The 57671-nt window shown below is 33.6% G+C and carries 53 protein-coding genes and 1 tRNA gene (1 of these 54 running past the window's edge); 15 read left to right on the forward strand and 39 right to left on the reverse strand.

What is annotated here, in order from left to right:
- The first annotated feature begins 151 nt into the window (after positions 1–151).
- The 8 genes from PHR76_RS07630 (at position 152) to PHR76_RS07665 (ending at position 7746) form a co-directional block, all read left to right on the forward strand.
- Positions 152–427, forward strand: coding sequence for a DUF2089 family protein (locus tag PHR76_RS07630; protein ID WP_300060499.1), 276 nt, complete (start codon positions 152–154; stop codon positions 425–427).
- A gap of 4 nt (positions 428–431) precedes the next feature.
- Positions 432–938 carry a hypothetical protein gene (locus tag PHR76_RS07635; protein ID WP_300060502.1) on the forward strand — a complete coding sequence of 169 codons (507 nt, stop codon included), beginning with the start codon at positions 432–434 and terminating at the stop codon, positions 936–938.
- Complete coding sequence (locus PHR76_RS07640) at positions 922–1503, forward strand: hypothetical protein (protein WP_300060505.1); 582 nt, start codon at positions 922–924, stop codon at positions 1501–1503. Before PHR76_RS07635 ends, PHR76_RS07640 begins: the two co-directional genes overlap by 17 nt.
- 4 nt (positions 1504–1507) lie before the next feature.
- Positions 1508–2905, forward strand: a complete 1398-nt coding sequence (locus tag PHR76_RS07645; RefSeq protein ID WP_300060507.1) for an alpha/beta hydrolase — start codon at positions 1508–1510, stop codon at positions 2903–2905.
- Between the two features lie 109 nt (positions 2906–3014).
- Positions 3015–4874 carry a peptidase M61 gene (locus PHR76_RS07650; RefSeq protein ID WP_300060510.1) on the forward strand — a complete coding sequence of 620 codons (1860 nt, stop codon included), beginning with the start codon at positions 3015–3017 and terminating at the stop codon, positions 4872–4874.
- Between the two features lie 123 nt (positions 4875–4997).
- Complete coding sequence (locus PHR76_RS07655; protein WP_300060653.1) at positions 4998–6302, forward strand: DUF819 family protein; 1305 nt, start codon at positions 4998–5000, stop codon at positions 6300–6302.
- A gap of 31 nt (positions 6303–6333) precedes the next feature.
- Positions 6334–7053 carry a DUF4369 domain-containing protein gene (locus PHR76_RS07660; RefSeq protein WP_300060513.1) on the forward strand — a complete coding sequence of 240 codons (720 nt, stop codon included), beginning with the start codon at positions 6334–6336 and terminating at the stop codon, positions 7051–7053.
- Between the two features lie 162 nt (positions 7054–7215).
- Positions 7216–7746 carry a hypothetical protein gene (locus tag PHR76_RS07665; protein WP_300060516.1) on the forward strand — a complete coding sequence of 177 codons (531 nt, stop codon included), beginning with the start codon at positions 7216–7218 and terminating at the stop codon, positions 7744–7746.
- A gap of 222 nt (positions 7747–7968) precedes the next feature.
- Here the strand turns inward: PHR76_RS07665 and PHR76_RS07670 are convergent.
- The 7 genes from PHR76_RS07670 to PHR76_RS07700 form a co-directional block, all read right to left on the reverse strand.
- A tRNA-Thr gene (locus PHR76_RS07670) sits at positions 7969–8042 on the reverse strand.
- A gap of 78 nt (positions 8043–8120) precedes the next feature.
- Positions 8121–8387, reverse strand: coding sequence for a hypothetical protein (locus tag PHR76_RS07675; protein ID WP_300060519.1), 267 nt, complete (start codon positions 8385–8387; stop codon positions 8121–8123).
- Between the two features lie 74 nt (positions 8388–8461).
- Positions 8462–9427, reverse strand: coding sequence for a type I phosphomannose isomerase catalytic subunit (locus PHR76_RS07680; protein ID WP_300060522.1), 966 nt, complete (start codon positions 9425–9427; stop codon positions 8462–8464).
- 57 nt (positions 9428–9484) lie between these two features.
- Positions 9485–9943: a peroxiredoxin gene (locus tag PHR76_RS07685; RefSeq protein WP_300060525.1), complete on the reverse strand. Its 459-nt coding sequence runs from the start codon at positions 9941–9943 to the stop codon at positions 9485–9487.
- A gap of 1 nt (position 9944) precedes the next feature.
- Complete coding sequence (locus tag PHR76_RS07690; protein WP_300060528.1) at positions 9945–10355, reverse strand: 6-carboxytetrahydropterin synthase; 411 nt, start codon at positions 10353–10355, stop codon at positions 9945–9947.
- A gap of 45 nt (positions 10356–10400) precedes the next feature.
- Complete coding sequence (gene idi / locus PHR76_RS07695; RefSeq protein ID WP_300060531.1) at positions 10401–10928, reverse strand: isopentenyl-diphosphate Delta-isomerase; 528 nt, start codon at positions 10926–10928, stop codon at positions 10401–10403.
- A 101-nt stretch (positions 10929–11029) separates the two neighbouring features.
- A complete protein-coding gene (locus PHR76_RS07700) occupies positions 11030–12586 on the reverse strand; it encodes an FAD-dependent protein (RefSeq protein WP_300060534.1) in 1557 nt (518 codons plus the stop codon).
- Positions 12587–12673: 87 nt separating this feature from the next.
- Between PHR76_RS07700 and PHR76_RS07705 the strand changes: the two genes are divergently transcribed.
- Positions 12674–12913, forward strand: a complete 240-nt coding sequence (locus PHR76_RS07705; protein ID WP_300060537.1) for a hypothetical protein — start codon at positions 12674–12676, stop codon at positions 12911–12913.
- Between the two features lie 52 nt (positions 12914–12965).
- Here PHR76_RS07705 and recQ read toward each other — a convergent pair whose 3' ends face one another.
- A complete protein-coding gene (recQ, locus tag PHR76_RS07710) occupies positions 12966–15161 on the reverse strand; it encodes a DNA helicase RecQ (RefSeq protein WP_300060540.1) in 2196 nt (731 codons plus the stop codon).
- Between the two features lie 85 nt (positions 15162–15246).
- On the opposite strand from recQ, the gene PHR76_RS07715 reads away from it, so the two are divergent.
- From PHR76_RS07715 to lptB, 4 genes are all read left to right on the forward strand, one after another.
- A complete protein-coding gene (locus PHR76_RS07715) occupies positions 15247–16212 on the forward strand; it encodes a KpsF/GutQ family sugar-phosphate isomerase (protein WP_300060543.1) in 966 nt (321 codons plus the stop codon).
- On the forward strand, positions 16212–17033 hold the full coding sequence (gene tatC, locus PHR76_RS07720; protein WP_300060546.1) for a twin-arginine translocase subunit TatC: 822 nt from the start codon (positions 16212–16214) through the stop codon (positions 17031–17033). The genes PHR76_RS07715 and tatC overlap by 1 nt, the downstream gene beginning before the upstream one ends.
- A gap of 7 nt (positions 17034–17040) precedes the next feature.
- On the forward strand, positions 17041–17388 hold the full coding sequence (locus PHR76_RS07725; protein ID WP_300060549.1) for a carboxymuconolactone decarboxylase family protein: 348 nt from the start codon (positions 17041–17043) through the stop codon (positions 17386–17388).
- A gap of 106 nt (positions 17389–17494) precedes the next feature.
- Complete coding sequence (gene lptB, locus PHR76_RS07730) at positions 17495–18235, forward strand: LPS export ABC transporter ATP-binding protein (protein WP_300060552.1); 741 nt, start codon at positions 17495–17497, stop codon at positions 18233–18235.
- Between the two features lie 4 nt (positions 18236–18239).
- Here the strand turns inward: lptB and PHR76_RS07735 are convergent, their stop codons facing one another.
- Both PHR76_RS07735 and PHR76_RS07740 read right to left on the reverse strand, forming a co-directional pair.
- Entirely contained in the window at positions 18240–19097 is an 858-nt protein-coding gene (locus PHR76_RS07735; protein ID WP_300060555.1) for a glycoside hydrolase family 25 protein, read from the reverse strand.
- Between the two features lie 27 nt (positions 19098–19124).
- Positions 19125–19856, reverse strand: a complete 732-nt coding sequence (locus PHR76_RS07740; RefSeq protein WP_300060558.1) for a CDP-alcohol phosphatidyltransferase family protein — start codon at positions 19854–19856, stop codon at positions 19125–19127.
- Between the two features lie 264 nt (positions 19857–20120).
- Here PHR76_RS07740 and PHR76_RS07745 point away from each other — a divergent pair, with 264 nt between their 5' ends.
- Both PHR76_RS07745 and PHR76_RS07750 read left to right on the forward strand, forming a co-directional pair.
- Positions 20121–21104, forward strand: coding sequence for a PorV/PorQ family protein (locus PHR76_RS07745; protein WP_300060656.1), 984 nt, complete (start codon positions 20121–20123; stop codon positions 21102–21104).
- Between the two features lie 5 nt (positions 21105–21109).
- Positions 21110–22234 carry a DUF4105 domain-containing protein gene (locus PHR76_RS07750; protein ID WP_300060561.1) on the forward strand — a complete coding sequence of 375 codons (1125 nt, stop codon included), beginning with the start codon at positions 21110–21112 and terminating at the stop codon, positions 22232–22234.
- A gap of 8 nt (positions 22235–22242) precedes the next feature.
- Here the strand turns inward: PHR76_RS07750 and PHR76_RS07755 are convergent, their stop codons facing one another.
- The 29 genes from PHR76_RS07755 to PHR76_RS07895 form a co-directional block, all read right to left on the reverse strand.
- Positions 22243–23637: a sugar transferase gene (locus PHR76_RS07755; RefSeq protein ID WP_300060564.1), complete on the reverse strand. Its 1395-nt coding sequence runs from the start codon at positions 23635–23637 to the stop codon at positions 22243–22245.
- A gap of 56 nt (positions 23638–23693) precedes the next feature.
- The gene (locus tag PHR76_RS07760; protein WP_300060567.1) at positions 23694–24716 is read right to left on the reverse strand and encodes a glycosyltransferase family 4 protein; all 1023 of its coding nucleotides are present in this window, start codon (positions 24714–24716) and stop codon (positions 23694–23696) included.
- 12 nt (positions 24717–24728) lie between these two features.
- Positions 24729–26129, reverse strand: coding sequence for a DUF6056 family protein (locus PHR76_RS07765; RefSeq protein ID WP_300060570.1), 1401 nt, complete (start codon positions 26127–26129; stop codon positions 24729–24731).
- The gene (locus tag PHR76_RS07770; protein ID WP_300060573.1) at positions 26110–27099 is read right to left on the reverse strand and encodes a glycosyltransferase family 2 protein; all 990 of its coding nucleotides are present in this window, start codon (positions 27097–27099) and stop codon (positions 26110–26112) included. Before PHR76_RS07770 ends, PHR76_RS07765 begins: the two co-directional genes overlap by 20 nt.
- A 148-nt stretch (positions 27100–27247) precedes the next feature.
- Positions 27248–28606 (reverse strand): O-antigen ligase family protein, encoded by a 1359-nt coding sequence (locus PHR76_RS07775; RefSeq protein WP_300060576.1) that lies wholly within the window; start codon positions 28604–28606, stop codon positions 27248–27250.
- Between the two features lie 7 nt (positions 28607–28613).
- Positions 28614–29747, reverse strand: a complete 1134-nt coding sequence (locus PHR76_RS07780) for a glycosyltransferase (RefSeq protein WP_300060580.1) — start codon at positions 29745–29747, stop codon at positions 28614–28616.
- Positions 29726–30754, reverse strand: a complete 1029-nt coding sequence (locus PHR76_RS07785; RefSeq protein ID WP_300060583.1) for a glycosyltransferase — start codon at positions 30752–30754, stop codon at positions 29726–29728. The genes PHR76_RS07780 and PHR76_RS07785 overlap by 22 nt, the downstream gene beginning before the upstream one ends.
- 4 nt (positions 30755–30758) lie before the next feature.
- On the reverse strand, positions 30759–31076 hold the full coding sequence (locus tag PHR76_RS07790) for a hypothetical protein (RefSeq protein WP_300060585.1): 318 nt from the start codon (positions 31074–31076) through the stop codon (positions 30759–30761).
- Positions 31077–31285: 209 nt separating this feature from the next.
- On the reverse strand, positions 31286–32611 hold the full coding sequence (locus PHR76_RS07795; protein ID WP_300060588.1) for a glycosyltransferase family A protein: 1326 nt from the start codon (positions 32609–32611) through the stop codon (positions 31286–31288).
- A gap of 9 nt (positions 32612–32620) precedes the next feature.
- On the reverse strand, positions 32621–33523 hold the full coding sequence (locus PHR76_RS07800) for a hypothetical protein (protein ID WP_300060591.1): 903 nt from the start codon (positions 33521–33523) through the stop codon (positions 32621–32623).
- Complete coding sequence (locus PHR76_RS07805) at positions 33524–34951, reverse strand: MBOAT family O-acyltransferase (RefSeq protein WP_300060594.1); 1428 nt, start codon at positions 34949–34951, stop codon at positions 33524–33526.
- 17 nt (positions 34952–34968) lie between these two features.
- Positions 34969–36147 (reverse strand): glycosyltransferase, encoded by a 1179-nt coding sequence (locus tag PHR76_RS07810; RefSeq protein WP_300060597.1) that lies wholly within the window; start codon positions 36145–36147, stop codon positions 34969–34971.
- Positions 36134–37309 (reverse strand): glycosyltransferase family 4 protein, encoded by a 1176-nt coding sequence (locus PHR76_RS07815; protein ID WP_300060600.1) that lies wholly within the window; start codon positions 37307–37309, stop codon positions 36134–36136. The genes PHR76_RS07810 and PHR76_RS07815 overlap by 14 nt, the downstream gene beginning before the upstream one ends.
- The gene (locus tag PHR76_RS07820) at positions 37296–38681 is read right to left on the reverse strand and encodes an asparagine synthase-related protein (protein WP_300060603.1); all 1386 of its coding nucleotides are present in this window, start codon (positions 38679–38681) and stop codon (positions 37296–37298) included. The genes PHR76_RS07815 and PHR76_RS07820 overlap by 14 nt, the downstream gene beginning before the upstream one ends.
- A complete protein-coding gene (locus tag PHR76_RS07825) occupies positions 38681–39763 on the reverse strand; it encodes a glycosyltransferase (protein WP_300060606.1) in 1083 nt (360 codons plus the stop codon). Before PHR76_RS07825 ends, PHR76_RS07820 begins: the two co-directional genes overlap by 1 nt.
- Positions 39745–40695, reverse strand: a complete 951-nt coding sequence (locus PHR76_RS07830) for a glycosyltransferase (RefSeq protein WP_300060609.1) — start codon at positions 40693–40695, stop codon at positions 39745–39747. Before PHR76_RS07830 ends, PHR76_RS07825 begins: the two co-directional genes overlap by 19 nt.
- A gap of 110 nt (positions 40696–40805) precedes the next feature.
- A complete protein-coding gene (locus PHR76_RS07835) occupies positions 40806–42059 on the reverse strand; it encodes a glycosyltransferase family 4 protein (RefSeq protein ID WP_300060612.1) in 1254 nt (417 codons plus the stop codon).
- Between the two features lie 102 nt (positions 42060–42161).
- Complete coding sequence (locus tag PHR76_RS07840) at positions 42162–43103, reverse strand: glycosyltransferase family 2 protein (RefSeq protein WP_300060615.1); 942 nt, start codon at positions 43101–43103, stop codon at positions 42162–42164.
- Positions 43096–44070 (reverse strand): glycosyltransferase family 2 protein, encoded by a 975-nt coding sequence (locus tag PHR76_RS07845; protein ID WP_300060618.1) that lies wholly within the window; start codon positions 44068–44070, stop codon positions 43096–43098. The genes PHR76_RS07840 and PHR76_RS07845 overlap by 8 nt, the downstream gene beginning before the upstream one ends.
- A complete protein-coding gene (locus PHR76_RS07850; RefSeq protein WP_300060621.1) occupies positions 44063–44848 on the reverse strand; it encodes a CatB-related O-acetyltransferase in 786 nt (261 codons plus the stop codon). The genes PHR76_RS07845 and PHR76_RS07850 overlap by 8 nt, the downstream gene beginning before the upstream one ends.
- Position 44849: 1 nt before the next feature.
- Positions 44850–46298 (reverse strand): hypothetical protein, encoded by a 1449-nt coding sequence (locus PHR76_RS07855; RefSeq protein ID WP_300060624.1) that lies wholly within the window; start codon positions 46296–46298, stop codon positions 44850–44852.
- Positions 46291–47316: a nucleotidyltransferase family protein gene (locus PHR76_RS07860; RefSeq protein WP_300060627.1), complete on the reverse strand. Its 1026-nt coding sequence runs from the start codon at positions 47314–47316 to the stop codon at positions 46291–46293. Before PHR76_RS07860 ends, PHR76_RS07855 begins: the two co-directional genes overlap by 8 nt.
- A complete protein-coding gene (locus PHR76_RS07865) occupies positions 47313–47993 on the reverse strand; it encodes an acylneuraminate cytidylyltransferase family protein (RefSeq protein ID WP_300060630.1) in 681 nt (226 codons plus the stop codon). The genes PHR76_RS07860 and PHR76_RS07865 overlap by 4 nt, the downstream gene beginning before the upstream one ends.
- Complete coding sequence (locus PHR76_RS07870; protein ID WP_300060633.1) at positions 47993–49048, reverse strand: N-acetylneuraminate synthase family protein; 1056 nt, start codon at positions 49046–49048, stop codon at positions 47993–47995. Before PHR76_RS07870 ends, PHR76_RS07865 begins: the two co-directional genes overlap by 1 nt.
- Positions 49045–49881, reverse strand: a complete 837-nt coding sequence (locus PHR76_RS07875; protein ID WP_300060635.1) for a hypothetical protein — start codon at positions 49879–49881, stop codon at positions 49045–49047. The genes PHR76_RS07870 and PHR76_RS07875 overlap by 4 nt, the downstream gene beginning before the upstream one ends.
- Positions 49882–49929: 48 nt before the next feature.
- Positions 49930–50931: an NAD-dependent 4,6-dehydratase LegB gene (locus PHR76_RS07880; RefSeq protein ID WP_300060638.1), complete on the reverse strand. Its 1002-nt coding sequence runs from the start codon at positions 50929–50931 to the stop codon at positions 49930–49932.
- A 16-nt stretch (positions 50932–50947) separates the two neighbouring features.
- Positions 50948–52240 carry an ABC transporter ATP-binding protein gene (locus tag PHR76_RS07885; protein ID WP_300060641.1) on the reverse strand — a complete coding sequence of 431 codons (1293 nt, stop codon included), beginning with the start codon at positions 52238–52240 and terminating at the stop codon, positions 50948–50950.
- Positions 52241–52255: 15 nt separating this feature from the next.
- On the reverse strand, positions 52256–53122 hold the full coding sequence (locus PHR76_RS07890; RefSeq protein WP_300060644.1) for an ABC transporter permease: 867 nt from the start codon (positions 53120–53122) through the stop codon (positions 52256–52258).
- 136 nt (positions 53123–53258) lie between these two features.
- A protein-coding gene (locus PHR76_RS07895; protein WP_300060647.1) for a GEVED domain-containing protein crosses the window boundary here: on the reverse strand, positions 53259–57671 show its end. 4929 nt of this gene lie beyond the right edge of the window; the window shows 4413 of its 9342 coding nt (coding positions 4930–9342); its start codon lies off the right edge, out of view; the stop codon is at positions 53259–53261.

Consider the following 57671-nt stretch of genomic DNA (forward strand, 5'->3'; position numbering starts at 1 on the left):
CGTTTTAAATGTTCTCAACAAAGACAAATTACGCATAATAAAATCTCAAAAAGATAAATACACTACTTCCTTCTTGTTCTTGAAGAAACTTTTTATACATTTTATTGAATACTATTTAAATATTGTTTACTTTTGTTTAAACATTATTTAAATGAAACCCAAATTACCCATACGTTGTCCAAGTTGCGAACATTCCTTGACGGTTTCGCAATTAACTTGTGAAACATGCAATACGCAGGTAACTGGCCATTATCCATTACCCACACTTTTGACGCTTTCTGAAGAAGAACAACAATTCATACTACAGTTTTTTCTAAGCAGTGGAAGTTTAAAAGAAATGGCAACACAAATGGGAAATAGCTATCCAACCGTTCGAAATAAATTAGATGATTTAATTGGAAAAATAAAACAATCACAAAACCTATAATCTAATGAAAGTAAAACCTTTATTTATCGAAAAACAGCGATTTACGCAGTGGTGGCTTTGGGCGATTATATGCATTGGTTTATTGATTGGCTCCTACTCCATTTATATGCAATACCATAATGGAGCAATTTCAAAAAATATATTTTTCTTATATAATCTATTTGAAGCATCTATACTGCTATTATTTGTTTCGCTACGGCTACAAACGACAGTTACTAAAAACGAAATCCAGGTTTTTTATTTTCCTTTTCATTGGAAAAAAAGAAAATATCCTTTTTCTACAATCAAAAAAATGGAAATCATCACATATTCGCCAATAAGAGATTACGGAGGCTGGGGTGTGCGATTAAGCCTAAACGGAAAAGCATTCAATGTTCGAGGCGATAAAGGATTAAAGCTTTATTTTGATTATCGAAAACCACTTTTAATTGGCACTCAAAAACCAGAAGAATTACAAAAATGTCTTGAACAATTAAATTTACTAGCTCAGACGCATGAAAAAACTAATTAATCCATTTGAAACCTTTAGCGAAAAGCAATTACTTTTTTTTGGACTTAGTGCTACAATACTAGGGACTTTTTTGGGTTTTATATTTAATGCACGGTTTGATGGTGTTTTAGATTTACATTTTAATGCCTCGGTAACATGGCAAGAAGTAGCGGTAGATAACCTGATTAACCTACTTACTTTAAGCATTTTATATTTTATTGCAGGAAAAATAATCAATCCAAAAACCAGAGCAATTGATGTTTTGAATATTTCGTTAATTTGCCGGATTCCATTTTATATACTCCCATTTTTCAATGTAAACCAAGTCATGTTTCGCTCAAGCCAAGAAATCATGGAGAACTTTCAAAATGGCCATTTTACAGAAATCTCTTCTACTAATCTTATTTTAAACCTTGCTTTTTCTGTAATAGCAATTCTACTCCTGCTCTGGTTTGTAATTTTATTGTGGAATGGCTTTAAAATTGCAACCAATGCAAAAGGAAAAAAAGCGATTATAGTATTTATTATCAGTCTTTTACTTACTGAAATTGTTTCAAAATATTTAATTATTTATCTAAATAAATAACCTTATGAAAAAAATAGTCACTTTTATTGCTTTGTTTTTTATCTCACACATACATTCTCAATCTATTGAAGGCGAGTGGTTTGGCGACCTTAACATAATGGGAAGCATGATGTCACTTAGTTTTGATTTTAAAATTGCAGGTGAAAAATGGACTGGGACGATGAGTGTACCTCAACAAAATGCCAAAGGTATTCCGTTAACTTCTGTAACCAATGAAGATAACGGCTTGCAATTCTTGTTTGATGCTGCTGGTATAACTTTTACAGGAAAATTTAATGAAAATCAAGAAATTGAAGGTGTTTTTAGTCAAAATGGACAAAATTTTCCGCTCGTATTAACGAGAGAAAGTAAAGAAATTTTAAAACCAAATCGGCCACAAGAACCAAAAGCACCTTTCCCTTATGAAATAGAAGAAATTACTTTTGAAAACACAAAAGAAAACATCAAACTTGCTGGAACGTTAACGTATCCGCAAACAAACAAACCTTATCCAGTCGTGGTTTTAATTTCGGGAAGCGGTCCGCAAAATCGAAATTCCGAAATTTTAGGTCATCAATCTTTTTGGGTTATCGCCGATTATTTATCGCGAAATGGCATTGGTGTACTTCGGTTTGACGAGCGAGGCGTTGGAAAATCGGAAGGAAATTACGCAGAAGCAACTTCTTTTGATTTTGCTGCAGATGTAGCAGCTGCCGTTTTGTATTTAAAAACAAAATCGGGAGTAGACGCTAAAAAAATTGGATTAATTGGTCACAGTGAAGGCGGCATGATTGCTCCTATTGTAGCGTCAAAAGACAAAAGTATTGCTTACATGATTTTGCTTGCCGGCCCCGGAATTCCGTGTTCCGAATTATTGCTTGAACAATCCAATCTAGTCGGCAAATCCCAAGGAATGTCAGAAGAGCAACTTCAAGAAGCCGAAAAAACAAATCAATTGCTTTATGCTCTTTTAAAAACCAAAGAAAGTAAAGAAGAAATAAAACCAAAATTAACTGCTTTAATTGAACAAAGTCTGCTAATCGATTCAAATTTAAAAGAATTGTCTTCACAACAAAAAAAGCAATTGATAGACCAACAATTAAACCAATTGCTCACCCCTTGGTTTCGTACTTTTATTCAGTATGAACCTGCAGTTTACCTGGAAAAAGTGAATTGTCCGATGTTGGTTTTAAATGGAGAAAAAGATATTCAAGTGGCTCCGAAATCCAATACAAATGGAATTAAGATGGCTACTGATAAAGCAAAAAACAAAAAAGTAGAAATCAAGATTTATCCGCAACTTAACCATCTTTTTCAAACCTGCACCACTTGTACTGTTGAAGAATATGGTTCTTTAGAAGAAACTTTTTCGCCAATGGTACTATCAGACATGAAAAATTGGATAATAAAAAACACACGCTAAACTTTACAAAACCCTTAACAAATTAACGCTTTGAATAGAAGCGTTTTTTGTTGTTATTTGTAACAAAATTTGAAGGTTGACTACTTATACCTCATAGAATTTAATATTTATGAAAAAATCATTTTTATCAGTTGCCATTTTAGGTACTTTTATCTTTTTAAACAGCAGTAATTTATTCGCTCAAAACAAAACGAATGAAATTCAAGTTTCCTTAGATTTAGTTAATATTAATAATGACCGAGTTGCTGTAACTATTGTTCCTCCGAAAATAAAATCAGACGAAACGACGTTTTACATGCCAAAAATTGTTCCCGGAACCTATTCTGAAGACGATTATGGCCGTTATATCGAAAACTTTAAAGCCTATAATGCCAAAGGAAAAGAGCTGAGTGTTGCCAAAATGGATGAAAATTCATGGATTATTAAAGAGGCTAAATCTTTAGCGAAAGTTACGTATTTGGTAAATGACACCTATGATTCTGAATCAGGTTCTGAATTTGGCAAAGGAGGTATTTTTTCCCCAGCCGGAACAAACATTGCCGAAGGTGAAAACTTCGTCATTAACACCCATGCCTTTGTGGGTTATTTTAAAGATTTAAATGAACTTCCTTATCAATTAACCATCACAAAACCTACCGCTTTATATGGAGCAACGGCGATGATTGACCTCGATAAAAGCGAAAGCGTAGACCTTTATAGAGCCTCGCGTTATGCAGAATTGGTAGATCATCCGATTATGTATAACAAACCGAACTTCACCACTTTTATGGTGGATGATATGGAAATCATTTTAAGTATTTATTCTCCTAAAGGAATTTTTAAAGCGGAAGATTTAAAACCAGCAATGGAGAAAATGATGCAAGCTCAAAAGAAATTTCTTGGCAAAGTAAATTCTACTAAAAAATATGCCATCTTGTTATACCTTTCTGATTATGAAAAAGAGGATGCAAAAGGCTATGGTGCTTTAGAACACAATACCTCTACAACAGTTGTTTTTCCTGAAGCGATGCCTGCTGAGCAATTAGAAGAAAGTATGATTGATGTGGTTTCACACGAATTTTTTCATATTGTAACCCCGTTAAGTGTCCACTCAAAAGAAATTCATAATTTTGATTTCAATACACCAAAAATGTCAAAACACTTATGGATGTATGAAGGAATCACCGAATATTTTGCTAATTTATTTCAGGTAAACCAAGATTTAATTACAGAAGAAGATTTTTATCAGCGAATGGCCGGAAAAATCACTAATTCTAAACGCTATGATGAAACCATGCCTTTTACAAAAATGAGTGCTGAAGTTTTACAAAAAGACTATAAAGATGCCTACTTAAATGTATATGAAAAAGGAGCCTTAATTGGGATGTGCCTCGATATTCAACTACGCGAAAGCAGCAATGGAGAAAGAGGAATTCTTGATTTGATGCAAAAACTTTCTAAAGAATACGGTACGACTAAACCTTTTGCCGATGACGAACTTTTTGACAAAATTGTATCTTTAACCAATCCAGAAATCAAAACCTTTTTAGATACCTATGTTGGCGGACCAACCCCGCTTCTCTATGAAGATTATTTTGCAAAAATGGGAGTCACACAAACAAAAATACAGATTCCTGGAAATGTGTTTTTAAAAGGACAATCACCTTATATCACGGTTAATCCATCCACTAAAGAAATCATCATTTTACCTGGAATTGAATTAAATAATTTCATGACAAATATTGGTCTTCAAGGTGGCGATATCATTAAATCTATTGATGGAACAGCCTATAATTTAGATAATATTTATGATATGATTATTGGAAGTATGGCTTGGCAAGAAAACGCCCCAATTACATTTGAGATCAAAAGAGAAGATAAAGAAATGCAATTAAAAGGGACTGTAAAAATTCCAATGGACGAAGTTGATGGTTACCAAGCCACCGACGATTCTAAAAAAGCTTTACGCGAAGCTTGGTTAAAAGGGTAAACTTAAATTAACTCAGATTACAAATCCCTGATACGAATGTTTCAGGGATTTTTTTGTGAAAAACTAGCGGAAAAAGCAGCCTACTTTTTAAAATATCCCTATTTTGCAGACAAATTAAAAAGAATGAAAAACGCACCATTTATTACTGACGATACCATCGTTTTTGGATTATTAATGCTTTTATTGGCATTTGTATTCTACACTTCCTCCCTAAAAGAAGGGTTTTGGAAAAAATTCTATGTCATTTTCCCGTCCTTATTAATGTGCTACTTACTTCCTTCTATTTTTAGTTCTTTAAACATTGTTGCCTCAGAGTGGACTGAGATGGGCGAAAACGGTGAACTTATCACTAAAAAATCATCTATTTATTTTATTGCAAGTCGCTATTTGCTTCCTGCTGCTTTAGTTTTAATGACGTTGAGCATCGATTTAAAGGCAATGTTTAAATTAGGCCCAAAAGCGTTGATTATGTTCTTTACGGGAACAATCGGAGTAATTATTGGTGGCCCATTAGCTATTTTAATTGTTTCTATTTTTTCGCCAGAAACAGTTGGTGGTGCAGGATTTGATGCTGTTTGGCGTGGACTTTCCACTATTGCTGGAAGTTGGATTGGTGGAGGTGCAAACCAAGCTGCTATGCTTGAAGTTTTTAAGTATAATCAAGAGAAATACGGAGCCATGGTTTTAGTGGATATTGTAGTTGCAAATATTTGGATGGCGGTTTTACTTTTTGGAATTGGCCGTAAAGAAAAAATAGACAAATGGTTAAAAGCTGATACAAGTTCTATTGAAGAATTGAAAGAAAGAGTAACCGCTTACACTGACAATGTCACAAGAAATCCAAGCTTAACCGATTTAATGATTATTTTAGGAATCGCTTTCACCGCTGTAGGACTTTCACATTGGGGAAGCAATTCGCTTTCTGACTTATTAAAATCTAATTTTGATATTGTAAACGACCCAACTAGTTTTGCTTCCACTTTTGGAGACCGCTTTTTTTGGATGGTTTCAATTGCAACAGTATTAGGAATTTTATTCTCATTTACTAAACTTAAACAATACGAAGGAGCAGGAGCCAGTAAAATTGGAAGCGTATTTATTTATATTTTAGTTGCTTCTATCGGAATGAAAATGGATTTAGGTTCAGTAATGGATAATCCAGGATTATTGATGGTAGGGTTGATTTGGATGGCCATACATGTATTACTGCTAATCATTGTTGCCAAACTAATTAGAGCACCCTATTTCTTTCTTGCTGTAGGAAGCAAAGCCAATATTGGCGGAGCCGCTTCTGCTCCAATTGTAGCTTCTGCTTTTCATCCATCATTGGCTAGCGTTGGTGTACTTTTGGCTGTTTTTGGATACGTAGCTGGAACCTATGGAGCTTTATTGTCTGCTTTTCTAATGGAAATTGCAGCTCCTAAATAATTAATTACTTAAAATCGATAACATAAAAAAAATGAAAAAAACAGTATTACTTTTAGTCACATTCTGTCTGTTTATTGCTTGTAAAAAAGAAACAAAGCAGGACTATAATTTACATATTGCAGGAAATATTAAAGGAATTAAACAAGGAAAACTATATATCCAACAACTCAAAGACACTGCTTTGGTTTTGATGGATAGCATTGTTTTTGATGGTCAATCGAAATTTGACAGTTATTTGACAATTGAATCACCAGAAATGTTGTATTTCTTTTTAGACCGTGGTCAAACAAACTCGATTGACAATAACTTAATTGTTTTTGCAGAACCCGGAAAGTTGTCTTTTGAAACTTCAGTAGAAACTTTTTATGCGGATGCACAAGTAAAAGGTTCTAAAAACAACGAATTGTATTTAGATTTTCAAAAAATAAAAGCCCGATTTAATGCGAATCAATTGGAATTAGTAGAAAAAGAACTCCTAGCTAAACAGGCTAATAACCAAACACAATTGGATAGTGTTTTAACGGCTAAAGACCAATTACTTAAACGAAAATATTTGTATGCCATCAATTATGCTTTAAGTCAAAAGGATTATGAGGTAAGTCCATATATTGCATTGTCAGAACTTTATGACGCTCAAACAAAGTATTTAGACACGATTCAAAATTCAATGTCTCCAAAAGTTGCCAAATCTAAATATGGCAAAATGCTGACTGATTTTATTGAAAAACGAAAGTTGGAAGAAGGAAATTAGTTGGAAATTATAAGTTTTCAACTGAACGGATTGTTGATATTTTTGGCATGATATAGGAAGAGTTTAAATGGTTTTAATTTAGGCAAAATATCACATAACCAAAATCAATTAATGCATTTTTTGTTATATTGATACTGTATTATTCTATTATAAAATCATACAATGAAACTTTCTATAATACACATCATCTTAATCTGTGTCTCTTACTTAGCACATGGTCAAGATTGCAATTTTTTAGATACTAAGAATGGGTTTAGAAATATAAAACTGGGGACTTCTATTTCTGATTATCCTGAATTTCAGAAAAGAGAAGAAACGAATGCAGCTTTATTTAAATTAAGCATGAATGCAAAAGCCAACTATGTTTATGTTGGAAACGAAAACGAACAACTCTCGGGAGCCAAAATTCTATTTATTTTCCTAATTATAAACGATACTAAAATTAGTGAAATTAAAATTGTAACTGAAAAAGTATTGAGTGTTTACGCCACCTTAAAATTTGCTTATGGAGAACCTACGCAAAAATATAATGACAAATTGATTTGGAGAACTAATCAAATTGAATGTAGTATTGAGGGCGACTGGAGTCAAGTTCCGGGCTATCACATCACTTATAAAAAGATTTCTGACCCTCGCAAAGAACTTATTATTCTTAAAGAAAAATCGGCCAAAGAAGCTCAAAAAGAATTATAAGCACTTTTTTTGTGAATTTACACCTCTCTCGTCTTATTAGCAAAGAAACACCTCTATAGAAAATTTAACGAATTGCACTTTTTCTTTTGTAGGCTAACTACTATTTATACTTAAACCTCATCACTCTACAGATTTTTGTGATTGAACTCTATCAACTCATGTTGAATTAAAAATAAAAGAAAAACAAAAAAGGACAACTTACGTTGTCCTTTTAAAAAATTGAGCCGATAGAGGGACTCGAACCCACGACCTGCTGATTACAAATCAGCTGCTCTAGCCAGCTGAGCTACATCGGCGTCTCAATGTGAGTGCAAATATAATTTTGAAAATGAATATTCCAAAACAAATTCGCACTTTTTTTATCAAAAATTTGATTAAAGTGCGTTTACTTTTTCAACCAATTGAATCGCAGCAGTTTCCAAATCTTTTTCAACTTGTTTTAAATGAGCTTGACGATTTTCAATTTTTTTATCATTTACTTTTGAGATTAACGTATCAAAAGTAGCTATTGCTTCATCAATCAAGGCGTTAGATTGTTCAGTTGGTTTTCCAGTAGAAGTCATTTCATGAATGTAAACCGCTTCGATAATATCACCCATCACAAAATTGATGTCTTTCTTTAAGTTTTTAATGCTTGCCATTTTATTTATATTTTAATTGCGGTGCAAAAGTACGCAAAAAGTTTTATAACTAAACGATTTAAATATTTAAAAAGCTAGGCCGTGATTTTTAAAAGCGTAGCCTTTCCATGCAATTCAAATTTTGCCAAAACAGCTGGTAGTAAGATGGTTTCGCCTAAAGCGAAAGAATATGTAGTATTATCTAGAGTCAATTCAAAACTGCCTTCCACACACATCAGTACCAAAAAAGAATCTCCTGGATTTTTTATGGTTATTGCTCCAGTTAATAAAATCATTTCTGTTTTAAAATAAGGGCAATCAACCAAGGTCACTGCTTTATTGAGTTGAGCCTGATAGTTTTGTTTTGGAGAAATTGACTTGAAATTAATAGCATCTAAGGCCAATTCCGTATGTAAAGTTCTAGCTTGACCATCGGCAGCTACCCTATCCCAATCATATAGTCGGTACGTAACATCACTCGTTTGTTGAATTTCGGCTAATAGAACTCCGCCACCAATGGCATGCACGGTTCCCGTTTCTAACAAAAAAACATCGCCTTTTTGAACAGGAATTTCCTCTAAAAGTGTTAATAAACTTTTATTTGCTAGTGCTTCGGTATACAATTCACGATTGGTATCTTGTTTAAATCCCACAATTAAGCGTGCTCCTTCATCGGCTTGCAGCACATACCACATTTCTGTTTTACCAAAGGAATTATGTCTTTCTTTTGCTAACCGATCATTGGGATGTACTTGTATCGACAAATCTTGATTGGCATCTAAATACTTGAACAAAAGTGGAAATTGCTTGCCAAATCGTTTAAAAACATCTTTTCCTAAGATAGCTTCTGGAAATGCTTCAATTAATTCGTTTAAACTTTTTCCTTGATAAATTCCATTAGAAATGATACTGATATCATTGGAAACTGTTGACATTTCCCAACTTTCACCAGTCGTTTTGGATAAAATGGATTTGTGTAAAAACGTATGAAGTTTTGTTCCACCCCAAATGCGTTCCTTAAAAATAGGTTCAAAAGTAAAAGGATATAAAGTCTGCTCCATTAATTATATTCAGTACTCAAAATTACAAAAATAGATTGACTTGGAAGAATTGAAATGCTATTTACTCATTTTTTTCAATGTTGCAAGAGCTTTTTCAATATGGATTTTTCCGCCTAAATTATCAAACTGAAGACGAAGAATTCCTTTTTCATCCACTACGTAAGTCACACGACCTGGCAACAATCCAAATAAAGCGGTTGGAACGTCAAATAAGTTTCGGATTTTTTTATCGCCATCTGATAATAACGTAAATGGCAATTTATATTTTTCTGCAAAAATTTTATGTGACACCACAGAGTCGCCACTAATTCCGATAACTTCTGCTCCTAATTGGGTAAAGTCTTCATATTGGTCTCTAAAACCACAGGCTTGTTGCGTGCAAACTCGTGTATCATCTTTTGGATAAAAATAAAACACAACCGGTTTGACTCCCACGACAGATTGACTATCAAAAACATTTCCTTGCGAATCTTTTGCTTTGAAATTCGGTAATTTATCTCCAATTTTTAATGCCATTTTACACTCCTTTATAGGTTACAAAATTTCGAGGTGTTTCATACAAAATAACTTCTAACGCAAACTTTTCGTTGATATGCTTTCGCAATTTATTCCAAATTACGACTGCAATATTCTCGGCAGTTGGATTTAAATCAATAAATTCGGGCACATCAACATTGAGGTTTTTGTGATCAAATGCCGCTTCAATGTGTTCTTTGATTAAATCGGATAATATTTTAACATCCACCACAAAACCTGTTTCTGGATCAATGGGCCCTGTTACACTCACAATCAATTCATAATTATGTCCGTGATAGTTGGGATTATTACACTTACCAAAAACTAAATTGTTTTTGTCCATCGACCAATCTTTTCGATACAATCGGTGGGCAGCATTAAAATGAGCTTTTCTTGAAACGGTTACATTCATACGAGTTGAGATTGACAATTATTGAATTTGTTTGCTTGTTGCGATTTAAACAACATGACTTTCTAAAAAATGATAAAATTTTTGAAAAATAATTTTAAACCAAACTGTATAAAGCTCAGGATGTTGTTGCATATCTGTTCTTATGGCTTCAATGCTCATCCATTTCCAATCTTCTACTTCTTCATGATTGATAATCGGTTCGCCATTATAGTAGCCAATCATAACATGGTCTAATTCATGTTCGGTCAATCCATTATCAAACGGAGCTTTATAAATAAAATGAAAAAGTTCTTTCAAATCAGCTGAAAAGCCCATTTCTTCAATTAATCTTCTTTTTCCCGCTTGAATATTCGTTTCCCCTTCTCGTTGGTGACTACAACAAGTGTTGGTCCATAATAAAGGAGAATGGTACTTTTGATGAGCTCGTTGTTGCAACATGACTTCTTTTTTATCATTTAAGATAAATACTGAAAAGGCACGATGCAAAACTGCTTTTTCATGAGCTTCTAATTTTGGCATTAAACCAATAGGCTCATCTCTTTCATTTACTAAAATAACTTTTTCTTCTGTCATAGCATAGGTATAGCTTCCCAAAGGTAAGAAAAAGTTACGTTTTTACCGCAATTTTAGGTTTTTGTGAAAAGTTTAACGGCTGTTGAATACACCAAAAAAAATTACAAACTTTCTTTGATTTTTTGGGCACATTTTTCGCCATCTATAGCGGCGGAAACGATTCCTCCTGCATAACCGGCTCCTTCTCCACAAGGATAAAGCCCTTTTATTTGAAGATGTTCTAAAGTTTCTGGATTTCGTGGAATCCGAACAGGCGAAGAAGTTCTGCTTTCGGGTGCGTGTAAAATGGCTTCATTGGTAAAATAGCCTCGCATCGATTTTCCAAATTCAGTGAAACCTTCTCGCATAATTTGAGATAAAAAATTAGGAAAAACTTCACCTAATTCAACTGAAGTTGTTCCGGGAACATAAGAAGTTTTAGGAATAGCTGAAGAAACTTTATGTTGTGTAAAATCAATCATGCGTTGAGCTGGAACTTTTTGAGTTTCACCCGCTAAATGCCATGCTTTTTGTTCAATTGTTTTTTGAAATTCCATTCCAGCTAAAGGACCAAACTTTTGAAAAGGCTTGAAATCTTCTAATTTCAGTTCGACCACAATTCCAGAATTCGCAGTAGCTTGATCTCGTTTTGAAGGCGACCATCCGTTGGTTACCACTTCTCCCGGACTAGTAGCACAAGGAGCAATTACGCCACCGGGACACATACAAAAAGAGTACATTCCGCGACCATTTACTTGCTTTACAATAGAATAAGGAGCTGGTGGCAAATAATCACCTCGAAAATCACAACTGTATTGTATGGAATCAATTAATGTTTGTGGATGTTCTGCCCGAACGCCTAATGCAAACGGTTTCGCTTCAATTAAAATACCTTTACGATGTAATAATTCATAAATATCACGAGCCGAATGTCCGGTAGCTAAAATCAATTTGTTCGACAAAATACGGTCACCGTTCTGCGTGACAACACCGTTTATTTCGTTATTTTTGATTAGAATATCGGTCACACGGGTTTCAAATAGGACTTCTCCACCACATTCGATAATTCTTTCACGAATATCTTGGATAATTTGTGGTAATTTATTGGTTCCGATGTGAGGATGAGCTTCAATTAAAATATCAGGTGAAGCTCCAAATCCAACAAACAAATGCAATATTCTATCGATATCACCTCTCTTTTTAGACCTTGTGTACAGTTTTCCGTCAGAATAGGTTCCGGCTCCCCCTTCGCCAAAGCAATAATTAGAATCTTCGTTTACAAGATGATCCACGTTAATCGCTTTTAAATCACGGCGACGACCTCGAACATCTTTCCCACGCTCAATAACGATCGGTTTTAAACCTAATTCAATTAATTGAAGAGCTGCAAAAAGTCCGGCTGGCCCAGCTCCGACCACTATTACTTCTTGCTGTTTCTTTACATTAGGATAAGTGGGCAATTCGATTTTTTGCTCGATAAACGGTTCTCCTTGAAAAAAAACCATCAATTTTAAGTTGATTTTAATGGTTTTTTGACGAGCGTCAATCGAACGTTTTAAAATGGAAATATGTTGAATAGTTGGCTTAGAAACCTTTAACATCTTAGCCACATGATCTTTTAGTAAAAAATCATTGGCAGCGACTTCGGGTGAAACTTGAAGGAGCAGTTCTTTTGGCATGCCGCAAAGGTAACAAAAGCAACTTAAATTTATCCAACTGATTTTAAGCAAAAATCTAGAAAAGGAAGTTACCTTTGCAAAAAAAAGATGTCTAGAAAAATAAAATTAATTTGGGATTTTAGAGGACCTGCTTCTGCAAAAACAGCCGAACACCACGAAATTCATTTAAAAGAATACATCGCTGCTGAAAAATTACCCATTACTATTACGGGTTTTGAAATATATGACGAAATGTATGCCATCGCTTATATAGTAGTTACTGATGAACATATGATTGCTCTTCGCGATGCGTTAAAACCACACCGAGGAGAACTTTTTAATGAATAATTATCCGTTTTTGGTATTCATGAACTGTCTACAAAAAACGGATTATGCAATGTTAATTAGCGACTTCACTAATGAATTTAATTCGCATTAACCGCAACTCTTCAATATCATAATCGCCATCAAATTCTTTTAAGGCATCTTCAATTTTATCAGTTTGTGATTCCATAAAATAATCATGAATTTCTTCTTGTTGGTCATCATCTAAAATCTCATCCACCCAATATTTGATATTCAATTTGGTACCAGAATACACGATTTGCTCCATTTCTTTAAGTAAAAGATCCATCGTAAACCCTTTTGCTTTGGCGATATCTTCTAGCGATAATTTTCGGTCAATATTTTGAATAATATATAGTTTATTGGCTGAATTTACACCCGTCGACTTCACTACTAAATCATCGGGACGAATAATATCGTTTTCATCGACATAACGGGAAATCAGTTCGACAAAAGGTTTGCCATATTTTTTTGCTTTTCCTTCGCCAACGCCATGAACGTTACTTAATTCTTCTATATTTATTGGATATTTCAAAGCCATATCTTCTAAAGACGGATCTTGAAAAACCACAAACGGAGGAACTCCTAATTTTTTAGCTTCTTTTTTACGTAAATCTTTCAACATTGCCATCAAGGCTTCATCGGCTGTGCCAGAAGATTTTGACGCAGTTATAATGGAATCGTCATCTTCTTCTTTAAACTCATGGTCCTCAGTCATTAAAAATGAGGTTGGGTTTTCGAGATAGGCTGCTCCAGCGGCAGAAAGTTTTAAAATACCATAGGTTTCAATATCTTTATGAAGCAAGCCTTCTACTAAAACTTGACGAATTAAAGCCATCCAATAGCGTTCTTCTTGGTCTTTTCCGCAGCCAAATAGCTGTTGTGTATCCGTTCTATGTGCTTTAATAACTGCATTTATTTTTCCGACAAGGGTAAAAACAATCTCTTTCGATTTATATAAATGCTTGGTATCACGAACCACTTTTAGCACCTTCACCACATTGTCTTGGGCTTCCGTTTTTACTTTTGGATTGCGTACATTGTCATCCATATTGGCCCCGTCACCAGTTTCGCTGTTAAATTCTTCACCAAAATAATGTAATAAGAATTTCCGTCTCGAAATGGAAGTTTCTGCATAAGCCACTACTTCTTGCAATAACGCAAACCCAATTTCTTGTTCGGCTACTGGTTTCCCGGACATAAATTTTTCGAGTTTCTCAACATCTTTATAGGAGTAATAGGCCAAACAATGTCCTTCTCCGCCATCACGACCAGCTCGGCCAGTTTCTTGATAATAACTTTCTAAAGATTTTGGAATATCATGATGAATCACAAAACGCACATCCGGTTTATCAATTCCCATCCCAAAAGCAATTGTGGCTACGACCACATCTACATCTTCCATCAAAAACATATCTTGGTGTTTCGCTCGTGTTTTTGCATCTAAACCCGCATGATAAGGCACGGCACTGATTCCATTAACTTGTAAAACGTGAGCGATTTCTTCTACTTTTTTACGACTCAAACAATATATAATTCCTGATTTTCCTTTGTTTTGCTTAATAAATTTAATGATATCCGATTCTACATTTTTTGTTTTTGTTCGAATTTCATAATATAAATTAGGTCGGTTGAACGATGCCTTAAAAGTGGTGGCATCTGACATATCGAGGTTTTTAAGAATATCTTCTTGCACTTTTGGAGTAGCCGTTGCGGTTAAACCGATTACAGGAACGTTTCCTAAATGTTTAATAATATTTTTAAGATTTCTATATTCTGGCCTAAAATCATGACCCCATTCTGAAATACAATGGGCTTCATCTATCGCAATAAAAGAAATAGGCACCGATTTAAAAAATTCGACATACTCTTCTTTTGCTAAGGATTCGGGGGCTACATATAATAATTTAGTAACTCCTGTGACGATGTCTTTCTTAACTTGATTAATTTCAGTTTTTGTTAAAGAGGAATTTAACACATGGGCAATGCCATCTTCTGAAGAAACGCTTCGAATGGCGTCTACCTGATTTTTCATCAAGGCAATCAAAGGTGAAACCACTATGGCCGTCCCTTTTAGAATTAAAGCAGGTAACTGATAACATAATGATTTGCCTCCACCTGTTGGCATAATAACAAACGTATTTTGCTTACTTAGAAGACTTTCTATCACTTGTTCCTGCAGACCTTTGAATTGGTCGAAACCAAAATACTTCTTTAATTCCTTGTGAATATCAATTTCGTTGGGATTCATTCTTATGTAACGGTATTTTAATTAAATTTGCATCTATAAAGATACAACTTTCTTTTATTCATACAAATTTTATATCTATTCCGTTTTGATAACCAAAGAAAAAATTCTAGCACTAGCAAAAGAGACGATAATAAGTGAGAGCCAAGCCATTTTAAAACTCGCTGAATTACTAACCGCTGACTTAGCAGAATCTGTGCGATTAATTTATGAATCGAACGGCCGCTTGATTGTAACAGGAATTGGAAAAAGTGCGATTATTGCTCAAAAAATTGTAGCTACTTTAAACTCTACTGGAACTCCAGCTCAATTTCTTCATGCCTCAGAAGCGGTGCATGGCGATTTAGGAATGGTGCAGCCGGATGATGTGGTGATTTGTATTTCAAAAAGCGGAAATAGTCCTGAAATAAAAATATTAGTTCCTATTTTAAATCGATTTGGTAATACATTAATTGCTATCACAGGTAATTTATCATCGTTTTTAGCTAAAAATGCACAATTTGTATTAGACACCACGGTAGAAAAAGAAGCTTGTCCGAATAATTTAGCCCCTACCAACAGCACCACCGCACAGTTGGTTATGGGCGATTGCATAGCCGTTTGTTTAATGGAAATGCGAAATTTTAAAAGTGAAGATTTTGCAAAATATCATCCAGGTGGAGCATTAGGAAAGAAATTACTCCTTCGTGTACTAGACATGTTGGATGAGTCTAAAAAACCAATGGTGCAAGCTGATGCTTCTATCCAATCGGTTATTTTTGAAATCTCCGAAAAACGATTAGGTGTCACAGCCGTCATAGAAGATGAAAAAATAATTGGTATTATTACTGATGGTGATATCAGACGCATGCTGAGTAAAACAGAAACGATCACGGGTATTCAGGCCAGAGATATTATGACTCACAACCCGAAAATGATAAAATCAACAGACATGGTGGTTGATGCTTTAAATAGTATGGAAGATTTTTCAATTACACAATTAATCGTGGCTGATGGTTTAGACTATAAAGGCGTCATTCATTTACACGACATTTTAAAAGAAGGAATTGTATAATGGCTAAAAAAAACATCAAAGAAATGTCGTTTTTAGGCCATCTGGAAGAATTGAGATGGATGTTAGTTCGCATCGTGTCGATTATTTTAATTATTTCGATTGCTGCATTTTTTGTGAGTGATTTCATTTTTACCGACATTCTATTTGGACCCAAAGACCCTAATTTTTTAACGTATCGTTTTTTCTGTTCGGTAACCCAATTTTTCGGCATCGTTGATTCGGCTATTTGCAATGTAGAAATGCCTTTCATCATCCAAAATACCGACATGGGAGGACAAGTATCCTTGTTAATTTGGGTCTGTATTACGGTTGGGTTTGTGGTTGGTTTTCCTTTTATTTTATGGGAAGTCTGGAAATTTATTAGTCCCGCCTTATACGACAAAGAGAAAAAACATGCGGCTGCTTTTGTAATCGTTTCCTCTTTGTTATTTTTTCTAGGTGTGCTTTTTGGTTATTTCATTATTACACCACTATCGGTTTACTTCTTTGGTTCGTTTTCTACAAGTGTAGAAATTGTAAACGAATTTAATTTAGAATCCTATACCAGCATGATTAAAACTTCTGTGATTGCATGTGGAATTTTATTTGAACTCCCAATTATTATCTATTTTTTAAGCAAGCTAGGATTGGTTTCTCCTTCTTTTTTAAGAAAATATAGAAAATATGCCTTCGTTATTGTGTTAATAGTATCAGCAGTTATTACACCGCCCGATATCATTAGTCAGATTATTGTTTCTATTCCGATTATGATACTCTATGAATTTAGTATTTTGATCAGCTACCTCGTTACTCGAAATCAATTAAAAATTGCTAATAAATAAAAAAAACATGTCCGATATACTTCAAGAATTCAATGATTACCGGTCTAAAATGAACGAAAAATTGTTAGCCGACAACAATTTGGTTATTAAACGTATTTTCAATTTAGACACCAATGCCTATGCTGCTGGAGCCTTAGACGTTAAAACAAAAGAACTATTAGGTCTGGTTGCCTCCGCTGTTTTGCGATGTGACGACTGCATCAAATACCATTTAGAAACCAGTTATAAAGAAGGGATTTCGCGTGAAGAAATGATGGAAGCCATGGGAATTGCTACCTTAGTTGGTGGCACCATTGTCATTCCTCATTTACGGAGGGCTTATGAATTTTGGGAAGCACTTGAAAACCAAGAATAAGATAATCTATTGTTAATAACGTCATTTAAATGAGCTAATTTTGTTTATTTGCAATAAATACATGCTCCGTAACTCAGCAGCTTAGAAACCTCAGTAACTTTAAAAAATGAAATTAAGAGCCGAAAATATTGTTAAAACCTATAAAGGACGTAGCGTTGTTAAAGGCGTATCTGTGGAAGTAAATCAAGGAGAAATTGTCGGTTTGTTAGGCCCAAACGGTGCCGGAAAAACCACTTCTTTTTATATGATTGTGGGATTAGTGAAGCCAAATAGCGGTAAAATCTTTTTAGATGATTTAGAAATAACCAATTTCCCTATGTATAAAAGAGCTCAGAATGGCATTGGCTATTTAGCTCAAGAAGCGTCGGTTTTTAGAAAACTTAGCATCGAAGACAATATATTAAGTGTCTTACAGCTCACTAAACTATCCAAAGCAGAACAAGAAGCTAAGATGGAAAGTTTGATTGATGAGTTTGGTTTGCAGCACATTCGCACCAATCGGGGTGATTTACTTTCTGGAGGCGAACGACGTCGGACAGAAATAGCACGAGCATTGGCAACCGATCCAAAATTTATTTTATTAGATGAGCCTTTTGCAGGAGTTGACCCTGTTGCAGTAGAAGATATTCAACGGATTGTGGCTCAGTTAAAAAACAAAAATATTGGTATTTTAATTACAGACCACAATGTACAAGAAACACTTGCCATTACGGACAAAACTTATTTAATGTTTGAAGGCGGCATTTTAAAAGCTGGAAATCCAGAAGAACTAGCCGCCGATGAAATGGTTCGTAAAGTATATTTAGGACAAAACTTTGAATTGCGAAAAAAGAAATTAGAATTTTAATTTTTTACTGAATAACCAAATAATTCAACATTTTGGGTGTGCCATTATAGATATTAACATCCACAGGTCCACTAATTCCTGGAACGCTTGCTTTTTCTGTAAATTGCCAAAAAAGCCAGTGGTCTTTAATTTCTTCTACAAAAAAGTTGTAATTAGCAATCCAAAAATAATAATCTTTAAATTCTTGTTGTAGAAAATCTTTGTAATAACTTTCACCTGAATAAATAATTGGTCTTACTTTATAATGCTTTTCTACTTTAGTTAACCATCGTCTTAAACCCACTTTCAAGCTATCAATAGATTGTTTTTTTGGTAAGTTTTCAATATCTAAAATAGGTGGCAAATCACCTTTTTTTAAATGAACTGTTTGTATAAAATTTTCCGCTTGTTCAATCGAATTTTCATTCGGACGATAATAGTGATAGGCTCCGCGAATAATTCCTCTTTCTTTGGCTTGAACCCAATTCGATTTAAATTTAGCATCAACTCTATCTTTTCCAGCGGTTGCTCGTATGAATACAAAACTTAATTGAAAGGTATCTTCAATTATTTTTGCTTCCTCCCAATTTATTTTACCTTGGTATTCCGATACGTCAAAACCAAAAACTTTATTAGGATGATTACTTAAGACCTGAAAAATTCTGGCACCTTCAATTTTGGATGTGTTTTTTAGTTTGATTTCATGCTTTGACCGAAAACTAAAATAAAAAGCTAACGCGTCACGATAATGAAATGCAGTAAAAGCAAGGGTTAGAAAAAGCAATACAACACCAAGGATGGTATAAAAACGCTTTCCAAAAAAACCTTTCTTTTTGGTTGTTTTTTTTCGAAGGGTTGGTTTTCGTTTAGTTGGCTTTCGCATAAATTACAGTCAAGAAAATCAAAACGGTTAGGCCGTCATTTTATTTTGAACAATAGAAAGTAAAATGTAAAGCAAGATGACCAATGGTAAGCCTAAAATTTTAAATCCGACAAGTAACACCATAGCCAAGAGCAAAAAGATAAATTGAATTTTACTTTTTTGCCATGAAAAACCTTTCATTTTTAAGGAAAATAAAGGAATTTCCGCATTTAAAATATAGGCACTTACTATCGTAATCCCCATCAAAACATAAGGATTAGTTAGCAATTCTCGCACTCCCTCTATCGAAGTTGAATCAATAATTAAAGGAATACTTAAAATAAATAAAGCATTTGCGGGAGTTGGCAAACCAATAAATGAATCTGTTTGTCTCGTATCAATATTAAATTTAGCGAGACGGTAACAAGAACCTAAAGTAATCACAAAACCAAACAAAGGCAAAACATAAGCTAATGACATATAATTAGTTACCTCAACTCCACCCGAATTTAAATAGTTAAAAAGTAATTGATACATGACAAAACCGGGAACTGCCCCGCTTGTAACCATATCGGCTAGTGAGTCTAATTGGACCCCTAAAGGACTTTGCACTTTAAATAATCGAGCGAAAAAACCATCAAAAAAGTCAAAGAAGATTCCTAAACTTACGAAGAAAAATGCGTAATAAAATTGATTTTGAGCTACAAAAACAAGAGCGAAGCAGCCTGATAACAAGTTGAGTAGCGTAATAAAGTTTGGAATGTAAGCTTTTATGTTCATATACCTAGGTTTGAAAACAAATTTAATACAATAACTTTCAAACAAGTGCGTTTTTTACTTGATATTTTAGCCGAGCTAGTTTTTTTGTGTTTATTTAGCTTTTAGAAAGAAGCAGCTCGTTTAATTTTTCTATTTTTGAAAAAAATTGTAAACTCATTTTTGGTTAGAAAATAAATTGCTTTGAAATACAACTTGTTTCTCTTTTTATTACTTGTTTCTACTGCATCCCAAAGTCAATCCATTAGAAAATATTCTAATGAATTTATGAATATTGGAGTTGATGCGGCTGCTTTAGGCATGTCTAATGCAGTAACGGCCAACTCTAGCGATGTAAATTCTGGCTATTGGAACCCCGCAGGATTAATGCATCTCGAAGACAGTCAACTTGGTTTAATGCACGCGAGTTATTTTGCAAATATTGCTCAATATGATTATGCCGCTTTTGCTATACCAATTGACGATAGAAGTGCATGGGGCATTTCGCTAATTCGCTTTGGTGTAGATGACATTTTAGACACTACTCAATTAATTGATAGTGAAGGAAATATAGACTATAACCGAATTAATTTATTTTCAACAGCCGATTATGGAGCAACGTTTTCGTATGCTCGAAGTTTGCAAGTTCCAGGTTGGCAATATGGCGTAAATGCAAAAATAATCCGACGAATAATTGGAAAATTTGCTAATTCATGGGGATTTGGTTTTGATGCTGGAATTCAATTTGAACGAAACGATTGGAAATTTGGCTTAATGGTTCGCGACATCACCACTACCTATAATATTTGGAATATTGACGAGGAAAAATTTGAAGCCATTGCCAATGCAATTCCAGGTGAAAATCAAGAGTTGCCAGAAAGCACTGAAATTACACCCCCAAAAGCCCAACTTGGTATTTCAAGATTATTTGAATTTGGTTATGATTACACCTTATTATCGTCACTAAACTTAAACATGCAATTTGCAAAAACAAATGATATCTTTTCTACTGATGCCATGAGCATTGATCCTGCATTAGGTTTTGAATTTGGTTATACCAATTTAGTTTTTTTACGGGCTGGTGTTGGAAATTTTCAGAATATCAGACAAATTGACGATACTGAAAAAGTTGGTTTTCAACCAAATATAGGTGTTGGTTTTAAGTATAAAGGGATTCAAATTGATTATGCTTTGACAGATATTGGTGATCAAAGTGCCGCTTTATATTCTAATATTTTTTCTGTAAAAGTTGATTTGGGAATTTTTAGATAGTGAAGATGCTACAAAAACTAAAACTTAAAACAATATACCTGTTTCTTTTCTTGTTTGGCTCAACAATTTATAGCCAAACGTATCCGCTTTCTCCTGCCTCAAAAGTGAGCATTCTAACTTGTGGTAGTGGTGAACAATTACATTCTATATTCGGACATACTGCCATTCGAATTCAAGAGCCACAACGCCATATTGATGTGGTCTATAATTTTGGAATGTTTGATTTTAGCACACCGAATTTCTATTTAAAATTTGTAAAAGGCGACATGCAATATTTTGTAGCCAACAACACTTTTGAAGAATTCATATATGGCTATCGTATGGAAAACCGAAGTGTTTTTGAACAAGAATTAGACTTATCGACGGAACAAAAGCAACATCTTTTTGACGAATTAAATAAAATTTTATTTTCAGACGAACGATTTTATACCTATAAATTTATTGATAAAAACTGCACCACCATGGTGTTAGATAAAGTAAACGAAGAATTGGGCAAACCCTTGATTCAAAAAGTTGGAAATCGAGAAGAAAGTTATCGCGATGTTCTGAATCCGTATTTGACCAATTTATTTTATGAAAAATTGGGGATTAATATCATTTTTGGATGTCGTACTGATGAAAAAGCAACCCAGTTATTTTTACCCGTTGAATTGATGAATAGTTTAGAAAAACTACAATTCAATCAAAAACCAATCGTGTCCAAAACCGTTACTTTATTTGAACAGGACCGTTCGTTATTGAGCAGTTCGTGGTGGAATACTATTTATACCTTTTTGTTCATTTTGCTTGTAATTGCCTTAAGTCATCACACTAAAATTTATTTAAGTTTTTTAGTTGTTTTAAGTTTGCTGGGAATTTTTCTTTCGTTAGTTGGTTTTTATTCGTTACATCGCGAAGTGCTTCTGAATTATAACGTATTACTATTCAATCCACTCCTACTTGGTATCGTTTATTTTTATCTTCAAAAAAATAAAATTTGGTTTACACGATTGCTTTATTTTGTGTTGATTAATTTTGGATTGTATCTGTTATTTATATTCAACAAAGCACATTTCATTCAAATGCTTCCAATGGCGTTGACCACAAGTTACATTTTATTTCGATTGAATAAAAATATACAAAAGGGATAAGAAAACAATTACTGTCCTCTAAAGAAAAGAATTGTACTAAAGGTCTTTAGCATGATGTTAAAGTCTAAAAATATACTACGGTGTTTAATATAATACAAATCATATTGTAGTTTAATCAGACTATCTTCTATCGAATCGCCATACGAATAATTCACTTGAGCCCAACCCGTTAATCCAGGTTTAACGATGTGACGCGTTTGATAAAAAGGCATGATTTCAGCAATTTTATCTACAAAAACGGGACGTTCTGGTCTTGGTCCGATTACAGCCATGTGACCCAATAAAATATTTATAAACTGTGGAAATTCATCAATTCTAGTTTTCCGCATGAATTTTCCAAAAGGAGTAATTCGCGTATCATTAGTAGTGGCAAATACGGCACCACCAGATTCCGCATTCTTAACCATGGTTCTGAATTTGATAATTCGAAAATTCTCACCGTTTTTACCAACACGGATTTGAGTATAAAATAGCTTTCCTCGGTTACCAATGGTATTACAAAGCAAGATAAACGGGAGAAACAATAATCCGATAGAAATTCCAACTAAAGCAACTACAATATCTAAAACTCGGACAAAAACAAGGTACAATTGATTTTGATTATTACGACTAAACGGAAAATATTTATAAAAATCGCGGGCGACATATTGCACGGGTATTCGCTGTGTTAAACTCTCATATACTTGTGTATATTCCCGAATTATGTAACCGCTTTCAAGTAATTGCAGCAATTTATTGTGTAATTCTACCGTAATTTCTTCTGTTTTCTGGGTAGCAATAACAATTTCTGAAACAGAATTTTTCTTTACAAATTTTTCTAATTGTGAGACCAAAATGACTGATACAGCTTTATTCTGAATAAAATACGCTGAGCTTTCATCGGTATTCACAACAGCGATAATGGAATAATGTGGATCTATACTTTTTAATCCCAAAACCAATTCATCAACCAGCTCTTTCTCACAAACTAAAATAACTTTCTTTTCAAACCGGTGCGAAGCCAAATAGTTTAGATAGAACATTCGCCACAGAAAAAGTGCAAGAAAAATCGCTAGAAAGAAATAAAGAATTTGAAGTCGATTTGACGGTAAAGCAGGTGTAAAAAAGGGAGTTAATAAAAAAACTAAAACCGTTGTAGAAGCCGTTAAAATAATACTTTTTACAACTTGATACTGGCTACTCGCTACTTGAAGATTATACATTTCAAATACAGAACCAATTACTAGAATGTAAGTGCCAAGAACGATGGTCCAATAAAAGTTTGAGGGAGTAATGGAAAAATAATCGAAGTTAAAAACAATTCCAACAAGATATAAAGAAAGTAGAACAAAAAGTACGTCGAAAATACGGAGTAATATTTTCCGTTCCGACACTTCAAAATGTATTTTTTTCTTAGATTTCATTCGCTCCGCTGACTTAACAAGGGTGCAAGTTAGTAATTTATAGGAGAAATTTTAACCTATTTTAAAATTTCTTTCCATTGGTTTTTAACACCATTCCAATCAAATTGTTCAACTAATGCTCTCCCGTTTTGGCTTAATTTACTTGCTAATTCAGGGTTTTCAATTAATTTTATAATTGCTTGAACCATTTCGTCTACTGCAGCATCTTGAACCAATAGAGCTGTTTCATTATTTTGAAGTAAATACGGAATTCCGCCCACGTTTGTTGAAACGACAGGTAAACCAAGAGCCATTGCTTCCATCACACTCACGGGTGTATTGTCAAAATGTGTGGTATTGATAAAAATATCATAGTGTGCTGCACGTTTGGTCCATTCTGGTTTAGAAAGTTTACCAGTAAAGGTTACCTTAACTTTTTTAGTTGCCGCATAAGTTGATAACTCGTTAATTGTCATCCCTTTCTCTGGACCAATCATACACAATTCTGCTTCCGGATAACTTTGAATTACTTGTTCCAATACCTCAATAGCCATTTTAGGATTGTAAATGGGCGTTAACGAACGAACCCAAAGAAGTTTAGGGTTTACATTCCTTCTTGTTTGAAAAGAATAATTATCAATTTCAATCTGATTGGGAATAAAAATGCAATTATTCCAAGATTTACTTTTAAGCTTTTGGAATAAAAATTGAGAAGGTACGCTATTTACATAAGCGTTTTTAAAGACTAATCCAGTTAAATAGGGAAATTTATCAATCTTTTCAGGCAATTTACCACCATGTAAAATAGGAATATATTTTATATTTAAAACTCTACATAATTGACTAACGGCAAAAGCATACCAAAAATTCAAGGTGCTGTAGGTGTCAATTAACACATAATCAACTTTTGAAGCATTGACAAAAGTTGCTTTAATCATACTAAAAAACCGAAAAAAAATATTTTTTTGCGAAGAAGAAGTAACTATCTCATAGCCTTCTTTTGACAGCAAAGGTGCTAAGGTTTCGATGGTTGAAACATTAATACCATGCTTGGAAAGTTGGTTGCCGATGTAGAGAATTTTGATACTCTTTAAATTCATCTTTACTTAAAATTAATTATTTTCATTTACATATTCAATTCGCTTAATTTTAAAATATTTTTCCCATTCTCCATTGACCAATCGATTATCGCCAGGCCAACGATAAGGCAAAATCAAAGGCTTTTTTTGGAGTGGCTTAATGTATACCGTATCTTTTGTGTTTGCATGAAGCATTTCATACGTTTCTAAAACCTGATGATGAAAAGAACTCGCTTTTCCTGAAGTTAGATCAACATACGCATTCATTACATTTGAGTTATGCGAAAGTGATACTATCAATAAAGGCAAAAGAATTATACTGATTGAATAGTTAGAAATTGTATAATTAATACGAGTTAACATTTCAATTTTTGCAATAGTCATAAAAATAAACACTGCCGAAAAAAGCATAAAAACAAAAAAGATAGGAGTGTAAGCCCGTTGTGGAATCCATTTTGTGGTATAAATACTTGGAAAGAAACCGATGAATAAGATTCCTATCAAGAATAGAATTCCGGCAATTACTATTTTCTTTTTGGTGATAGAAAAGCGTTCTAAAAAATTAAAATTATAATCCTGATAGGTAGCAACGCCTTTTAAATTGAGTAATAATATAAATAAAGAAGCAAACCAAAAACCAATGACGAATACACTTCTAGAAAGTGCATTTAAACTCGATTTTAAAAAATGAAAATCAGTTTTTTGAAACATGCTTTCTCTGCCAAAATTACCCGGAGCAGTAATCATAAAAACGGAGATGGCTAGTGTGAATACAAAAAGCAGTGTAAAACGATTAAAATAATTCTTAGTATAAAATAAATAAAGGAGTACTAATACGTTAATAAAATTGACATACACCACAATAACTTCATTGCATCCCACAATTACAAACAATGAAAACAAAGCTATTAATTGATTCTTAATTATAGAAAAATTAGTATCCGATTTAAATAAATTCAACAAAGCATTAAGATAAACAAGGCAAAAAACAATGGGCAACTGATAGGTATAGGCTCCAGCCATCCAGTAAAATGTTTCGCCAAAATCAGGCACATAATTAAAGTAAAAAAAGAACAATAAGCAAAAGAGCAAGCTAGAATTGATGGGGAGTTTAAAAAAAGTGACACAATTTTTAAGCAACTGATTTAAGGCAAAAGCAAAACCACTAATTAATACTAATGGATGAATGAAAGAGAGGTTAAAATAGCCAAAAGAGATTGGATTTAGTGTTGAAATAGCTGCCGAAGCAATATATCTTCCAGACCATTCCTGATAAAACTTAAGTTGGGTTTGCCAAAATCCATTTGTTCTAAAATTATCGGCATACCAAAAATCATCGCCCAACGGCACATTATAAAAACACAATATGATAAAGGGAAAAATAGTGTAGCTAAAGATGAATAAGCTTAAAAACTTAATTGGGTTTAACTTCATTGCCTTTTGCATTTGAATTGGTTTCGGAATTTTGGTTGATTTTAAAATAATCATTTATAAAGTAAATCGGTCTCTTTTTGGTTTCGGAAAAAACAATTCCGAGGTATTCGCCTAGTACACCAATCGACAACAATTGAAGTCCACCTAACAATAAAATAGCAGACATCATAGAAGGATAACCGGCTACAGGATCTCCGTAGAACACTGCTTTTATGACAATTTTTATCAAAAAAGCAAAAGATGCTAAAGAAATAAAAAAACCTGTAATCGAAATAATTCTCAGTGGTTTGATTGAAAAGGCAATTATTCCTCTGATAGCAAGATTGATTAATTTAAAATAATTCCATTTAGTTTTGCCAGCAATTCTTTCATCTCGAACATAATAAATTGGTTTCTTTTTAAATCCGATAAACGAAAAAAGGCCTTTCATATTTCGTTCATTTTCTCCCAATTGTCGCAAGGCTTGTATGGCTTTAAAACTTAACATTCTAAAATCTCCGGTATCTTTTTGAATGGGAACTGAAGACATCATTGCTAAAAGTCTGTAGAATAAAAACGAGGTCGTTTTTTTTAACCAACTCTCTCCTTTTCTAGAGGTTCGTTGAGCATAAACATCATCATAACCGTTCTCAATTTCTTTAACCATTAAGGGTAATAACTCAGGATTGTCTTGTAAATCGGCATCAATAATAACCAAAGTATCTCCTTTCATGTAATCTAATCCGGCGGTCATGGCTATTTCTTTACCATAATTTCGTGACAAATCAACAATAGCTATACGCGAATCGGAATGCTGAATTTTTTTAATTAATTCAAGTGTTTGATCCGTACTTCCATCGTTGATAAAAAGGAACTCACAACTGCATGTTAACGAATTACTTACTTTATCTAACTGAATATAAAGTTCATTTATACATTCTTCCTCATTAAAAAGAGGAATCATAATGGTAAGTAATTTAACTTTATTCATAATAAGATTCTAATTTAGGAGTGATAACATACAATTAAAAAGCAGAAATAAATGATATTTTTGATGCTTAGCTTGAAGTCAAAAGTATAAACAATTAATTAAAGAAAAAAGAAATAGTTTGTTTTGATAATTTTAGAATTTAATATAATTAATTCGTGTTTTTAGTATCAACTTCGTTATCATGTAGGTAAGACATTAAAGCAGTCATCACTAATAAGAACATTCCTAATGTAGCAAACAAGGGACGATAAATATATAAATGTTCTCCAAAATAAAGTGTAACCAACATAGACAAGGCAAGACCTTTAATAGCTAATTCATTCCCACCGTATTTCTTAAAAGGAATTAAAAGGTATTGGATAAGCCAACCAAAATACAGGACGAAACCCACAATCCCCAATTCTTTAATTGTTGTTAAATACATATTGTGAGCAGCAATTGCTCTGGTTAGCCGGTTATTAAAACCAAGGCCGAAAGGAATTATTTCAGGATTGTTTAATATGAATTTTATATAACCAATTGAAATGTTATCTCTTCCCGCTCCTAGGTCTTCGTATAATTTTCCTACATTGGCATTTTGTAAATCTTCTTCATTTTCTACTTTTGAAACAACTCTATTACTAATAACATCGTCAATTTTAGAATACAAGGTATCATTAGTCACAATCAAAAAAGCAAAAACGAATCCAGCTAACGTAGCGAAAAAGACAAATCGACTCGTTTTAAAAAAAGCGAAAAAAGCGAAAAATATAATTAACCCAACATAACTGGTTCTTGAGCCCGATAGTAAAAGCACATATAAATTAATAAATACAACAAAAATTAAAAAAAGTTTATTTATACCTGATTTTTTATTATTCAACAAACCAATGGCAAATGCAGCCATCATCAGAGAATACATTCCTGTTATAATTTTGTTTGGTCCCAAAGTACCTGATAGAAATCCAGCATATCCAGCTTTATAAGTCGCATTCCACAAAAAAGGAACAAAACCAAAGTTTTGCATAATAATAAGGATGGATGAAATTACGGACAATACTAAAATAAAGAGCACAAATATGTTTAACTTATTTCGATTAAAACTGATAATAAAAAACATCAAAGCAGTGACAAAAAACACCCAAAGGTGAAATAGATATAAAACAGATTGAATAAAAGCGTTTATATTATCTTTAAAAATACTAAAAAACAACGTGACCAAAATTGTTAACGTACACCAAAGAGCAAAATAGAAAAACCACTTAAACACTTTAACTTTTGTAATGATATAATAGAAAAACTTAAAGTTTGCAACAAAAACAAACATAATAAAAACGCCTACAATATCATATAAACGGAATTCATTATCTCCTTTGATGCTATAACTAATCACTGGCAAATTATAGAAATAGGAAAAAATCATTAGTAAAACCAATACAAAATAAGTGTTGTCTCTTACCATAAAAGAAAAATGCGTTTTTGGGACGACATTTTTATCCAATAAATCTATTTGAGCAACTTTATCCAATGAATTATTAATTTAAAATGTATTGATTTATCTTTCTTAAATAATTTTCAAACGTAAACAATACAGCGATTTTTAATATTTCAGTAGACATTTTGTCTAATTCTTTTGTGTTTGTTAAAATAGCTTGCTTGAGCACTTCTTCATAACTAATTGCCTTATTATTAATATTCCACACAAAGCCATTCGTCTTATTGATATAATGTTCTATACTTCCCACATTGGATACAATTGGGATTACTCCGTAACAAGCCGCCTCTGCCACTACTTTTGGAAAACCTTCTGCTTTACTAGGTAAAAGAAAAAAATGTGCTTCTGCGATTAATTCGTGTAACTTTAATTTTTCCAATTGACCATGAAAAATTGCTTTCGGTCCGAGTTCTATCGCTTCCGATTTATAAATTGCTGTTTTAGGCCCATCTCCAATTAAATGAATTTTATCAATTAGTTCACTCGGTATTGTTTTTAACGCATTTAAAAGGGTTGAAACACCTTTTACGTCATCAAATCTACCTACAAAGGCAAATGTATAAGGAGGCAAAAATACTTTTCCATCGGCAATCTCCTTACCTATTTGTATATCTTCATTGGTTAAACAAGGGTTTTCAAAAGAAAAACAATGTTTTTCTTGGTCAGGCCAAAAACCGTTAATAGTAACTTTGGAGAAAGACATCCTTTTTAAAATGGCTCTTTGAAATTTATAAGCTAAAGAGGGTTTTAATTGACCCCAATCGCCCGCATATTTATTCCACCAAATTTTATTTTTCTTCATGAAAAATGAAACCAAAAAAGCAATTAAAGCCGGATGAGAAGGAGCTCTTGTGTGGATAATATTTGCTTTTCGTATGCTTTTTACTATCACAAAAAACATGACAGGATAGTTTATTAAAATTTTAAAAAAAGCTAAAAAACCTTTACCACCAACACTTTTTAAAAGAACAATTTTAATCTTGTCAGATTCTATTTTCTTCATAGACAAATCACCTTCTTTGTCTATCTGTTCAAATCCGACCCAGGTAATTTCTTCAAAAAAAGGAGCAATATATTCCAATTCACGGACCACGGGACCAAAAGCAAAAAGACCACTTTCATTTTGAAACATTGCCGTATCAGAAATAACCGTTAGTTTTTTTGATGAATACATAAATAAATAGCTTCTAATTTTTGATAATAGTTTTGCTGGCCAAATTCCTTTTCGAAAATGTTGTCAAATTTAGCATAATCAACTGGCATTTCCTTGATTTTCTGAATTCTTTCTTGCCATTGTTCTAAATCAAAATTATCGATAAAGAAAAGCGGGAAGTCTTTTTTTAGACGTTGGGCTACTTCTCCTGTTTCATAAGCCAAAAAAGGTAATCCATGTGCTAAATATTCAATCAAAACCAAAGGGCCAGTTTCTGACACCGAAGTATGTAATCCAAAATTAGCCCAATGCATGACACTTTGTGCATTTGAAATGGTCGTTTCGATTTCAACTTTGTCTGTTATAGTTTGTTTTATATGCTCATAATAACCTGGATCTTGATTTTGTCCCACTAACAATAATTTTTTATTCATTTTTTGGGCCAACTGAACTGCAAATAAATTATTCTTTATTGGTTTAATATTTGAAACAAGTATAAAATCATACTGCTTCATTTGCGGTGCTTTTATCGTACTTTTAATACTAATATTTTCAAGTAAAAAAATATTTTTTGAAGAAACAGAAAGCGTCTTTTCTGCCCATTTTGTTAGTGTTTTACTCACTCCAATATAATACTTGGGTTTAAAAAAGGAAGAAAATAAAAAAGGCTTTTTTTGATCCACCTCAATAGAGCCGTAATGATCGTGTAGAATCACTTTCCCTTTAAAGGGAAAAAGCAGCTTCACTAAGGTAATGTAACGATAAACGTGCCTAAAATGGCAGTGAATTAAATCAAATGTTTGTAAGATTTGGCTGCATTCTTTTATTTTTTTTAAACTCCATTTTTTCTCTCGTTTAAGTTCATGGAAAGTTATTTCTTCTTTTAATTCTGATTGTAATTCGCCACCTTCTAACAAAAATAACACATTGATATCTTGCTGGTTTTCAAAAAGAATATTACTCATGTCGACAAAAACTTTTTCAGCTCCGCCAACATTTAAGGTATCAATAACTTGAATAATCCTCATCACATTAAGATTTTAATGGTTTTGCGGGAACCCCTACTAAAACAGCTCCTTTTAAATCACAACTTTTAACGACACAAGCCGATGCTCCAATTTTGATATTATCTGCTAAAACTAAAGGGCCAATAACTACGGCATTAGCTCCTAAGCTACAGTTATTCCCAATTCGAAATTCTTGTTTTTCTCCTGAACCAAAACCAATAACATTACCCCCAACCAAAGTCAAGTTTTTACCAATAGTAGCTTTAGCTGAGATGACAATTCCAACTGCTGGATGCAACACCAATAAACCTCCTTGAATGTTTGCTTTATAATGAATGTCCATATTTGTATAAACCTGAACAAGCGTAAAAAACGGGTAAAACAACACTCTCAGTACGCTATAAAACCGACCCAAAGCAAGAAACATTCCACGCTCAAATCGATAGTAAAAACAACCTATAAAAGCCCTACTCAGCCAAATAAACAGAATGCGAAATTTATTTTTTCCTAACATTCGTATAACATCCTGCTTAAAAAAAATGACTTGCTCTATCATGGCTTTTGTGATTTTAGCATTTTAGAAGCAGCGTTCCACGACAAGTAAACTTGAATAAAAACTAAGGGTAAAACAAATAAGGTGAGTAGAAAGATTACCACTTTCCCTACTTTACTTCCTTTGTATTTATAAGGGACTAAGGATGGTATAATTTCTTTAGCCAGCAAATATCTTGTAATGGAATTTCCGAAATACTTTCTTGAAAGATATAAAACACTAGGCACAGGCCTTGGTCCAAATAATTTTTTAGGTCGCCATCCATCCCAACTTCCCATTTGGCGTAAACCACCTTGACTCACTTTAAGATGAATGCGTTTTGCTTTGTAATTGGAAATATTTTTAAAGCCATTCAAGTAACAGCGTAAACCATATTCGCCATCTCCCATTCGTTGTTTTTCAAATTGCAAATCAAAAAAACCAATTTTATAGAAAATTTCTTTTTTTAACAATACGTTCCCCGTATCTAACTGATCACTCCATCGAAAATAGCTGTAATGCTTTGGAATTTCTGCTCCCACTACGCTAAGCGATACGCCTGAAGATAAATCGGCTTGAAAATAATCTAAACATTTTAAATGTTCTTCAATCCAATTAGAATCTACTAATGAATCATCGTCATATAATAAAACATAATCTCCTTTGGCTGATTTTATTGCTTCATTTCTTGCTTTCCACAAGGCTTTTTCAGGTTGAAACCAATAGATCAAATCAAATTTCCATTCTTTATAAAAATCTTCTTGAAAAGGTTCTGTTTGATCGACTACAATAACTTCGAAATTTTTATAGGTTTGATTCTCTAAATCCTTAAAAACATCTTTTAGGTATTGATACCGATTTAAGGTTGGAATTACAACTGAAATTAAAGGATTTTCGTTTATCAAATCACTTTTAAAATCTTTATAATTTTGAACTTCAAATACTTGTGTTGAATAATCTTCTCGTTTTACTTTGGTATTTTTAAAAAAAGCCTTTACTTCTTTAAAAGGATTATGAAAAGTAAACAAACGAATTATTAAAGTATAAATAACCCAAGCCGAATGATAATTTTTTCTTAAAAACAAATATTCATCTTCGATTGGCAGATTAACTTTTTGCCAAATATCAACACCTGCTTCATACTCTTTGTTGATAAAACCCGATTGAAAAGCGTTCCATGACAAATCGCGAATCTTACTTTCATTTGACAAATAGCGATGGTCAATTTTCAAGTTAAAACCAGCCTGTTCTAGTTGATTCTCTGTGGGAAAATAACCATAGTCTTTCGTTGGTTTTAAGTTAAAATACCAAATCGGTGAATGATATTTTATAAAATTAAAAATCATAAGATTTCACTATTTATTTTGGCGTTGTGTTAAAAAATAAGCTCCCATTTCACGAGAACAAATTGCTCTTCCTTTTCGATTGACATGAATCTTATCATAAAACAAAGAAGCTTCATTAAACAAGGAAGCATGATTAATTAAATTTAAATTGGAGTCATAATCAAGCGTTACGCCGTAAACGGGCGACTGATAGACCGTTAATTGTATCGTATTCCGTTTACAAAACTCGACAATTTTAATGAAATAAGGGTTTACAATGTTTACCTTTTTGGTTTTATTAGTAAGTTGTTTTAAACTTTTGGAAGAATTCTGGTTTTCTGGATAGCTAAAATTTCCTCTGTCATCAAATAAATTTCTTTGTTTGGGTTTTAACGTTGCTAGAACGCCTGGATAAAACAATTCTGTATTAAAATAACTCACGCCTATTATCGGAACATACGGTGTAGCTTGATAAATCCATTTATTTTTTCCATCCATTTCCCTAAAATACTGTTTTACATTTTCGTCTGAACTATGAGGCAAAAAGCGATAATCATTTCCGTTAATGACTGGGTTGAGATTAGACAAATCTTCGGGCATGACACATAGCACAAGTTCCTTTGTTTGATATCCGAAGCTATAAAACTGCTGTAACATTAAGTAATGTGCACTCAATCCAGAATCGTCCATGCTGATATTAAATCCCGTTAACCCAGAAATAGAGTCAATTTGTTTAGAGTCTAAGGTCGTTAACCCCGTGCTTGAGCCTAAAATCACATAATCAAATTCTTTTTCAGTAATCCCGTTTTTGACAAATTGTTGTTTGTAGAAATAAGATTTTTCAAGTGAGTAAAGAGATAAATAAGCAAGTAGATTTAGCACTATAAACGTGCTAAAACCATAAATTGCTAATGTTTTTAAAAACTTTTTCATCTAAAATTGAAAATAAATAAAACTTAGTTGATTTTTAAAAGCTCCCATGAAAAATATCATCAATATTAAAATAAATAAATTCAGTTTTGACAATTGAATTTCATAGTTATTTTTCTTTACATTTTGCCATTCTGTAAAAACAAGCCAGCAAATCGAAGTTAGACATAATAAAGAAATCAGCGTGTAATTGGCATTCTTATAAAATAAAGAAATATCAAACCGCGTAAAATCAAACATTCCAAGAATATAGGTCCAAGCTTCTGATAAATTATCTGCTCTAAAAAACACCCAAGCTAAGCAAACAAAAATAAACGTAATGCCGATTTTCGGAAAATCTTTATAACTATAATGTTCATTTTTAAGAGAACTTCTATTCGAATTTGAAAGCAATAACGGCATAAACAGTAAAGCGTGAATTAATCCCCAGATAATAAAAGTCCAATTTGCTCCGTGCCAAAAACCACTCACCAAAAAGATGATAAACGTATTGCGAATACTTTGCCATTTTGCTCCTCTACTACCTCCTAACGGAATATACAAATAATCTCTAAACCAAGTAGATAGTGAAATATGCCAACGTCGCCAAAAATCGGCTATATCTTTTGAAAAATAGGGAAAATTGAAATTTCGCAATAAATCGATACCAAATAATTTTGAGGTTCCCAATGCAATATCAGAATAGCCACTAAAATCACCATAAATTTGAAACGCAAATAAAATACTACCCAGCCAAAGTTCTGCCGCACTATAGCCATTAGCATTATTAAAAATCTGATTCACAAAAAAAGCACAATTATCGGCCACCACCACTTTTTTAAACAATCCCCAAATAATTTGTTTAACCCCTTGAATGGCTTTGTGGCATTCAAATTTACGTTTCTGTTTAATTTGAGGAAGCAAATGCGTAGCTCGTTCAATTGGCCCAGCAACCAATAGCGGAAAATAACTTACAAATAAAGCATATTCTACAAAGTTATGCTCGGGTTCAATCCGTTTTTTATAAATATCAATTACATACGAAAGTCCGTGAAAGGTATAAAATGAAATCCCAACTGGTAAAATAACATTTAAAGTCCAATAATGAGCTTGAAAACCAACATCCTGTAGAAGATTTGCAAACGAATCAATAAAGAAATTATAATATTTAAAAACACCTAAAAATCCAATATTTACAGAAATGGTGAGCCAAAACCAAAACTTGCGATAGGCTTCTGATTTTGCTTTTTGCATCATCAAACCGGCCAAGTAATCTAAACCAGTGGAGAACATTAACAAGAACAAAAATCGCCAATCCCAACACGCATAGAAATAATAACTCGCAACCAAAAGTAAGCCGTTCTGTAAAGACAGTTTTTGTTTTTGCCACATCCAATACCATGCAAAGATGATAGGCAGAAATACAAGAAATTCGAGGGAATTAAATAACATGAATTACAAGTATATTATTAGGAGTAAAAAAGCTTAAAAGCTTGATTTTGTTTTTCTAAATTAAATTCTCGTTGCACTCGCTCCATTGCATTCGTTTTCATTTCATGCGTTATTTTTTCATCCAAATGCATTACATCAGCCATTTTTTGAGCTAGTAAAAGAGGGTTTCTTTTTGGAATCACCCAACCTGTTTTTTCGTGTAATACGTTCTCCGCTAGTCCATCTGCATCACTCACTAAGCAAAGTAATCCCATGGCTTGTGCTTCTAAAACGGCATTACAAAAACCTTCTTGGATACTATACTGAACATAAAAATCATTATTTTCAAGATAACTTCTTACTTCTAAAGGCGAAATTTTCCCCGTAAAGGTAACATAATCCTGTAATTCTAATTGATGTACCGCAAACATCAATTTTTCTTTTTCTATTCCTTCACCAATAATCGTATAATGAAAAGGTATACCTTGTTGTTTGAATAGTGAAAAGGCTTCGAGTGTATATTCAATCCCTTTTTTCCAATGAAGACGTCCAATGGTTAAAAACTGCTTTGTAAGCTGATTATTTTTATTCTCGATGGGTTTAAAAAAACGAATGTCAATGGCAGGTGTAATTTTAAAAATGGTATCCGATGAAATTCCGTTTTGAATTAAGGTTGCTTTCATTTCATCTGATAAAACATGGTAGTATACTTTTCTTGAAAACAACAACGCATAACATTTAGGATTTTTCTCGGGATAAATATACAAATCAAAACCTCTAAAACTCACGGCCATTTTGGCTCCAATGGTTTCAGCGACCAGCTCACTTTGCAAGGCCATCGTGCCAAATCCAAAATGCAACCAGGTGAGTTTATGGGGAAAGAAATAACTATTTATAAAAACATTTTTAATTGAATTTGCAATAGAGGAGCTTTCTTTTCGATTTAATTTAAATAATTTAAACGCTTTTTTAAAATGAAGTAAGCACTGCCAAAAAATAAAAAGAAATTCTACAATTAGGTACGGACGCTTTGCGAAGTTGGGCGATATGACTGTTTTGCAACTGGGATAGTTGGATTTGGATTTGGATTTCGAAAATAAAACCACTTCAAAACCATTTTCTTGTAATCCTTTAATTTTAGAATTAAAAAAAGTTTCAGAATAAGCAGGAATATTGGGTAAAACCAATCCGATACGTTCTTTATTAGTCTGCTTCATAAACTTGTTTATAGAGCGTTAGCATTCCATCAATCATTTGTGCTTCGGTATGATTTTCTTCTATTTTCTTTCGAGCCTTCTTTGCAATATCTTGATATTCCTTAGAAGTTAATGCCTCAATAGTTGCAATTGCTTCTGCTATTGCATGAGGGTTTCGAGTAGGTACTAAAAACCCATTTTCTTGGTTTTGAATCACTTCATTCATTCCGCCACAATTGGTTGATACCACCAGAGTTCCCAGTGCCATTGCTTCTAAAACCACATTGGCTATACCTTCTTCTAAACTTGGAAGCAACAAAATGTTGGCTGCTTTAATTCGTTCTAAAACAACTTGAAATGGCAAGGTTTTTTCAAAAACCACTTCGTTTTTTAAATCCAATTGAGCTCTTTGAAAAAGCAATTCTTCCTCTTCTTCCACCCCAATAATGGTATAAGAAAATTCAATATTCATCTCTTTTAAAACCCGCATCGCATCCAATGCAAAGCGATACCCTTTTACCCAATGACTTCTTCCCACAGAAATAATCTGAAGCGGTTTTGTTTTAATTTTATTGGATTCGAATATAAATTTTTCTAGATTTAATCCGCTGTAAACTACATTTGCATTTTTAGTATTCGCCTTATATTTTGAAGCTTCTAAAATGATGTTGGCTGAAACTCCATGAAAGCCATCTACTTGTGGAAAATATTCTTGATATATTTTTGCGAATTTTGGTTCGCATATTGGGGTATAATTCACATGCGAACCTCGTAAACTAACCACTAATTTGATGTTAAAATCCCTAACCCAAATCCAGTCGCCAATAGATTTTACCCATTGTAAATGAAAAATAGCAGGTTGTTGGTATAAGACAGGATAAAAACGAACTTTAGCAAGCCGTTGATTCGGAGCGTTTTCGGCTATCCAATCATCTAATTTCTTTTTGTCTTTTGATTTATATAACGTCAAAAAAACAGTATATTTTAAAAAAATCCATAGTTTACTAATCTTCCCAGAATAGCCAACTATTTTAATGTTAGCAAAAGCATAGGACACTTTCTTTTTTAAATGCCCGACTAAAAGTATTTCAACCATTTGTGCTGCCAACCCATTAATTAATCGATTAATAAAGGTCGGTGGCGGAATTTCTCCAGAAAAAATAGCTATTTTAAACCCTTTCATCCTTTTTTAATTTGGTAAACAACGAAAGCGTTAATAAAATACTGACGGGATGCGAATACTTTAAAAATTCTTTTCCTTTGAAGAGTTCATAGATTTCTTTTGTCAGTTTTGGATCAATAAAACGTTTAAATTCTTCCTTATCAAACAACCATTCGGATAGTATTTGATCATTCTGTTCGCCCATAAATTGATTTTCATAATTATTGGCTACTTTATTTTTAGTTAAAAATTCATTTTTAAATTTTTGGTAAGCCCGGTATGGATAATTCCACGGCTCTTTATTCCAATGGTAATTATACAAGTTAAAAGGTCTTGCATCTTGCCATGCAATTTTAGCCAAAGCGGGATTTCGCATTTTTAAATAAGCAATTTGAATTTGTCTGCCTGCTAAATATTTTTCAGGAACGGTGCAAATAAATTCACACATACGATTGTCATAATACGGTAACGTTAGAGGTGCTACTTTTTCAAAATAGGCCAGATTTACACTAGTCCATCTCGGTGCCCAATATAAACTTTTAAAAGCCCGTATTTGAGCATTAGCACTTGTTGGAATATTAATTTCTTGAAGAAGAACGGTTATTCTTTGCTTCACATACGATTCAAAATCGCCTTCTAAATTCCATGATTTCCATAACTTTTTACCTAAAATTAGACCGCCTTTTTTTAGTACTTTTTTAGCCATTAAATCTACTTGTTCGTCAAATGGAAGTTGGTCGTCTACGCCCATGTCATCAAAAAGTACATCGCCCCAATGTCCAAGACTAAACACCTCTCCTAAATTAGAAAGCTTATCTAATACTGCGGCTTGTCTGGGATGCGTAAATTCTGAGTAACATTGATTGATTGTTGCGATTTCTTCCATATTTTTCCACAAATAGCCTTTTGGAATAATCCATTTTTGTAATGGAAACTGACAAACTTGAGCTATCTTCTTAGCAAAATAAGTTTCATTAAAGCCATTCTCAAATTCATAGCTATAGCTTTGAACGTCTTTTTTTAAGTAATGAAGAGCAGCTGCTTGTGTTCTGCTGTCTAATCCACCCGATAAAGCAAGTATCACTTTTTTATCGCCTACTTGTTCATCAGTGATCGTTTCAAATAAGGTAGCAAATTCCTGAACCACTTGTTCAAATGGTCTTTCAATCGGTGAATAATGCCATTTAAAATAGGGTTTAGCAGATTGAATTACTCCCTCTTCAATTTGATAGTGATGGGCAGGTTTTAAAACTTTTTGTTCTTTGAAATAGGAATCTTGATCTAAAAAAAAACCTGTAGCGGCAAAGAAACAGATTGCTTCATAATCCACTGTTTTTTTTTCGCCAATAAAGTAAGGCTTAGCGGGAATGATATCGGTTTTAACAAGTTCCATTATTTTTTTACAATTTTTAAATATAATTCTTCATGTTTTTGGATAAAAACTTCCATTGAAAAGTGCTTAATACAATACGCCCGAATAGTTTGACCTAACGCATTTCTTTCCTCGGGAGACATCTTGTAAAAATACAGTATTTTTTCTGCTATTTTTTTTTCATTTCCTTGCTCAAAAAGTAAATCGGGAAAATCATCTAGCACATAACGTATGCCGTCAATATCAGAACCTAGAACGGGCAAGGCCATACTCATTGCTTCGAGTAAAGCCACAGGTAAACCTTCGCGTTGGCTAGGAATAATATATAAATCCGCTTCGTTTAAAAATTGTTTAATGTCCAATTGTTTTCCTAAAAAAAATACTTGATGATGTATCTTTAAGGTTTTGGCCAAATCTTGTAAATAGTGGCCGTATTCATTATGATGATCTCCTAATATAGTGAATTCAATATCTTCTTTATCCAACAGATGCATTGCTTTCATGATATCTTCAATCGATTTTAAAGGAACCAAATTAGCAACTGTTATTATCTTAAAGGCATACTTTTTTTGTTTGGAATCGTCTTTTACTGGCTTAAGATGATTGGTATCTACTCCAAAAGGAATAATCATTTTATTTACTTTTGATGGAAAAAAAACATCCATTCCTTTATTGGTCGTTATGATAAAATTAGAGAGAAAGCTTTTAATTTTCCAATGAACTCCACCCCAAGACATGGACTTTTTAGTATAAATAAATTTTGCTCCTGCTAAACGAACTGCTAAAGCTTCTGTCCAATCACTACTCCAATACCAAGAATGGACAATGTCGTAACCTTTATTTTTAATAAATTTCCGATATGGATTTATCCGAAATAATAAATTAAAATAAGGTCGATACGGTTGATTGAATTGCATAAAGTGGACAGGCTTTGCCAATTCTTCAACTTCTTTAAAAAAATAACCTTTTGAATTTTTACAAACAATTTCAACTTCAAATTTAGCAGGATCTAGAAATTTAGCTAGGTCATAGACCACTTTCCCACTTCCAGAGGTGTCAAAATTAGAAATACTAAAAACTATTTTTACTTTACTCTTCTCCATACATAAAAAAATGGGTTGTACTTGATATGGGGTATCATTTTATTAATAAGTAAACTAACGGTATTAAACAGTAAAAAGTTCAACTTAAAATCCTTTAATCTTTCGTCATCAATTAATTCATTAACATCATAACCCGAGTGATGCAATCTAAACAAATCAGAATTTATTTGCTTATTCAAAATACGAATTGCTTGAACATTATTCATAACCAACTCGTCAGAATACAAATTTTTTCGAAGATTAAAATAAGAAAGTAAAACACCATTTTTTTCTTTATTCCTATTAGAAATTGTTGAATTTGAATGCCTTACATAAAAAAAGCTTACTTTATTATAATAAAAACCTCTTCCATAAAGGCCAAGTCTTATAAATAAAAAAGCATCTTCTCCTGTTTTTGAGGCATAGAACCCTCCTAAATAGTTGATAACTTCTGTTTTTGCTAAAATTGCTCCAGTTCCTTGTAAATTAAAAAAATTAGAAATCCAAATTATTCCCAAATGAGGCGGCTCAACGATTCCTTCTTCAACGTTTGGCAGTGGGTGTTTGATAGTGCGACCATCAGTATAAATTCGTTGTGTTCGGCATAAGACGAAATCTACTTCATTTTGCTCAATAATTTTGATGTCCTCCTCTAATTTTGTGTTACTAATGGAATCATCACAATCAATAAAAGTAACATAAATTCCTTTGGCAACAGACAGTCCGAGGTTTCTTGCATGACCAGCACCTTGCTTTGACTCTGATAAAATAAGATAGTTAAAGGCACAGTCAGCTAGAATTGTTTTTAACAAAACGAGGGAATTATCCGAGGAATTATTATCAACAAAAATAACTTCAAAGTCTTGAAATGTAAATTCTTTTAAATGATTTACAAAAGACGGTAGAAAATTTTCACCATTATAAATTGGAACAATTACACTAACTTTTGTCATTTTTATTTATTAAATCCTCTATTAACAAGTGTAATTACAAAAATAAATTAGTCAATTACGCAAAATAGTCGCTACCCTCTCATTCATTGACAAAAATACTAATTTGAATCCTAATTAAAAAAAGAGTTATAAATTGATTCCATTTTTCTTCCCAAAACGTTACTCTCAAAATTTTGCAAAACAAATTCATGTCCTTTTTCTCCCATTTGTGTTCTCAACTCTGGACTATCATACAATAAAATCAATTGCTCTACAAAACGGTTTTCAGTATTATCTTCTATCAAAAAACCTGTTTCATCAGGTATCATTCCGTATTTAATTCCTCCTACATCGGCGGTTACAACTGGCAATTTAAAAAACTGTGCTTCCTGTAAAACTAAGCCTTGAGTTTCTGAACGTTCGGTAATTTTTTCGACAATTCCCGGTAATAAAAAAACAGTGGAACTGGCCATCGTTTGAAAAACTTTTTCTTGTGAAATTGCTCCATAAAAAACAACAGCTTGTTCTAGTTGTAAGGTTTTTACTAATGCTTGTAACTCTTCTTTCATTTCGCCGTTTCCAATGAGGTGTAAAGTACACTTATTTCGTCCAGAATCCAGTAGTTTTTTTAAAATTCGGATAGCCCGGTCTGGTCCTTTCCAATTAATTAATCTGCCACAAAAAACAATATGAAAAGCAGATTTGTCTTTTTCTACGTTTGAAAATTGCTGCAAATACGATTGTTTAAACCCTACTGGAATTAAGTGTGCGTTCGCAATCATAGGATTTACTTGTTTTAAAACAGCAAGTAAATAAGGGGAATTCACTGTAAAATCATTAAAAGACTTAAAAACACCTTGATATAAATTTTTATAATAGTCCACTTTAGAAGGCGTTAAATCGGAACCATGAAAAGACAAAATTGCTTTTGGATACGAACAAATTCCCAAAGCGTACGCATCGGCAACTTTTTTTCCGTTGTATCCAAAATGAGCATGTACTACGTCAAAATTATCTTTAAAAAGTAAAATTGGTAAATCGTAGTACTTTTTTATAATTGGAATCGATGACTTTATTTTAAAAGGATTTAATAGCGGAATAAACTTAGCAAAATCAATTCTTTTTCGGTATTTTCTAAAAAAAGCAAGGCCTTTTTTTAGCACTTCTAGTTTTGAAGAATAGTTTTTAAAATGAGCTACTGTTTGCTTTTCTAAGTGATAATCATGAAATAATTGATGAACCACTTGATTTTTGGGTTGGATATACGTAAACACCGTCACCTCAAATCCTCGATCAATTAAATCAGTAATTTGATTTAAAATAAATGTCTCCGTAACCGAAGGAAAAACGGTCACAATGACAAGTATTTTTGATTGAGGGTGCATAAAACGTGACTTAAATTTTAACAAAAAGGTAAAAATAATTTTTATTATTGAAATGCCTTCGAAATTGTGGTACTTTTTGTTAAAAAATAACCACGAGATGCATTAATCAAATAAAGAATAGCCTTTTTTAGTACATTTAAAGAACACAATTGCTCCAGATAATTTCAAAAAAGAAAGATAAGCATTTGATTTTAAATAAAGTCGACTCGCTTTTTGATAATACGAAAACCAATTGTCTTGCTTCGCAAACAGTTTATTTCGTACGGTTTTTTTATAATAGTTGGCAATATGGTTTGTGAATTTGGCTTTATTTTGCGAATCCATTTTTTCCAATAAAGCCAAATGTTTAAAGCGGGCTTGAAAAGCAGAATTTAATTCGACATCATTTCCTTTTTGAATTTCTTTTTTAAAAGAATCGTCATATTGAAAATAAGTTACCAAAACTTGTGGTAATCGAATCATAATCGGATTAGCATAAATCATCCGCAAATTAAAATCCCATTCGTCATGATTGCCAATCGTTTCATCAAAAAGTTCAGTTTGTTGGTCTAAAAAAGATTTTTTCCATAAAATTCCACACACAAAGTAACACACTTTATTCGTAAAATAGTCTTCAATCAGGTTATCTGATTCAATTCGATTCACATCTTGTAGTTCACCGGATTTTTTATTAACGCGTTCTACATGAGCTAAAACACCATCTGTAGTTTGCTGAAAAGCATCAACATAACTTTCTAATGCAGTTGGTTTTAAAAAATCATCACTATCAAAAAAATAAATGAAATCACCTTTTGCGTTTTCAAAACCATAGTTTCGGCATGCATTTGGTCCTTTCATTCTATTTGAAGGTCGACTGAACAACTGAAATCGATTATCCTTCTCACAAAAGGCGGTAATTACTTTAGTCGAATCATCGGTAGAACCATCGTCAACCACTAAACATTCAAAATTTGGATAGGTTTGTTTACGAATACTTTCGAGCGTATCGATGATTACAGCTGCTCGATTAAAAGTTGGAATAATGACAGAAACCAATTTATCCATTCCATTTGAATTTAAATTTAAGCCATCTATTTCTTAAAATATAAGGTGATTTTTTGATCACTACCATGAGTTTACTGAAAAGAATGAGTTCAAGAGCCTTAAAATAATTATACTTTTTTAATTTCGGAAAAAAATCATTGATGATGGCTTTGGTTACTTCATCATGTTGGTAGCTGTTGCTTGTAAAAAGGAGTTTTACCAACTTATCATAAAAAAAATCTAATAAAACAGCCGACTTAATTTGCTCACTTCGTGTGAAATTTTCGGATAGAAAAAACAATAACGATTCTTTATATCCCTTATTATAAACTGCATTTTTACTCGATTTGGTTTCTTCATGTTGTCGATACAGAAATCCGAAATGAGCAATAATTTGATATTGATTCGGTTGACAATCAAAAAAAAGACGAGTAAAATATTCGGCTTCCTGCCCTCTTTTCATCCTTGGATTAAACAACGGTTTGTTTTGGAGAAATGATTTTCTAAATAAAACAGAGTTTGTAATAATTTTGATTTTCCACATCGCAAAATCTTCATACAAATTCGGCGTTTGTTCTATTTTTAAAACCGTTTTTTCATCTGTGTTTGCATCCCAATAATAGCCAGAAGCAATTACAAAATCAAGATTTGGCGTAAAAGTATTTACTTTTTTCTCAAGAAAATCAGGCAACATTACATCATCACTATCAAACCAATTGACATATTCACCTGAACTCCTTTCAAATCCGTAATTCCGACAAGAATTGGCTCCTTTTGACAATTCAACTGGTCGATGAACTACTGTAATTCTCTGATCATTTTTCGCAAAAGAAGTAACAATTTCAACAGTCTCATCAGTTGAACCATCATCAACCACAATACATTCCCAATTTGAATACGTTTGATTCTGAATACTAATTAAGGTTTCGGCAATCAAGTTTTCTCGATTGAAAACAGGGATAATAATGGAAACTAAACCGTTACTCATGGTTGATGCGAGTTAACGTTTCTGACGAAATTTCATTTTGAAAAAAAGCTTTGTTTTTGGCAATTTTCTCCTCAGTCCAATCCCACCATGCCAGTTCTTCAAGTTGTTTTATTAAGGTAGGGTCAAAACGATACCCAATTACTTTTGCTGGACTTCCTGCGACAATGGCATAGGCCGGAACATCTTTTGTGACCACACTATTGGCGGCTACAACAGCTCCATTTTCAATAGTGACACCGGTTAATATAACTGAATGTGTCCCTATCCAAACATCGTTTTTTAGGATGATTCCACCTTTGGTTACTTTTTCATCTTTCCATTTTTCATTAAAAAAATTTTGTCCAATAAAATAACTTGTCGGTTTTTTAAAATTATGATTGAATGTTTGAAAAGTAACATTCCGTGCAATCGAACAAAAATTACCAATAAAAACAGGTGCTTCCACACTGGAATAAATATCTAAATTAGGTCCCCAAAGCGACGTAAATTTACCGGTAGTCACCACACCCAAAAGCGTAGCTCCATTAATTTTATTATTTGCCCCAATTGTAAGGGTTCCTTTTAATTTACTTTCCTGAATAGTGGTATGTTGAGCAATCGAAATCGTTCCTTTTAGGTTACTGTTCACGATAGAATGCGGTTCTTGGAGCACTATTGCACCTTGAAGAACCGATCCAATTACACGAGTTTGTTTGGGTACATGAATAGTTGAACTAATGGAATTTAATCTTCCTAAAAGTGATTTGATTTTGGATAAAATTCGATTAAAAAAAATCATTTTAACTAAATAAGTTTAGGCTTTTTTTGGGTTCAATTTTCGTTTGGGTTCGGTTCTTTGCCTTTTCTAAAATTTGTTCTAATTTAGAATAAAAAGCTACGTCTCCACTATTCAAATATACAGCCTTTTGTGCAGAAATTAAATCTTCGAAAGAAAAAACACCAATTTCATTGAGTAAAACCGTTTGAACATCAAACAAAGACGCTTCAATAGCAGTTCCCGAAAAATGAGTAATATGTACTAAAGCATTTGACAGCAATAAGGGAAGCGGTTCGTTGGTGGCCGACTCAATCGTTACTAAATGTAGTATTTGACTGTTTTTTAAATAGTTAGTTATAGCCTCCATTTCTTTCAACTGTCTGGGATGTAATCGGATAAACCAATGCGTTGGATTGTCTTTTATAAAATTGATTATTGATTCTGGAAAAAGTTGTTCAATTGTTAACGGACTTGGTTGCAAAGAATAAAGTATAAAATCTTTCTCTGGAAAAGTATTTTCTTTTATTTTCCAATAGTCAATCCAAGGATTTCCAACTACTTGAACCGAATATAACTTATTTTTTGAAGTCCATTTTTCAATTACATTTTTACTGCTTTCATCCCAACACCAAAAGTTTCTAGGAATCATATCGTAGCCTTCTGCTGGCAATGAAAACCAACTGCTGTAGGCCATGTGCACAATCGATTGCGGCCCGTGTTGCATTTCAATAGTCATTATATTCTTTCGGTTTGCGGCTGCAGTTAAGGCAAAAATATCTTCAATATAATAACACAAGATTAAGACTCGTTTGGGTTTAATTTTAGCCATTACTTTTTCAAAAAAAAGCACTTTTGGATAAAATTGAGTCGTTGCCCATTGGCCAAGTTGTGCTGTTGAATATTTTTTACAAAATTGATCAAAAATTGGGTTTTGATTTAAATAAGCTAAAAAATCTTCATAACCCGAAATTTCTAACGTCACTTTTTTTGTAGAACCAGAATAGCGATATAAAAAGCCTTTTAAAGCTGTTGAAAATGAAAAAATTAAATTAGAATTATATTGTTTGTGAGAATGAGGCCCATATTCTAAATACATGGATTGTTTTGCCAAATTAAATTGGTCAATCATACAATCAAAATACCGATTAAATCGTGCATTTCGATAATCAACACGATGAGCATCGGCCCCCACAAAAATAATTTCTTTATTAGTCAAGGTTTTCATCCATGAAAAATAAGAGAACAAGGCTTTTAAAGTTCTTCCTTTTCCTTTTAATTTTTCTAAAAAAGGTTTATTTTTTGGCTTATTGGGAGTGAATTCACTTTTTTCTATAGTCGTTATCAAATAAAAAAAAAGTTTGATTCTTAGATGTGGCCATAAATGGATAGAATCAACTTTCCATTGATTTACTGGAAATTGTTGCTCTAGAGAAAGTATAAACTGTTGTATGTCAAGACGAGTTTTAATCATTTTGCAGATTTTGGTAATCGGTCGGTAATCCGATGTCCATCCAATCATCGTTGGCTTGATATATTTTTACACATTTTTTTTGATCCATTGCTTTCACAAATAAATTAGGCATGTCAAAATAGTCGTTTTCTATTAACAATTGCCTCACATTTTCATTCAAAATATAGATGCCTAAATTAATATCAAAAGTAGAGGTTGGTTTTTCTTTAAGTGATAACAAATTGTAGTTCGTGTCGTATTTTACTTCAGCATACGGATTGGTATAGCTCATTTCTTTGGTACACATTACGGCATCGGCCTGAAGTGAAGTATAAAATTCTAAAATTGCCCGATAATCTAAACTGGTCATCACATCGCCATTCACCACAAAAAAAGGATGTTTCAAACGCTCTGGTTTTATTAAGCTCAAAGCTCCTGCAGTTCCCAAACGTTTATCTTCCACAACATATTCAATCGAAATACCTAGTGATTTTCCGTTTCCAAAATGATTTTGAATAATTTCTTTTTTATAATTGACACAAAAAATAAAATTTTCAAATCCCTGATTTTTAAATGATTCTACAATATATTCCAAAATAGGTTTCCCTTTTATTTGCAACATTGGTTTTGGCACTTCTTTGGTTAATTCGCCTAGACGAGAACCTAAGCCACCCACCATAATGACTACCGCATTGGGAAGAATTTCTTTCTCGAAATTATTGAGTAAAAAAACTTCTTTTAAAACGCCATTTTCATCTATTAACGGAACGTGTAGCCTTCTTTTATCCTGTAAAAAGGAAATAATTTGGTTTTTAGGTGTGCGATAAGATAGTGTAAACGGGTTCGTATTAATGATGTCTTCAACTGCTTTTTTTTGATTGAGCAATGCTTTTCGAATATCACCATCGGTAATAATACCGTACAAGGTTTCATCATCATTTACTACTGCCAGAAAACCAACACCAAACGCATCTAGTTGTCGGATGATATCTTCAAAAGAGCGAAGTTGATTGATATTTACTCTAAAAGACTGACTCATAAGGCGATTGATTTACTTAATAAAAAAGCAGCATAATCAAAATCTTCTTGATAATCGATATCGATGGAATATTTTCTGTCCATAAGATAAGCAAATGATTTGGCTGAAAAATAGCGATTTTGCTGAATCAAATTTTTAGTAAAAATATAAATGGAGCCATTGGGATAATAACTCGTTTTTAAACTTTGTCGATTGGATAATTCATCATCAAAAATAGGCTCAAAAGTTAAATCTTCTCGGATATATTTATGCCAAGAAATCGGATGCACTTCTGGCGTATATGAAATAACTGAGTCTGCCTTTTTTTCATAAAAGAGGGCAATTGCCTCTTCAATATGAATTGCTTTACGTAAAGGAGAAGTAGGTTGCAATACCACAAAATGATCCATAGTTAAACCGCTTTTTTCCCATTCTAAAAGCATGTAGTTATACAAATCAATTGCTAAAGCCGAATCAGTGGCCAAATGAGCTGGACGCAATGCTGGAACCAACGCACCATAGTTTTTGGCAATAGTTGCAATTTCCTCACAATCGGTTGAAACATAAACTGCCGTCACACTTTTTGCCTGTAATGCGGTTTCAATGGTATAGGCAATCAAGGGTTTGCCGTTCAGTAATTTTATATTTTTACCGGGCAGCCCTTTTGAACCTCCTCTTGCTGGAATGAGTACAATCATTATTCAAAATTATTCCAATTAAATAAAAAATCTTCATCAACGGCTTGATTCAGTTTTCTTCCCAGCAAATAGTGGTATTCATTTGGCGGAATACCAGTCCCTGGTCTTTTATAGTTCAAATCAGCTTCCGTTAAGACATGTCCTTTTTCTAAATTTTTTGCAGAAACGATACTTCTTCTAAATTTAGCTTTTTTCTGTTCTTCCTCTTCTGACACCACTCGGAATGTATTTCCGAGAGCAGCGGCAATTTTTTTGGAATCCGCACAAATGGTTTTCATTTCCACTGGATTTGCCGATATTTCGTGGTCCCAGCCGGGTAAATCTTTGTCTAAGGTAAAGTGTTTTTCGATAATACACGCTCCCAAAGCTACAGAAGCTAGTGGAATCGAGGCTCCAAAAGAGTGGTCTGAAAAACCAATAGGCAAGTCAAACGTTTGTTGCAACATCGAGATGTTTCGCAAATGAATATCCTTATCTTTTGGTGGATAAATTGAAATGCAATGCAGCAACACAATTTGGTTGTTTCCTTCGGCTTGAATGGTTTTTACAGCTGTTTCAATTTCTGCCATATTCGACATTCCTGTGGAAACGACAATGGGTTTCATCGTTTTGGCGGCATATTTCAAAAAAGGAAGGTTGTTAATGTCCATGGACGCAATTTTCAAAAAAGGGACATCGAGTTTGACTAACATATCCACTTCTCCCTTTGAAAAAGGAGAGGAACAAAAATCTACACCTTTATGCTCGCAATATTGCTTTAACTCTAGGTGCTGCTCATCACGCAAATAATATTTTTCGACCATTTCCTTTAAGGAGCCAAAATGCTTTTTAGCCGAATCGTCATAAGACTGATTTCGGTCATATTCTTCTTTCGCAATTAACGATTGAGGTGTCCATGATTGAAATTTCACAGCGTCACAGCCACATTCAACAGCACTGTCAATCATTTTTTTTGCCAAATCCATGTCGCCATTATGATTGGCACCAATCTCAGCGATAATATAAGGATTACAGAAGTTAAACACTTCTTTATTAGGGGTTAATTGTACTTTCATAGTTGAATTTCTTCCCACCAAAAGGGATTTTCAATTTTTTGTTTACTAATTTCATTAAAATAATCTGCTGTCAATTGAGGCATAAAAGCTTCATATTGATTGGCTAGCACTTTAAAATCTGGGTTATGTAAGGCTAAAGTACGATAATGATTTAATTTGATTGTTATTCCTTTTTTAAAATCGGCAAAAGTCATCGTTTTTCTTCCTATACTATTGGCGTCATGTTGTCTGTAAAACACGTGTGATTCAGAGGAAAAAACCACCTTTACGTCTGACTGTAAAATTACTGAAAATAAAAACCAATCAATGGCTATTAAATCGGAATTAAACGAGATTTGCTCTGGCAAAACGTTTCGGTTTATGGCAGTGTTGCCTAATCCTAAAAAATTGTAATGTGTGATAGAAGCCAAATTTATGGGCTGTGCTACTTCTTTACGGTTTTTCCAAAACAAATCACCTAAAACCGTTTTGTTTTGTGAAACTAAAACCAAATCATTGGCGACAATATCATAATCCTCTAATAATTTTTTACAAACTTCTACTCTATTTTCTGAAAAATAATCATCGGTATCACCAAAAATAATTTTAGAAAAATGACTGTGTTTTAGAAAAGAAAGAACGTAGGTCCGGGTTTGCGGAATACTTCCTTGAATTTTGACAAGTTGATAGTTTAGGGAAGTATTTTTCAAATAGTCTTCTAACTCAGCGATGCCATCATTAAATAAAAGCAGTGTAAAGGCAGTATCCGTTTGATTTTCAAGAGAGCGAATAAAATCCTCAAAATAAGGAAGATTAGCTGGAAAAATCACGCTACAAAAAACGGTTTCATTCATGATTTTACTATTTTACCATAAAATGCCTGAGCTATTCTACTTTATATTTTAAAGCGTATATAGATCTGATTTATAATTTTTTAAATTATCAGGAGACGCAAACCAATCTATGGTTTCTTGAATTCCTTGGTCAAAAGTATAGGTTAATTCCCAATTGGTCAATTCTTTTAATTTGGAATTATCGCCAAACAATCTAAAGACTTCACTTTTCTCAGGACGTAAACGAGCTTCATCTAACTGAATTTTTGCACTCGGATTGATTATTTTGATTATTTTTTCTGCTACTGCTTGAATCGTGATTTCAGAATTGGTCGCTATATTCACCTCCTGTCCAATTAAAGCAGGACAATTGGCAATGGCTTCAAAAGCACGAACGGTATCTTGTACAAATAACAAATCACGTGTTGGAGTGGTATCGCCCAATTGAATAGTTGTTTTTCCATTTAATAATTGGGTGATTATCGTTGGAATAAAAGCTCTGGCCGATTGTCGAGGACCGAAGGTATTAAACGGTCGAACGATAGTAATTGGTAAATTAAAACTTCTGTAAAAGGAATCGGCTATGGCATCGGCTCCAATTTTGGATGCAGAATAAGGCGATTGAGGTTGTTTTGGATGCTTCTCGTCTATCGGAACATATTGTGCTGTGCCATACACTTCTGAAGTAGAAGTAATTAAAATTCGTTCAACATTAAAATCGCGGGCAGCTTGTAAAATATTCAAGGTTCCTTTCACATTGGTATCAATGTAGGAATCTGGCGAATGATAACTAAACGGAATGGCAATTAATGCCGCTAAATGAAATACGATTTGACAATCTTTCATCGCTTCACGCACACCATTGGGGTCACGTACATCGCCCATAAAGATTTCTATTTTTTGTATTGTCTCTTTATCTAAACTATCCAACCAACCCCAAGAATTGAAAGAATTATAAAAACAAAACGCTTTTACTTGATAGCCTTGTTGCACTAAATATTCTACTAAATGAGATCCTATGAATCCATCGGCTCCAGTGACTAAAATCTTTTTTTGAGATAAACTATTCATACCTTTTATGCACTAATTAAATTAATTCTATGGACGCTTCTTGTATAAAGCCTTTGGGTCTATTCAGTAGTCCCGATTTCCAATAATCACCTCGAATCACGTTTAACGTATAAGCATCCTGTAAAAAATCAATCGTTTGATGTGGTGTATTAAAAGCTAATTTTTCACTAATCATAAATACAACTGAATAACGTCCTTCTCTGAATTGTAAACGAGGAATATCAATTACAATGCTTCCTTTTTCTTTCACTTCATAAAATTGTGTACCCAATTCATCTGTAGCAATTGTTGTTACTAATTCATCCGATTCATTTTTCAATTGAACTACAACTGTAAACTGTTTAGGGTCAATTTCACCCCTCTTAATATAATCAAAATGGAGTTGATAAGATTCACCACTGTGAACCTCTCCTACTTTTACCCCATCTTTATTTTTAGCATAAATATCTTGAACCGTTAATTTTTGATTGCCTTTTCTATCTTGTCTATCGCTAACTTTAATTTCACTCTTTTTGTATGAGTTTTCTAAATAATAATTAATCGCATCATCACTATTTCCTGTAAAAGTAATTCCACCATTTTCTAAGACAATTCCTCTGGTACATAGGCTTTTAACTGCCGCCATGTTATGACTCACAAACAAAACCGTTCTTCCCTGTGTTTTAGAAATATCTTGCATTTTTCCGATGGCTTTCTTTTGAAATTCAGCATCTCCAACGGCTAAGACCTCATCAACTACTAAAATTTCGGGTTCCAAGTGAGCCGCTACGGCAAAGGCTAGACGCACGGTCATTCCGCTACTATAGCGTTTTGTCGGCGTATCGATATAGCGTTCACAACCCGAAAAATCGATAATTTCATCTATTTTGGAAGTAATTTCTTTTTTTGTCATTCCTAAAATGGCACCATTGAGATAAATATTTTCACGACCAGTCATTTCAGGATGAAAACCAGTACCAACTTCGAGTAGACTTGCTATTCTTCCTTTAGTCTTAATATTGCCTGTTGTGGGCGAAGTAACGCGGGACAAAATTTTTAACAATGTCGATTTACCAGCTCCGTTTTTTCCGATGATACCTAAAACTTCGCCTTCTTTGACTTCAAAATTTATATCTTTTAATGCCCAAACATATTGATTAGAGCCTTTAACGCTTCTATCATTTACTTCTCCTACTTTCAAATATGGGTCTTCTTTCCCACGAATGGTATGCCACCATCTATTGAGGTCGTGGCTCAACGTTCCTGTTCCAATTTTCCCTAAACGGTATTGTTTGGAGATGTTTTCTACTTTTAAAATAACTTGGCTCATACGTTTTTTTCTAAATTAAATAACATCGATAAAACTTTTTTCTGTTTTAGTAAAAACGAGCAAACCGAAAAACAAAATCACTATCGAAAAAATAACCGAATACAGTATCGCTCCCCAATCGATATTACCCGACCCTAAAAAGGCATATTTAAAAAAATCAAAGAGTCCGGTGAGTGGATTCATATAAATTAATTGGTGGTATTTTGGGTCAGCTTTTTCTAATACTAAAGAGGTAGGATAAACAATTGGTGTGATATACATAAAGAGCGATATTCCAAATGTAATTACAAAATTTAGATCTCTATATTTTACCGTTAACGAAGAAATAAGCATCCCCGCTCCTAAAGCAATAAACGCAATTATCAAAAGTAGTAATGGTAAAAAAAGCACATACGCTGTTATATGTATTGGAGCCCCTTGTGAAACATAATAGGCCAAAACAATCAAAAAGAAAACAAACTGAATACCGAATTTAATCAAATTGGAGACCGCAACTTTTAAGGGCATGATGATTCTAGGAAAATAGACTTTTCCAAATATATTTTGATTGGCGGTAAAAGTCTCAGAAGTTGCTTTTAAACAATCTGAAAAATAAAACCAAAGAATATTTCCTGCTAGTACAAATAAAAAATAAGGAATACCATCAGAAGGAATCGATGCAATTTTACTAAAAATAACAAATTGAATTACAGAGGTAATTAAGGGTTGAATCACAAACCAAACAGGCCCTAAAATTGTTTGTTTATAAAACGTAACTATATCACGTTTGACAAATAAAAGAAGTAAATCTCTATAATGCCATAATTCTTTGATATTAAAATTGATTGCTTTTTTCGTTGCCGAAATTTCAAACAACCAATCTTCTGATTTTGGAACTTGCATAGGTAATCAAATATTTTTTCAAAAGTAAAGTTTTTTTATGAGTTAAACTTATTCCTTAAAAACTTATATCCGATTTGAGCATAAAAAAACCCCCGATTGCTCGGGGGCTTTAGGATTGAACTAAAGTTCAATGGAATTATTGTTTAACAACTCGAATGGTTTGAGTTTGTTGCTCTTGCGTAACGATTACACTGTAAACGCCAGCAGGATAACGATCTCCTAATTGTTGTGTTGTTAATTGGTCGAATTTAAATTCGCGAGCTTCTAACAATCTTCCAGCCATATCATAGATAGCAATGCTAACTGGAGTAGTGCTGTTTGAACGTAGGTTAATCGCAAAGTTATTTGCAAATGGGTTTGGATAAGCCACTGCTTTGAATTCGCCCATTAGCGTTTCTGTTCCAACTGTAGTTCTAGTAATTGGTGTGATTGGTCTTCCAACACCTCCAGGAACTAAAATATTACAATCTTTACCAGCGTAATAGTTGCCATAAATCTCTACTTCTACAGTTACAGAATAAGTTCCGCCTGCTGTTAATGGAGATAAAGCATTAAAATTACTCAATTTAAAGAAACGTGAAGGAGTTGTGTACACTTGGCTATAAGCCAATCCGTCTGTTAACGTAAAACGGTATTGTGTCGCTCCACCAACTGGAGAAGCATACACTACTGTGTTTAAGTTGGCAGGTGTAATTCCATTTTCTCCACCACAACCTTCAATAGAAGCTTCTTGGGCAAACGGTGTAAATACCGAACAAGCTGCTCCAGCTACTGCAGACCATTGTGGGCCACTTGAAGTTGGAACTTGAACGCGGATTGTTACGCTATACTCTGCTCCAAATTTAATTGGAATACCTGTTAATTGTAACAAGTTAAATGATTCGCCTGAACGAACTAATGTTGTTGTTGCTACTGGTAAACCACCTTCAATTAAAGCTACATTATATTCATAGTTTAATGCTGAAGGCACGACAACTGCACGAATGATGTTATTCATTTGTACTAATGTTGCCCCACATGAAGTTGACGTTAAAACCGTGTTTGGAACTCCTGGTGTAGTAATTGTACAAGGAGCACCATAAACTTCCATCCACTCTTGGTTTAATCGAAGAGCTACTTCTACTGAATAAGGCGTATTGTATTCTGCAAAATCAGTATAAGTTAATTGAAGAATATAGTTAGAACGATCTACAATACGAACCGCATTGGTTATTAAATTCGTTATTCTAAATCGGTAACCCGTCACAGTAACTCCATTTGGAATTGATTGCGAATAGGAGTTTCCTCTAACAGCTTGATTAAGCGACGTTAATAATTCTCCGCAATTCTCCGCACGTAATGTTGCTGTAATAACAGGACAACCATCTGTTGTGCTTCCATTACAGTTTTGGTCAATACCATCATAACAAATCTCGGTTGCTCCTGGGTTGATAGAAGCTACGGCATCATTACAATCGCCAGCAATGGCAACATATCCAGCAGGTTGATCACAAGTTGAAATAGTAATAGCATCATTTCCATAACCATCACCATCTGCATCTGCATACCAAATAGTTGCTGGTACTACAATAACGTTAGCGGAAGTAGTAGCAGCAAAACATCCTGTACTAGGATTTGTTGCTGTAGCAACATAGGCTGTTGTTTCTCCTGGTCTGGCATACACAGTAGCAGAAACACCTCCCGTATATGGGATAGACATTGCTGCATCTGTAAATAATCCAGTAGTTGGAGCCCAAGTATAATTAAATACACTTGACTTAGTCAACACGATATTAGGTCTATCATTTGAAGAACCTGTTGGCGTGCCTGCTGATAATACATTTGCTACAGACTGGCTATCTGCTCTATACCAGTTTGTGCTTACAAAACCGGGGTTAGAATTTGCAGTAATTACAGCACCTGAACCTCCATTGTTAGTACTATAAGATGTTTGAATAACAATATTACTGGTACCATTCCATATAAAGGTCGATGTTAAAGGAACATTTACATTCGCTGGGAAACCAGAAGTTGGCACTGTTAAGGTCGAAGCTGTTCTAACTACTGTTAAACTTCCAATAAACGAAGAAGAAGTCAACACATTAGAAGCTGTATGCCCCATAGCCACACTGAATCCAGTTAAGCTACCAGAGAAACCACTTGCTACAGAGTTAACATTGATAGCCAATCCAGAGATAATATCCCCTGAAACAAAGCCTAAAGCTGTCAACTCTGAAGCTCTGTAAAGCATTTGATGTTTCGCACCGCCATACCAATTTGAAAATGGTGAAGGATAAGCATACTGGTCATTTAGATTAGTTCCTGTTCCAATCACTACAGCTCCAGATGAAGTGGAAGAAGCAGTCAATAATACTGGACTTCCATTTGCACAAACTGAACTCGTTGCCGGTGTAATTATAGCTGCAGGCAATGGGTCAACATTAACCGCAAAACTAGCTAGATTCACACAACCACTAGCAGTATTAGAAGCTGTTAACGTATAACTTGTCGTAGCTGTAGGGTTAAAGGTATAACCTGCTACCGCAGAACCAGAAACACCAGTCATTGGTGACCAAGTATACGTATCATAATCACCCACGGTTGAACTTACGTTAACCGTAGTTGAATTACCTGAACAAATTGTAGCACTTGAAGCACTCAATGTTAAGGCAGGTGGTGCCGTTACAGTAGCTGTTACCATTGTTCTAGGCGACGCACATCCTGTTGTTGATTTTAAATTATAGAAATAATAATAAGATCCAGTTGTAGTACCTCCCCATTCTGATGAAGTAACATTTAAATTCGTAGAATTATATGGGAAAGTATTAGCAGAAGAAGATCTCACTAAATTTGCTCCTGTATAAGACTTCACTAAGATTCTATAACCAGTACCGGGTACCATATTAAAATTCAACGGAATAACATTTGGAGTAGTAGTTCCTCCTGCAACAACCGTTACATTTCCTGTTGAGAAAAGTTCCGTTGTTAAAGCAGAATTCATAATTTTAATATTAACAGTACCTCCAGTTGTAGCATATAAGTCAACTGACTCCAACTTTAATGGCACTAAAACATCAAATACAATTCCCCAATCAGTGAATGTTGAACCAGTATCAGATGCTCCAGGAGCAACTCTACCAGCATTTGAACTAGTACCACCAATACTTGCGTCTACATAATAATTAGTTGTAGTAGAAATACTTGGAGTAGTAAAGGAAGCACCTGTAGCAAGTGGAGCACCACCTGTAGCGTCTGCATACCAACTAATTGTTGCTCCAGCGGAAGGTGTAGCTGATAAATCAACAGTACCGGTTCCACATCTGCTAGCAGCAACTGTGCTGTCAACAGAAGGAGAATTTACATTGATTGCAACCGTATTGGTATTTGCAGACAAGCCACTGTTAGCACAAGTTACTTTACAATAAAAAGTAGTGTTAGCAGAAATAGTTCCTGAAGTATAGGTAGGATTTGTGGCACCTACAATAGCAGTTGCTCCTTCATACCATTGGTAACTAATTCCTGTTACACCCGTAGTATATCCTGAAACACTTAATGTAGTTGTTCCAGAAACACAAATGTCAGTTACTGATGCTGTTGCAGTTCCTGCAGTTGGCGTTCCAGCACAAGCTGGTGCTGCCAATACATTAATTGCAAAGTCTAAAGTAACCCCATAAGTACCCGAATAACATGGATTTGGCGTTGCTTGACCAGAGTCAGCAGTACCTAACCTTACACGATGTACTCCAACTGGAGCAGACAAAGGCATAACAAAAGATAAATCTAATGTAGTTGGATTAGAACCAAGAGAAACTCCTGACTTAACCAATTCCCCTGCATCAATAAAATCACCATCGTCGTTAAAATCAATCCAGATATGACTATCGTAAGTATATCCAGTTGCAAAAGTTACTTGGAAATTAACATTTGTAGATTGTGTAGCATTTACTGGCGTTCCACTATTATTAGCATACATCACATCCGCAATTGGGAAACTAGTACTACCAATAGTAACATTTGAAATTCCTGCACCATCATTACTTGTTGGAACAGAAGCACAGTAATCAGTTACCGTTAATCGAGCTCCTGTAGAATTAACAGTACATGCTGCAGGATAAGCCACTACCGCACGGTAGAAATTACCTGAACCTGTTGCTGTTGCCGCAGAAGTAGAAACGGTTAAAGTTGCAGTAGTTGTTCCTGAGTAAGTTACTCCTGCTGGAGTTGAATTGACTACATCAGAATACGTACCAGCTAAAGTAGTGGCACGTTGCCATTTGTATGTAGCACCAACCGTTGGACTCACCACTGTAAAAGTAGCTGAATTTCCTTTTAAAGCTGTTGCATTAGCAGGTTGTCCTGAAATGGTAGGGTTAGCAACTTCAACTGTAAATCCTACAGCATTAGAAGCCGCACAAGGTGCTGTACCATTTGCTACAACTTGGTAGTAATAAACACCTGCTGGTGTAGCTGGTGAAGTAGTAACACCTAAAGTTCCTGCAACCGATGTATTATAAGTTGCTCCAGCTGGCGTACCATTTGCAATTGGTGCAAAAGTTCCTGGATTCCCAGT

The organism is Flavobacterium sp., from assembly GCF_028689845.1.
Taxonomy (GTDB): Bacteria; Bacteroidota; Bacteroidia; order Flavobacteriales; family Flavobacteriaceae; genus Flavobacterium.

Excerpts from the sequence above, each read along its gene's own strand:
- PHR76_RS07630 (WP_300060499.1), top strand. The coding sequence starts at position 152 with ATGAAACCCAAATTACCCATACGTTGTCCAAGTTGCGAACATTCCTTG.
- PHR76_RS07635 (WP_300060502.1), top strand. The coding sequence starts at position 432 with ATGAAAGTAAAACCTTTATTTATCGAAAAACAGCGATTTACGCAGTGG.
- PHR76_RS07640 (WP_300060505.1), top strand. The coding sequence starts at position 922 with ATGAAAAAACTAATTAATCCATTTGAAACCTTTAGCGAAAAGCAATTA.
- PHR76_RS07645 (WP_300060507.1), top strand. The coding sequence starts at position 1,508 with ATGAAAAAAATAGTCACTTTTATTGCTTTGTTTTTTATCTCACACATA.
- PHR76_RS07650 (WP_300060510.1), top strand. The coding sequence starts at position 3,015 with ATGAAAAAATCATTTTTATCAGTTGCCATTTTAGGTACTTTTATCTTT.
- PHR76_RS07655 (WP_300060653.1), top strand. The coding sequence starts at position 4,998 with ATGAAAAACGCACCATTTATTACTGACGATACCATCGTTTTTGGATTA.
- PHR76_RS07660 (WP_300060513.1), top strand. The coding sequence starts at position 6,334 with ATGAAAAAAACAGTATTACTTTTAGTCACATTCTGTCTGTTTATTGCT.
- PHR76_RS07665 (WP_300060516.1), top strand. The coding sequence starts at position 7,216 with ATGAAACTTTCTATAATACACATCATCTTAATCTGTGTCTCTTACTTA.
- PHR76_RS07675 (WP_300060519.1), bottom strand. The coding sequence starts at position 8,387 with ATGGCAAGCATTAAAAACTTAAAGAAAGACATCAATTTTGTGATGGGT.
- PHR76_RS07680 (WP_300060522.1), bottom strand. The coding sequence starts at position 9,427 with ATGGAGCAGACTTTATATCCTTTTACTTTTGAACCTATTTTTAAGGAA.
- PHR76_RS07685 (WP_300060525.1), bottom strand. The coding sequence starts at position 9,943 with ATGGCATTAAAAATTGGAGATAAATTACCGAATTTCAAAGCAAAAGAT.
- PHR76_RS07690 (WP_300060528.1), bottom strand. The coding sequence starts at position 10,355 with ATGAATGTAACCGTTTCAAGAAAAGCTCATTTTAATGCTGCCCACCGA.
- idi (WP_300060531.1), bottom strand. The coding sequence starts at position 10,928 with ATGACAGAAGAAAAAGTTATTTTAGTAAATGAAAGAGATGAGCCTATT.
- PHR76_RS07700 (WP_300060534.1), bottom strand. The coding sequence starts at position 12,586 with ATGCCAAAAGAACTGCTCCTTCAAGTTTCACCCGAAGTCGCTGCCAAT.
- PHR76_RS07705 (WP_300060537.1), top strand. The coding sequence starts at position 12,674 with ATGTCTAGAAAAATAAAATTAATTTGGGATTTTAGAGGACCTGCTTCT.
- recQ (WP_300060540.1), bottom strand. The coding sequence starts at position 15,161 with ATGAATCCCAACGAAATTGATATTCACAAGGAATTAAAGAAGTATTTT.
- tatC (WP_300060546.1), top strand. The coding sequence starts at position 16,212 with ATGGCTAAAAAAAACATCAAAGAAATGTCGTTTTTAGGCCATCTGGAA.
- PHR76_RS07725 (WP_300060549.1), top strand. The coding sequence starts at position 17,041 with ATGTCCGATATACTTCAAGAATTCAATGATTACCGGTCTAAAATGAAC.
- lptB (WP_300060552.1), top strand. The coding sequence starts at position 17,495 with ATGAAATTAAGAGCCGAAAATATTGTTAAAACCTATAAAGGACGTAGC.
- PHR76_RS07735 (WP_300060555.1), bottom strand. The coding sequence starts at position 19,097 with ATGCGAAAGCCAACTAAACGAAAACCAACCCTTCGAAAAAAAACAACC.
- PHR76_RS07740 (WP_300060558.1), bottom strand. The coding sequence starts at position 19,856 with ATGAACATAAAAGCTTACATTCCAAACTTTATTACGCTACTCAACTTG.
- PHR76_RS07745 (WP_300060656.1), top strand. The coding sequence starts at position 20,121 with ATGAATATTGGAGTTGATGCGGCTGCTTTAGGCATGTCTAATGCAGTA.
- PHR76_RS07750 (WP_300060561.1), top strand. The coding sequence starts at position 21,110 with ATGCTACAAAAACTAAAACTTAAAACAATATACCTGTTTCTTTTCTTG.
- PHR76_RS07755 (WP_300060564.1), bottom strand. The coding sequence starts at position 23,637 with ATGAAATCTAAGAAAAAAATACATTTTGAAGTGTCGGAACGGAAAATA.
- PHR76_RS07760 (WP_300060567.1), bottom strand. The coding sequence starts at position 24,716 with ATGAATTTAAAGAGTATCAAAATTCTCTACATCGGCAACCAACTTTCC.
- PHR76_RS07765 (WP_300060570.1), bottom strand. The coding sequence starts at position 26,129 with ATGAAGTTAAACCCAATTAAGTTTTTAAGCTTATTCATCTTTAGCTAC.
- PHR76_RS07770 (WP_300060573.1), bottom strand. The coding sequence starts at position 27,099 with ATGAATAAAGTTAAATTACTTACCATTATGATTCCTCTTTTTAATGAG.
- PHR76_RS07780 (WP_300060580.1), bottom strand. The coding sequence starts at position 29,747 with ATGTATTCATCAAAAAAACTAACGGTTATTTCTGATACGGCAATGTTT.
- PHR76_RS07785 (WP_300060583.1), bottom strand. The coding sequence starts at position 30,754 with ATGAGGATTATTCAAGTTATTGATACCTTAAATGTTGGCGGAGCTGAA.
- PHR76_RS07790 (WP_300060585.1), bottom strand. The coding sequence starts at position 31,076 with ATGGACATTCATTATAAAGCAAACATTCAAGGAGGTTTATTGGTGTTG.
- PHR76_RS07795 (WP_300060588.1), bottom strand. The coding sequence starts at position 32,611 with ATGATTTTTAATTTTATAAAATATCATTCACCGATTTGGTATTTTAAC.
- PHR76_RS07800 (WP_300060591.1), bottom strand. The coding sequence starts at position 33,523 with ATGAAAAAGTTTTTAAAAACATTAGCAATTTATGGTTTTAGCACGTTT.
- PHR76_RS07805 (WP_300060594.1), bottom strand. The coding sequence starts at position 34,951 with ATGTTATTTAATTCCCTCGAATTTCTTGTATTTCTGCCTATCATCTTT.
- PHR76_RS07810 (WP_300060597.1), bottom strand. The coding sequence starts at position 36,147 with ATGAAGCAGACTAATAAAGAACGTATCGGATTGGTTTTACCCAATATT.
- PHR76_RS07815 (WP_300060600.1), bottom strand. The coding sequence starts at position 37,309 with ATGAAAGGGTTTAAAATAGCTATTTTTTCTGGAGAAATTCCGCCACCG.
- PHR76_RS07820 (WP_300060603.1), bottom strand. The coding sequence starts at position 38,681 with ATGGAACTTGTTAAAACCGATATCATTCCCGCTAAGCCTTACTTTATT.
- PHR76_RS07825 (WP_300060606.1), bottom strand. The coding sequence starts at position 39,763 with ATGGAGAAGAGTAAAGTAAAAATAGTTTTTAGTATTTCTAATTTTGAC.
- PHR76_RS07830 (WP_300060609.1), bottom strand. The coding sequence starts at position 40,695 with ATGACAAAAGTTAGTGTAATTGTTCCAATTTATAATGGTGAAAATTTT.
- PHR76_RS07835 (WP_300060612.1), bottom strand. The coding sequence starts at position 42,059 with ATGCACCCTCAATCAAAAATACTTGTCATTGTGACCGTTTTTCCTTCG.
- PHR76_RS07840 (WP_300060615.1), bottom strand. The coding sequence starts at position 43,103 with ATGGATAAATTGGTTTCTGTCATTATTCCAACTTTTAATCGAGCAGCT.
- PHR76_RS07845 (WP_300060618.1), bottom strand. The coding sequence starts at position 44,070 with ATGAGTAACGGTTTAGTTTCCATTATTATCCCTGTTTTCAATCGAGAA.
- PHR76_RS07850 (WP_300060621.1), bottom strand. The coding sequence starts at position 44,848 with ATGATTTTTTTTAATCGAATTTTATCCAAAATCAAATCACTTTTAGGA.
- PHR76_RS07855 (WP_300060624.1), bottom strand. The coding sequence starts at position 46,298 with ATGATTAAAACTCGTCTTGACATACAACAGTTTATACTTTCTCTAGAG.
- PHR76_RS07860 (WP_300060627.1), bottom strand. The coding sequence starts at position 47,316 with ATGAGTCAGTCTTTTAGAGTAAATATCAATCAACTTCGCTCTTTTGAA.
- PHR76_RS07865 (WP_300060630.1), bottom strand. The coding sequence starts at position 47,993 with ATGATTGTACTCATTCCAGCAAGAGGAGGTTCAAAAGGGCTGCCCGGT.
- PHR76_RS07870 (WP_300060633.1), bottom strand. The coding sequence starts at position 49,048 with ATGAAAGTACAATTAACCCCTAATAAAGAAGTGTTTAACTTCTGTAAT.
- PHR76_RS07875 (WP_300060635.1), bottom strand. The coding sequence starts at position 49,881 with ATGAATGAAACCGTTTTTTGTAGCGTGATTTTTCCAGCTAATCTTCCT.
- PHR76_RS07880 (WP_300060638.1), bottom strand. The coding sequence starts at position 50,931 with ATGAATAGTTTATCTCAAAAAAAGATTTTAGTCACTGGAGCCGATGGA.
- PHR76_RS07885 (WP_300060641.1), bottom strand. The coding sequence starts at position 52,240 with ATGAGCCAAGTTATTTTAAAAGTAGAAAACATCTCCAAACAATACCGT.
- PHR76_RS07890 (WP_300060644.1), bottom strand. The coding sequence starts at position 53,122 with ATGCAAGTTCCAAAATCAGAAGATTGGTTGTTTGAAATTTCGGCAACG.